The organism is Acinetobacter sp. Root1280 (assembly GCF_001425285.1).
In the GTDB taxonomy this organism is placed as follows: domain Bacteria; phylum Pseudomonadota; class Gammaproteobacteria; order Pseudomonadales; family Moraxellaceae; genus Acinetobacter; species Acinetobacter guillouiae.
Genome location: NZ_LMED01000026.1, coordinates 1 through 57,671 on the forward strand (window position 1 = coordinate 1; position 57,671 = coordinate 57,671).

Annotated in this window: 50 protein-coding genes and 1 pseudogene (1 of these 51 running past the window's edge); 23 read left to right on the plus strand and 28 right to left on the minus strand. The window is 39.6% G+C overall.

Annotation, left to right across the window (positions count from 1 at the left end):
- The 6 genes and pseudogenes from ataA to ASC84_RS17170 all read left to right on the plus strand — a co-directional run.
- Positions 1 to 3,557, plus strand: a pseudogene (ataA, locus tag ASC84_RS17145) (trimeric autotransporter adhesin AtaA); the annotation flags it as partial.
- A 63-nt stretch (positions 3,558 to 3,620) separates the two neighbouring features.
- Entirely contained in the window at positions 3,621 to 4,415 is a 795-nt protein-coding gene (locus ASC84_RS17150; RefSeq protein ID WP_056516986.1) for an OmpA family protein, read from the plus strand.
- 585 nt (positions 4,416 to 5,000) lie between these two features.
- Positions 5,001 to 6,830 (plus strand): dihydroxy-acid dehydratase, encoded by a 1,830-nt coding sequence (gene ilvD / locus ASC84_RS17155; protein ID WP_056517335.1) that lies wholly within the window; start codon positions 5,001 to 5,003, stop codon positions 6,828 to 6,830.
- Between the two features lie 248 nt (positions 6,831 to 7,078).
- The gene (locus tag ASC84_RS17160) at positions 7,079 to 8,419 is read left to right on the plus strand and encodes a hypothetical protein (protein WP_004718883.1); all 1,341 of its coding nucleotides are present in this window, start codon (positions 7,079 to 7,081) and stop codon (positions 8,417 to 8,419) included.
- Complete coding sequence (locus ASC84_RS17165; protein ID WP_016539541.1) at positions 8,412 to 8,702, plus strand: chorismate mutase; 291 nt, start codon at positions 8,412 to 8,414, stop codon at positions 8,700 to 8,702. The genes ASC84_RS17160 and ASC84_RS17165 overlap by 8 nt, the downstream gene beginning before the upstream one ends.
- 52 nt (positions 8,703 to 8,754) lie before the next feature.
- On the plus strand, positions 8,755 to 9,132 hold the full coding sequence (locus tag ASC84_RS17170; RefSeq protein ID WP_004718881.1) for a surface-adhesin E family protein: 378 nt from the start codon (positions 8,755 to 8,757) through the stop codon (positions 9,130 to 9,132).
- Between the two features lie 171 nt (positions 9,133 to 9,303).
- Here ASC84_RS17170 and ASC84_RS17175 read toward each other — a convergent pair whose 3' ends face one another.
- Positions 9,304 to 10,701, minus strand: coding sequence for a glutamine synthetase family protein (locus tag ASC84_RS17175; RefSeq protein WP_056516990.1), 1,398 nt, complete (start codon positions 10,699 to 10,701; stop codon positions 9,304 to 9,306).
- A gap of 208 nt (positions 10,702 to 10,909) precedes the next feature.
- Here ASC84_RS17175 and ASC84_RS17180 point away from each other — a divergent pair, with 208 nt between their 5' ends.
- On the plus strand, positions 10,910 to 11,653 hold the full coding sequence (locus ASC84_RS17180; protein WP_056516994.1) for a sulfite exporter TauE/SafE family protein: 744 nt from the start codon (positions 10,910 to 10,912) through the stop codon (positions 11,651 to 11,653).
- A gap of 138 nt (positions 11,654 to 11,791) precedes the next feature.
- On the opposite strand, the gene ASC84_RS17185 is transcribed toward ASC84_RS17180, so the two are convergent.
- The gene (locus ASC84_RS17185; RefSeq protein WP_056516997.1) at positions 11,792 to 12,697 is read right to left on the minus strand and encodes a LysR family transcriptional regulator; all 906 of its coding nucleotides are present in this window, start codon (positions 12,695 to 12,697) and stop codon (positions 11,792 to 11,794) included.
- Between the two features lie 316 nt (positions 12,698 to 13,013).
- On the opposite strand from ASC84_RS17185, the gene ASC84_RS17190 reads away from it, so the two are divergent.
- Entirely contained in the window at positions 13,014 to 13,703 is a 690-nt protein-coding gene (locus tag ASC84_RS17190) for an aspartate/glutamate racemase family protein (protein WP_056516999.1), read from the plus strand.
- Between the two features lie 72 nt (positions 13,704 to 13,775).
- Here the strand turns inward: ASC84_RS17190 and ASC84_RS17195 are convergent, their stop codons facing one another.
- The 4 genes from ASC84_RS17195 to ribF all read right to left on the minus strand — a co-directional run bounded on the left by ASC84_RS17195 (position 13,776) and on the right by ribF (position 18,689).
- On the minus strand, positions 13,776 to 14,261 hold the full coding sequence (locus ASC84_RS17195) for a peptidylprolyl isomerase (protein ID WP_004818226.1): 486 nt from the start codon (positions 14,259 to 14,261) through the stop codon (positions 13,776 to 13,778).
- Positions 14,254 to 14,793 (minus strand): signal peptidase II, encoded by a 540-nt coding sequence (lspA, locus tag ASC84_RS17200; protein ID WP_004718873.1) that lies wholly within the window; start codon positions 14,791 to 14,793, stop codon positions 14,254 to 14,256. Before lspA ends, ASC84_RS17195 begins: the two co-directional genes overlap by 8 nt.
- Positions 14,786 to 17,626: an isoleucine--tRNA ligase gene (ileS, locus tag ASC84_RS17205; RefSeq protein WP_004718871.1), complete on the minus strand. Its 2,841-nt coding sequence runs from the start codon at positions 17,624 to 17,626 to the stop codon at positions 14,786 to 14,788. Before ileS ends, lspA begins: the two co-directional genes overlap by 8 nt.
- Before the next feature lie 61 nt (positions 17,627 to 17,687).
- Positions 17,688 to 18,689 carry a riboflavin biosynthesis protein RibF gene (gene ribF / locus ASC84_RS17210; protein ID WP_056517002.1) on the minus strand — a complete coding sequence of 334 codons (1,002 nt, stop codon included), beginning with the start codon at positions 18,687 to 18,689 and terminating at the stop codon, positions 17,688 to 17,690.
- Positions 18,690 to 18,896: 207 nt separating this feature from the next.
- Here ribF and ASC84_RS17215 point away from each other — a divergent pair, with 207 nt between their 5' ends.
- Positions 18,897 to 20,027, plus strand: a complete 1,131-nt coding sequence (locus tag ASC84_RS17215; RefSeq protein ID WP_056517004.1) for a TDT family transporter — start codon at positions 18,897 to 18,899, stop codon at positions 20,025 to 20,027.
- Between the two features lie 17 nt (positions 20,028 to 20,044).
- Here the strand turns inward: ASC84_RS17215 and ASC84_RS17220 are convergent, their stop codons facing one another.
- Complete coding sequence (locus ASC84_RS17220; RefSeq protein WP_056517006.1) at positions 20,045 to 21,193, minus strand: SEL1-like repeat protein; 1,149 nt, start codon at positions 21,191 to 21,193, stop codon at positions 20,045 to 20,047.
- Between the two features lie 106 nt (positions 21,194 to 21,299).
- On the opposite strand from ASC84_RS17220, the gene ASC84_RS17225 reads away from it, so the two are divergent.
- Entirely contained in the window at positions 21,300 to 22,016 is a 717-nt protein-coding gene (locus ASC84_RS17225; RefSeq protein ID WP_056517009.1) for a nucleotidyltransferase domain-containing protein, read from the plus strand.
- A gap of 49 nt (positions 22,017 to 22,065) precedes the next feature.
- Here ASC84_RS17225 and ASC84_RS17230 read toward each other — a convergent pair whose 3' ends face one another.
- The 4 genes from ASC84_RS17230 to ASC84_RS17245 form a co-directional block, all read right to left on the minus strand.
- Positions 22,066 to 23,367 (minus strand): solute carrier family 23 protein, encoded by a 1,302-nt coding sequence (locus ASC84_RS17230; RefSeq protein ID WP_004718863.1) that lies wholly within the window; start codon positions 23,365 to 23,367, stop codon positions 22,066 to 22,068.
- A 356-nt stretch (positions 23,368 to 23,723) separates the two neighbouring features.
- Positions 23,724 to 24,029, minus strand: coding sequence for a hypothetical protein (locus ASC84_RS23390; RefSeq protein ID WP_227515170.1), 306 nt, complete (start codon positions 24,027 to 24,029; stop codon positions 23,724 to 23,726).
- A 136-nt stretch (positions 24,030 to 24,165) separates the two neighbouring features.
- A complete protein-coding gene (ppc, locus tag ASC84_RS17240; protein WP_056517013.1) occupies positions 24,166 to 26,856 on the minus strand; it encodes a phosphoenolpyruvate carboxylase in 2,691 nt (896 codons plus the stop codon).
- A gap of 226 nt (positions 26,857 to 27,082) precedes the next feature.
- Complete coding sequence (locus tag ASC84_RS17245; protein ID WP_004718853.1) at positions 27,083 to 27,703, minus strand: TetR/AcrR family transcriptional regulator; 621 nt, start codon at positions 27,701 to 27,703, stop codon at positions 27,083 to 27,085.
- A 149-nt stretch (positions 27,704 to 27,852) separates the two neighbouring features.
- Between ASC84_RS17245 and ASC84_RS17250 the strand changes: the two genes are divergently transcribed.
- From ASC84_RS17250 to dnaJ, 4 genes are all read left to right on the plus strand, one after another.
- Positions 27,853 to 28,953 (plus strand): efflux RND transporter periplasmic adaptor subunit, encoded by a 1,101-nt coding sequence (locus ASC84_RS17250; RefSeq protein WP_056517017.1) that lies wholly within the window; start codon positions 27,853 to 27,855, stop codon positions 28,951 to 28,953.
- Positions 28,954 to 28,955: 2 nt separating this feature from the next.
- Positions 28,956 to 32,102 carry an efflux RND transporter permease subunit gene (locus tag ASC84_RS17255; RefSeq protein ID WP_004718847.1) on the plus strand — a complete coding sequence of 1,049 codons (3,147 nt, stop codon included), beginning with the start codon at positions 28,956 to 28,958 and terminating at the stop codon, positions 32,100 to 32,102.
- Positions 32,103 to 32,238: 136 nt separating this feature from the next.
- On the plus strand, positions 32,239 to 32,616 hold the full coding sequence (locus ASC84_RS17260) for a hypothetical protein (RefSeq protein ID WP_004718846.1): 378 nt from the start codon (positions 32,239 to 32,241) through the stop codon (positions 32,614 to 32,616).
- 92 nt (positions 32,617 to 32,708) lie between these two features.
- Entirely contained in the window at positions 32,709 to 33,821 is a 1,113-nt protein-coding gene (gene dnaJ / locus ASC84_RS17265; protein WP_004718844.1) for a molecular chaperone DnaJ, read from the plus strand.
- A gap of 81 nt (positions 33,822 to 33,902) precedes the next feature.
- Here dnaJ and ASC84_RS17270 read toward each other — a convergent pair whose 3' ends face one another.
- Positions 33,903 to 34,118, minus strand: a complete 216-nt coding sequence (locus tag ASC84_RS17270; RefSeq protein WP_056517022.1) for a hypothetical protein — start codon at positions 34,116 to 34,118, stop codon at positions 33,903 to 33,905.
- A gap of 412 nt (positions 34,119 to 34,530) precedes the next feature.
- The gene (locus ASC84_RS17275; protein WP_056517025.1) at positions 34,531 to 34,722 is read right to left on the minus strand and encodes a hypothetical protein; all 192 of its coding nucleotides are present in this window, start codon (positions 34,720 to 34,722) and stop codon (positions 34,531 to 34,533) included.
- Positions 34,723 to 35,011: 289 nt separating this feature from the next.
- On the opposite strand from ASC84_RS17275, the gene dapB reads away from it, so the two are divergent.
- Both dapB and ASC84_RS17285 read left to right on the plus strand, forming a co-directional pair.
- On the plus strand, positions 35,012 to 35,827 hold the full coding sequence (gene dapB / locus ASC84_RS17280; protein ID WP_004718838.1) for a 4-hydroxy-tetrahydrodipicolinate reductase: 816 nt from the start codon (positions 35,012 to 35,014) through the stop codon (positions 35,825 to 35,827).
- Positions 35,828 to 35,884: 57 nt separating this feature from the next.
- A complete protein-coding gene (locus ASC84_RS17285) occupies positions 35,885 to 36,535 on the plus strand; it encodes an START domain-containing protein (protein WP_004718837.1) in 651 nt (216 codons plus the stop codon).
- Positions 36,536 to 36,709: 174 nt separating this feature from the next.
- Here the strand turns inward: ASC84_RS17285 and ASC84_RS17290 are convergent, their stop codons facing one another.
- Complete coding sequence (locus ASC84_RS17290; RefSeq protein WP_056517028.1) at positions 36,710 to 37,885, minus strand: MFS transporter; 1,176 nt, start codon at positions 37,883 to 37,885, stop codon at positions 36,710 to 36,712.
- A 275-nt stretch (positions 37,886 to 38,160) separates the two neighbouring features.
- Positions 38,161 to 38,973 (minus strand): 2,5-didehydrogluconate reductase DkgB, encoded by an 813-nt coding sequence (dkgB, locus tag ASC84_RS17295; protein WP_056517031.1) that lies wholly within the window; start codon positions 38,971 to 38,973, stop codon positions 38,161 to 38,163.
- A 123-nt stretch (positions 38,974 to 39,096) separates the two neighbouring features.
- Here dkgB and ASC84_RS17300 point away from each other — a divergent pair, with 123 nt between their 5' ends.
- Positions 39,097 to 39,987, plus strand: a complete 891-nt coding sequence (locus ASC84_RS17300) for a LysR family transcriptional regulator (RefSeq protein ID WP_004718832.1) — start codon at positions 39,097 to 39,099, stop codon at positions 39,985 to 39,987.
- On the opposite strand, the gene ASC84_RS17305 is transcribed toward ASC84_RS17300, so the two are convergent.
- Complete coding sequence (locus tag ASC84_RS17305; RefSeq protein WP_056517032.1) at positions 39,947 to 40,354, minus strand: hypothetical protein; 408 nt, start codon at positions 40,352 to 40,354, stop codon at positions 39,947 to 39,949. The genes ASC84_RS17300 and ASC84_RS17305 overlap by 41 nt on opposite strands.
- Positions 40,355 to 40,464: 110 nt before the next feature.
- Here ASC84_RS17305 and ASC84_RS17310 point away from each other — a divergent pair, with 110 nt between their 5' ends.
- On the plus strand, positions 40,465 to 41,901 hold the full coding sequence (locus tag ASC84_RS17310; protein WP_004718828.1) for a PLP-dependent aminotransferase family protein: 1,437 nt from the start codon (positions 40,465 to 40,467) through the stop codon (positions 41,899 to 41,901).
- Between the two features lie 84 nt (positions 41,902 to 41,985).
- Here the strand turns inward: ASC84_RS17310 and ASC84_RS17315 are convergent, their stop codons facing one another.
- The 8 genes from ASC84_RS17315 to ASC84_RS22490 form a co-directional block, all read right to left on the minus strand.
- Positions 41,986 to 43,008 carry an NAD(P)-dependent alcohol dehydrogenase gene (locus ASC84_RS17315; RefSeq protein ID WP_056517339.1) on the minus strand — a complete coding sequence of 341 codons (1,023 nt, stop codon included), beginning with the start codon at positions 43,006 to 43,008 and terminating at the stop codon, positions 41,986 to 41,988.
- A 31-nt stretch (positions 43,009 to 43,039) separates the two neighbouring features.
- A complete protein-coding gene (locus ASC84_RS17320; protein ID WP_056517034.1) occupies positions 43,040 to 43,594 on the minus strand; it encodes a DNA-3-methyladenine glycosylase I in 555 nt (184 codons plus the stop codon).
- 42 nt (positions 43,595 to 43,636) lie between these two features.
- Positions 43,637 to 43,882 carry a hypothetical protein gene (locus tag ASC84_RS17325; RefSeq protein ID WP_056517037.1) on the minus strand — a complete coding sequence of 82 codons (246 nt, stop codon included), beginning with the start codon at positions 43,880 to 43,882 and terminating at the stop codon, positions 43,637 to 43,639.
- A 30-nt stretch (positions 43,883 to 43,912) separates the two neighbouring features.
- Complete coding sequence (locus tag ASC84_RS17330) at positions 43,913 to 44,461, minus strand: M23 family metallopeptidase (protein WP_004718822.1); 549 nt, start codon at positions 44,459 to 44,461, stop codon at positions 43,913 to 43,915.
- 76 nt (positions 44,462 to 44,537) lie between these two features.
- The gene (gene mutY / locus ASC84_RS17335) at positions 44,538 to 45,572 is read right to left on the minus strand and encodes an A/G-specific adenine glycosylase (RefSeq protein WP_056517038.1); all 1,035 of its coding nucleotides are present in this window, start codon (positions 45,570 to 45,572) and stop codon (positions 44,538 to 44,540) included.
- 135 nt (positions 45,573 to 45,707) lie between these two features.
- Complete coding sequence (locus ASC84_RS17340) at positions 45,708 to 46,076, minus strand: HIT family protein (protein ID WP_004718818.1); 369 nt, start codon at positions 46,074 to 46,076, stop codon at positions 45,708 to 45,710.
- A gap of 63 nt (positions 46,077 to 46,139) precedes the next feature.
- On the minus strand, positions 46,140 to 46,877 hold the full coding sequence (locus tag ASC84_RS17345) for a dienelactone hydrolase family protein (RefSeq protein WP_056517041.1): 738 nt from the start codon (positions 46,875 to 46,877) through the stop codon (positions 46,140 to 46,142).
- 183 nt (positions 46,878 to 47,060) lie between these two features.
- The gene (locus ASC84_RS22490; protein WP_004718815.1) at positions 47,061 to 47,219 is read right to left on the minus strand and encodes a DUF1328 domain-containing protein; all 159 of its coding nucleotides are present in this window, start codon (positions 47,217 to 47,219) and stop codon (positions 47,061 to 47,063) included.
- A 189-nt stretch (positions 47,220 to 47,408) separates the two neighbouring features.
- Between ASC84_RS22490 and ASC84_RS17350 the strand changes: the two genes are divergently transcribed.
- The 4 genes from ASC84_RS17350 to ASC84_RS17365 all read left to right on the plus strand — a co-directional run bounded on the left by ASC84_RS17350 (position 47,409) and on the right by ASC84_RS17365 (position 52,711).
- Complete coding sequence (locus ASC84_RS17350) at positions 47,409 to 47,861, plus strand: YcgN family cysteine cluster protein (RefSeq protein WP_034614705.1); 453 nt, start codon at positions 47,409 to 47,411, stop codon at positions 47,859 to 47,861.
- Between the two features lie 82 nt (positions 47,862 to 47,943).
- Positions 47,944 to 48,873: an alpha/beta hydrolase gene (locus ASC84_RS17355; RefSeq protein WP_056517044.1), complete on the plus strand. Its 930-nt coding sequence runs from the start codon at positions 47,944 to 47,946 to the stop codon at positions 48,871 to 48,873.
- Positions 48,874 to 48,943: 70 nt separating this feature from the next.
- Positions 48,944 to 50,218: a replication-associated recombination protein A gene (locus ASC84_RS17360; RefSeq protein WP_034614710.1), complete on the plus strand. Its 1,275-nt coding sequence runs from the start codon at positions 48,944 to 48,946 to the stop codon at positions 50,216 to 50,218.
- A 144-nt stretch (positions 50,219 to 50,362) separates the two neighbouring features.
- Positions 50,363 to 52,711, plus strand: coding sequence for a glycerophosphodiester phosphodiesterase family protein (locus ASC84_RS17365; protein WP_056517046.1), 2,349 nt, complete (start codon positions 50,363 to 50,365; stop codon positions 52,709 to 52,711).
- A 1-nt stretch (position 52,712) separates the two neighbouring features.
- On the opposite strand, the gene ASC84_RS17370 is transcribed toward ASC84_RS17365, so the two are convergent.
- The 3 genes from ASC84_RS17370 to ASC84_RS17380 all read right to left on the minus strand — a co-directional run bounded on the left by ASC84_RS17370 (position 52,713) and on the right by ASC84_RS17380 (position 56,633).
- Positions 52,713 to 53,246, minus strand: coding sequence for a hypothetical protein (locus ASC84_RS17370; RefSeq protein WP_056517049.1), 534 nt, complete (start codon positions 53,244 to 53,246; stop codon positions 52,713 to 52,715).
- A gap of 369 nt (positions 53,247 to 53,615) precedes the next feature.
- On the minus strand, positions 53,616 to 56,018 hold the full coding sequence (locus ASC84_RS17375; protein ID WP_056517052.1) for a TonB-dependent siderophore receptor: 2,403 nt from the start codon (positions 56,016 to 56,018) through the stop codon (positions 53,616 to 53,618).
- Positions 56,019 to 56,444: 426 nt separating this feature from the next.
- Complete coding sequence (locus ASC84_RS17380) at positions 56,445 to 56,633, minus strand: heavy-metal-associated domain-containing protein (protein WP_004818287.1); 189 nt, start codon at positions 56,631 to 56,633, stop codon at positions 56,445 to 56,447.
- A gap of 237 nt (positions 56,634 to 56,870) precedes the next feature.
- On the opposite strand from ASC84_RS17380, the gene ASC84_RS17385 reads away from it, so the two are divergent.
- The gene (locus ASC84_RS17385) at positions 56,871 to 57,431 is read left to right on the plus strand and encodes a DUF4303 domain-containing protein (protein ID WP_227515171.1); all 561 of its coding nucleotides are present in this window, start codon (positions 56,871 to 56,873) and stop codon (positions 57,429 to 57,431) included.
- 51 nt (positions 57,432 to 57,482) lie between these two features.
- Here the strand turns inward: ASC84_RS17385 and purC are convergent, their stop codons facing one another.
- Positions 57,483 to 57,671, minus strand: partial view of a phosphoribosylaminoimidazolesuccinocarboxamide synthase gene (purC, locus tag ASC84_RS17390; RefSeq protein WP_004818291.1) — the final stretch only. It continues 531 nt past the right edge of the window; only the last 189 of its 720 coding nucleotides appear in the window; its start codon lies beyond the right edge, outside the window; the stop codon is at positions 57,483 to 57,485.

Here is a 57,671-nt window from a genome sequence, read left to right on the forward strand (position 1 = left end):
ATGCGGTCAACAAAGGTCAGTTAGATGCAGCGACTACAGCATCAAGCAGTAAGACCGATACTTTAGGTAATAGCACTGCAACGAACTTGGGCGGTGGATCAAAATATGACAACAGCACAGGTGCAATCAGTGCGCCAAGCTACGTCACCACTAAAACAGATGGTACGACCACAACAGCGAACAACGTGGGTGATGCATTAACGAACCTCAACASTGAAGTGGTTAAACCAGTGACCTTCACGGGTAACAGTGGCACAGTTGATCGTAAACTTGGAGAGACGCTGAACATTACCGGTGGCTTAACAGGCGCAGGTTCGAACAGCAACATCAAGACAGTGATCGACGCACCAGTATTTGCAGGCAAAGTGACAGCAAATGGTTTAGATGCGAATGGCAACAAAGTTGAGAACGTAGCRGATGCGACAGCAGCAAGYGATGCRGTMAACAAAGGTCAGTTGGATAGCTTAAGTACAGGTCTTACTAATACTGGCTTTGGCTTAAAAGCAGCAGATGGCAATACAGTTAACAAGAAGTTAGGTGAAGCGGTTGAAGTTGTTGGTGCAGATAGCAACATCACTACGAAGGTTACAAATGGTCAAGTTGCGATTGAGTTAAATAAAAACCTCAATAACTTAACTGGCATTACAGTGAACGATGGAACCAATGGTACAAATGGTTCTACTGTGATCGGTAAAGATGGTATCTCAGTTAAAGATGGTTCAGGCAATACGATTGTAGGTTTAGATAACACAGCGTTGACGGTTAAAGATGGTAGTGGCAACACAGAAACTAGCATCAACAAAGCAATCAATACTCTCAATGCATCGCAAGGTGAAACTGATAAGTTTGCCGTGAAGTACGACAAGAATGCTGATGGTAGTGCAAACTATGACAACGTAACCCTTGCAGGTACAGGTGGAACCACGATCACCAACGTTAAAGCAGGCGCTATTAACGCAACATCAACTGATGCGATCAACGGTAGTCAATTGTACGATGTTGGTAATAGTCTGAAAAATGCAATTGGCGGTTTGACCACGAGAGATGCAACGACTGGTATCATTACGACAAGCAACATTGGTGGCACGGGTTCAAACACAATTGATGGTGCAATCAACAGCATTAAAGATTCAGCAACCAAAGCGAAGACCACAGTTACGGCTGGAGACAATGTTGTTGTGACTGCTGGTACCAATGCAGATGGTTCAAGTAACTATCAAGTTGCAACAGCGAAAGACGTAAACTTCGACAAAGTGACTGTAGGTAATGTTGTTGTTAATAAGGCAAGTGACACAATTGAAGGATTGAGTAATAAAGATCTTACAGCGAGTGATTTTGCGACTAAAGGTAGAGCAGCGACTGAAGAGCAATTGAAGCAAGCTGTCACGAAAAACATCACTGAAGTTGTAGATGGTAATGGCAACAAAGTGAATATTATTGATCAAGTTGTAAATACGAAACCTGACAATAAAAACCAAGATTCATTGTTCTTAACCTACGATAAGCAAGGTCAAGAAACCACAGATCGTCTGACGATTGGTCAAACAGTGCAGAAGATGAATACCGATGGTATTAAGTTCTTCCATACCAATGCCGATATGTCGAAAGGTGATTTGGGAACAACTAATGACTCAAGTGCGGGTGGTTTAAACTCTACAGCGATTGGTGTAAATGCAATTGTTGCGAGTGGCGCGGATAGTTCAGTTGCTTTAGGTCATAACACGAAAGCAAATGGCAAAGAGTCAATTGCAATTGGTTATGGTGCTGAAGCATTAGGTACACAATCAATTAGTATTGGTACTGGTAACAAAGTGAAAGGTAATCATTCTGGCGCCATTGGTGACCCGACCATTGTTGATGGTGCGAACAGTTATTCTGTGGGTAATAATAACCAAGTGCTTACAGATGATACGTTTGTACTTGGAAACAATGTGACCAAAACAGTTGCTGGTTCAGTTGTGTTAGGTAATGGCTCAGCGGCGACGACTGGTGCAGGTGTTACAGGTTATGCGTTGTCAGTTGCAACAAGTGCAGACAAAACAGCAATTAGCAATACAACATCAACAACTGGTGCAGTAGCAGTTGGTGATGCGGCAAGCGGTATTTATCGTCAAATTACTGGTGTTGCAGCGGGTAGCGCAGATGCAGATGCTGTAAACGTAGCGCAGTTAAAAGCTGTTGGTAACCAAGTTGTTACCACTCAAAACGCACTTGTAAATGGTTTGGGCGGTAATGCGAAGGTCAATGCTGACGGCACCATTACTGGACCAACTTATAATGTTGCACAAGGTAATCAGTCGAATGTCGGTGATGCATTAACAGCATTGGATAAAGCCATTGGCTCTGCGGCAACAACATCTAAAACGACTGTTTCTAATGGTCAGAATATTGTTGTGAATAAGAGCAAAAATGCTGATGGTTCAGACAACTATGAAGTATCAACAGCAAAAGATTTAACAGTTGATTCTGTGAAAGCAGGTGATACGGTTCTCAATAATGCTGGAATCTCAATTGGTAATAATGCGGTTGTGATAAACAACACAGGATTAACCATTGCCGGTGGACCAAGTGTAACGGTGGCAGGTATTAACGCGGGTAATAAAACAATTACCAACGTGGCAAATGCTGTAAATGCTACAGATGCAGTTAATAAAGGGCAGTTAGATAGCGCAATTGGCACTGTGAATAACAATGTCAATGAGCTTGCCAATAATGCCGTTAAATATGACGATGCATCAAAAGATAAGATCACACTTGGTGGTGGTACAAATGGTACAACCATTAGCAATGTAAAAGATGGTGCAGTTACTCAAGGTTCTAAAGATGCTGTAAATGGCGGTCAATTGTGGAATGTTCAGCAACAAGTTGATCAAAACTCAACGGATATCAGCAATATCAAAAATGATATTAACAATGGTAGTGTCGGCTTAGTTCAACAAGCAGGTAAGGACGCAACAGTTACAGTTGCGAAAGATACTGGTGGTACCAGTGTGAGTGTGGCGGGTAAAGATGGCAACCGCGTTGTGACAGGTGTTAAAGAGGGTGCAGTGAATGCAACATCAAAAGATGCAGTCAACGGTAGCCAATTGAATACAACCAACCAAGCAGTTGTGAATTATCTTGGCGGTGGTGCTGGTTATGACAATATTACGGGTAGCTTCACTGCACCAACTTACAATGTAGGTGACTCTAAGTATAACAATGTCGGTGGTGCAATCGATGCATTGAACCAAGCTGATCAAGCATTGAATAGCAAAATTGACAATGTCAGCAATAAGTTAGACAACGCTTTCCGTATTACCAATAACCGGATTGATGATGTTGAGAAAAAAGCCAATGCGGGTATTGCAGCAGCAATGGCACTTGAATCAGCACCATATATTCCTGGTAAATATACCTATGCTGCAGGTGCGGCATACCATGGTGGTGAGAATGCGGTAGGTGTGACCTTACGTAAAACTGCAGACAATGGACGTTGGTCGATTACAGGTGGTGTTGCGGCAGCATCTCAAGGCGACCCAAGTGTTCGTATCGGTATCAGTGGTGTAATTGACTAAATCACGAGACGAGGAAGATCGAACGGTCTTCCTTTTTCTTCGCAAATTTTTAAGAGAGAAAAAATGAAAGCATTTAACAAAAAAATTATGTTCAGTGTATTCAGTGGTCTTGTGATGTCATTGAGTCATGCAGCTGAAGTTGAAACATCAAATATCCAAGAAATTCATTTTCCTGAAGTGAAAGACAGTTATTTAAAGCAAGTGAATCGTTATGAATATGATGATGTGGCACGTTTAGATAAAGGTTTAAGCAAAGATCAGATTCGCCATGTTTTGGGGAATCCACAATTTTCTGAAGGCCTTTTTGCTGTTAAAACTTGGAACTACGTATTGGATGTTCGAGAGCCGAGCTCAAATCAATATAAACGTTGCCAGTTGCGCATAGACTTTGATAAGCACTACCGTTCAGAAAATCTATATTGGAAAGGTGAACAATGCCAAGGTCTGATGGCTTGGGGCATCAATAACCAATCCGCGACAGAACAAACGGCTCTATCCCCTACAGGTCAATCAGCCAGTGTTTTATTCTATTTTGATCATTCAGATAAAAGTGGGGTAAAAAATCCTGAAGTGATTAGCAAAATTGCCGATCAAATTAAACAAACTGATGGGAATAGCAAGATTTTTGTTGCAGGTTATACCGACCGTTTAGGTTCATTTCCGTATAACCAACGTTTATCAGCAGCGAGAGCCAATACCGTTGTAGATTTGTTGAAACAACAAGGAATTCCTGCTGATCAAATTCAATTTTCAGCAGAAAATAAAACTGACGTGTATCAGAAATGCAATGGAATGAACAAAAAAATTCAATTGGTCGAGTGTTTAGCGCCTAATCGCCGAGTAAACATCACTTGGTAAAACTGAATGCATAATCAAATAAATTCAGTTTAAAAGAAGGTGTTTATTCTTCAAATAGATTGAGCCTTATTGCATGCAAACGCCCGATGAAATTCATCGGGCGTTTTAAATTATTTACTATTCTGGTTTATTTTGAATAAATCATACATCACCAAATGATATCGATTGCCAAGTTAACCGAGCAGAAGCATCAGCAAAAAACATTTTGATTAAACAGAAATAATCTGTTTGAAAGTGAATAAACGAGGTTCGTTTAGAGAGCTTTTATAAAATAAAATTTAGTGAATTTTATTAAATGATAAATATTTTTTATTAAAAAATAAAAAATTATTCATAGAAGTTTTGTGTCTTATCCAACACGATAGCGTTATATTAAATTCTAATGTTTTATTTATCTACAAAGCTTGTTGGAATATCAATAGACACGTCTTGTTTAAAAAAAGATCATGCTCAAGATCATTGGTTATATGCTAAGTTATAGTATGATGTGTTCATATTTCGACTGATTTATTGCTATATCATCAGTTTTATTTAGCCAGAGTGAATTGATATTCATTTCAAGCTCAAACAATGTTGGAAATACAAATGCCTGACTATCGTTCAAAAACATCGACACATGGAAGAAATATGGCTGGCGCACGTGGCTTATGGCGTGCAACAGGAATGAAAGATGAAGATTTTGGTAAACCGATTATTGCGGTAGTCAACTCATTTACTCAATTTGTCCCTGGTCATGTGCATCTGAAAGACTTAGGTCAGCTGGTTGCTGAACAAATTCAAGCAGCGGGTGGCGTGGCAAAAGAATTCAATACGATTGCGGTCGATGATGGTATTGCAATGGGGCATGATGGCATGCTGTATTCATTGCCTTCGCGTGATTTGATTGCAGATTCTGTTGAATATATGGTCAATGCGCATTGTGCAGATGCCATGGTGTGTATTTCTAACTGTGACAAAATCACACCAGGAATGTTAATGGCGGCAATGCGTCTGAACATTCCTGTGGTATTTGTCTCTGGCGGCCCAATGGAAGCGGGTAAAGTTAAAATCCGTGGTACAGAACATGCGATTGATCTCGTTGATGCAATGGTGGTTGCTGCTGATGATAGTTTTACCGATGAAGAAGTAAAACAATACGAGCGTTCAGCTTGTCCAACTTGTGGTTCATGTTCAGGTATGTTTACAGCCAACTCAATGAACTGTTTGACAGAAGCCCTTGGTTTATCTTTACCGGGTAATGGTTCAACTTTAGCAACCCATGCAAATCGTCAAAAATTATTTGAAAAAGCCGGTCAATTGATTGTTAAGTTGGCAAAGCGCCATTATGAACAAGATGACTACACCATATTACCGCGTTCAATTGCGACCAAAGCATCTTATGAAAATGCGATGACGCTAGATATTGCAATGGGTGGTTCAACCAATACCGTATTGCATTTATTGGCTGCGGCACATGAAGCAGGTGTTGATTTTACCATGGACGATATTGATCGTTTATCGCGTAAAGTGCCTGTGTTGTGTAAAGTTGCGCCTGCAAAACAAGATGTCCATATGGAAGATGTCCATCGTGCAGGCGGTATCATGTCAATTCTAGGTGAATTGGATCGTGCTGGCCTATTGGATACAACAGTCTATACCGTACATGAAAATACGTTGAAAGATGCCTTAGATAAATGGGATATTATTCGTACCGAAGATCCAGAGGTTTACGAGTTTTTCCGTTCAGCACCAGGTGGTGTTCCAACTCAAACAGCATTTTCGCAAAACCGTTATTATCAAACTTTAGATGGTAACCGTGAAAAAGGTGTGATCCGTAATGCTGAACACGCATTCTCTAAAGACGGTGGTTTGGCTGTACTGTACGGAAACATCGCTGTGGACGGTTGTATTGTAAAAACTGCGGGTGTAGATGATTCGATCCTGAAATTTAATGGTACGGCTCGTGTCTTTGAAAGCCAAGATGCTGCTGTAGATTCAATTCTTGGTCATGAAATCAAAGCTGGTGATGTGGTTGTCATCCGTTATGAAGGTCCACGTGGTGGTCCGGGTATGCAAGAAATGCTTTACCCAACCAGCTATCTAAAATCGAAAGGTTTAGGTAAAGAATGTGCTTTACTTACAGATGGTCGTTTCTCTGGTGGTTCTTCAGGTCTTTCCATTGGTCACGTATCGCCAGAAGCTGCAGAGGGTGGTGTTATTGGATTGGTTGAAGATGGTGATTTGATTGAAATCGATATTCCAAATCGTACAATTCATCTCGCTGTTGATGATGCAACCTTGGCTGCACGCCGTAAAGTTCAAGACGAAAAAGGTTGGCAGCCAGCTGAAGAACGTCCACGTAAGGTTTCAAAAGCATTAAAAGCTTATGCTATGCATACCACCAGTGCGTCGAAAGGTGCGGTGCGTGAAATCTAAGCGTTAAAATAAGATTCCCAAACAAAATAAAAGCACTCATGGATTGGGTGCTTTTTATTGCATTGACCTAACGATTTAAATTTTATCGAGTTTTGGGATATTGATCATTCAGATTCAAATTGTTATAAGTTTTGTTATGACTGGTTAGAATTAATTTTCTCAGCATCACCCGTGAATGAATGGTATGCTTGAGCGAGTTTCAATCAGATTTTCTTTTATTTTTCAGTGCTTATTTCGAGGCTCTACGCATGTCACTGTTACGCCGTTGGTTTGATCCAATCCGATCGAGTTGGTTTTACCAAAAGCCGATTCGTCAAGAGGTGTTATCTACGGAACAGGGACTGAGTATTTATCTGCGTTTAGATGATGTTTATAGTTATCTTGCTGTACAGCAACTGACACAATTGGAAGATCTTTTAAGTGATGATTTAAAGCCACTTAAAGTGATTATTTCCAATACCGCAGCAGAACCCCCCAATGGCATGACTATAGAGGAATGGCGCAATTATAGTTTAGAAGACGCCAAAATCTTAGCCAATCAACATCGCTTTAGTTATGATGATGAAAAACCAGAACAACCAACTCAAGAAGCATTACAACAAGCGGAAACAATCCTTAGAAATACACCGCTGACCGGTCAAAATTTTCTTTATTTACTCGAAGATGTATTCCATATGCTGTGGCAACAGCAGTATGGCAAATTGCGCACTTTATTCGTGATGGCTAGTCAGCATCAAAAACCACAGAATTTTCCAGAACGTATTTTTGGTCAAAGCCCAATTTTAGAAAGCTATTTTGAATTTGGTGGACGTAAATATCATGCAGTGGATGATTTATTACGGCTGACTCGTCGCTTAAAACAACAAAAATTATTGATTGATAACCCTATTTTTCTGATCAATCACATTGAATGGCGTGAGCATTTGATGAGTGATGCGGAAGAGCTTGCTGAAATTCAGGCCATGCATCCTGAACTTGATTTATATATTGCCTTAGAAGACCCAATCAGTTGGTTATTATTGGCATATATCAAAGAAGAACTCGCAAATTATTATAATATTCAGTTGAACTTATTTCCGCTGAGTTATCACGGTCGGGACTTTTTTGATTGGAGTTTGGCAACCCGTCTTTCCAAGCGTTCAGAAGTGAAATTTACCCCGTTCTGTCGTCCGACTGCTGAAAGCACCTTAAATATGGCAAAGCTTTATTACAGCGTACCAGAAGAGCAACGTGTAGATGTGATGTATGACATTTTACAAGCGGTTTGGACCAAGGGGCGTGATTTATCATTCAAGCCGCATTTACAGCAAATGCAACATGATTTAGGGATTGAAAATCTAACAGATACAGATGTTGAAGCTTTATTAACAGCCAATGATCAGCAATGTGCAGAGAAGCATCAACCTGATTTTCCTGTTTTAGAATTGCGTATTGAAGGAAAGCGTTACGTTTTTAATAGCCTATATCGGGTTTGGATGATTGAAAGTATTTTTAGTAATGTGTTAGAACAGAAGTATAAAGCCGAGAATGAGTTGGAACGCGCTCAACATCATATAGAAGCACAGGATGCAGAAAAAACAGATGATTAAAAAAGAGAAATGTGAATCATTAGAACAAGTACGTGATCGAATCGATCAGTTGGATCAGGAACTGATTGAGTTGATTGCAACCCGCCAATTTTATGTTGATCAAGCTGTCAGATTTAAACGTAATGTAGACGACGTACAGTCTCCTGAGCGTGTACAACAAGTAATTAATAAAGTACGTCAGAAAGCCATAGATGTTGGTACCAACCCTGATTTGGTGGAAATGCTTTATCGGGAAATGATTCAGCACTTTATCCAAAGAGAGTTAAAAGAAATCCGTCCATAACGGTGATGTGATTTCAATTTCACCCATAAAAATATTTATTTTAGAGAACGGTATGAAAAAAATTATTTTAATCTGCATTACAACAATGTTGAGTCAGTATGCACTTGCAGAAAATTGGAAATTTATTGTCAAAGATGAGGATGGTAGTTTTTATCTAGACACCGATCGTATTGTGAAAAAAGACAAAACGGTAAATTATTGGGCTAAGTTTGTTGCTGATGCAGACAGTGAAGAACTGGATATGAAAAAAGGTGACTATACACTTTCTCATAATTTAGACCAATGTGCTGATCGTACGACAAATATCACTTTGGTTGAAGATTATAAAAAAAATGGTCAATTGATCAATAGCGATCCGCAAGATTCAGATCCAAGTGATATTGATGATGATGAAATTAATCTGGCATTTTTTAAAGTCGTGTGTAAATAGTTTCTAAATTGTTATTTATTTCAATACTTAAAGCATAATCAGCTTTAACGCAATTCAGTCTAAGCTGCTTAAAATCCCTTTTATATAAAAGGGATTTTTTTATTGATCACTGTTAATTTATGGTCATCATACTATTTTGATTTAAGGCATTAGAATTTTTAAATCAGCCCTTTATATGCCCCATTCCAATTCTGCATTTGTGATTTTATTGATGACAGATTGATATTCAAACTTTTTACATGCACACCATAATTGGATAAAATTTGAACCAAAATATTGTTTAAAGACTGCATGTTTTTCAAATAATTGCAGTGCTTCAAGCTGATGAGAGGGTAAGAAATGCCGTGAGTTGATCACTTTTACTTGTTGGATTGATTGAGGTAAATCCAGTGCTGCATGTAAGCCATGCAGTACCCCCGTCAGAATGGTTGCAACACACAAATAAGGGTTGACGTCTGCACCTGCAACACGATATTCCAAGCGTTGATTGTCCTGATCTGAACAGGGGATACGAATCGCAACATTGCGATTATTGAAGCCCCAATTGGCTTCTAGTGGAACATGATTGCCAAGTTGGAATCTGCGAAATGCGTTAATATTGGGTGCTAAAATAGCCATGGATGCGGGCATTAAGTCAAGTAAACCTGCAATCACGTTCTGCATGATGGGGTTTGGATTTTTTAACTGATCTATTTTAAAAAGATTGTCTTGCCATTGATTGCGTATGCTCATATGAAAGTGCATGCCACTGCCTGCTTTCGCCATATTTGGTTTCGCCATAAAACTGGCTTTTAAACCATGTTGCATCGCAATTTGACGAATCATTCGTTTAATACACATGATGTCATCACACAGTTTTAAAATGTTGTCACTGTGCTGAATATTCAATTCAAATTGTCCAGAAGCACTTTCAGCTACAACACCTGTTAAATCAATATCTTGTCGTTTTGCTTCTAATTCAATTTGTTGAATAACGGTTTGAAAATTATGTGGGGTATCAACATCGAAACATTGGGTAGAAAGCGGATCAGATTGGGGAGAAAACGGGGCATCTTGGATATTTTCAGACAAATAAAATTCGATTTCACCAGCCATCATTGGAAAATAGTGCATCTGATGCAGTGTCAATAAAATTCTTTTTAATATATTGCGAGGCTCAATCACACAATCTGAACCATCATCGGATTTCATGGTTAATAGCAGCTGGGCATGCTGATGGGGTTGATCTGCACAAGGCTTTAGACTGCCCAAGACGGGCATACATAAGCGATCAGGTTCACCAATATATTTCCCCAGCCCACTTTCTTCAACCACTTGACCATCCAAGCTCATCGCATAAATAGACAACGGAAAGTAACAGCCTTTCTGCAATTGATGGAGGGCATTTACTTCAATACGCTTACCGCGAAGATGACCATTGAGATCATGTAAGCAGATATCAATAAACTGGGTCTCTGGATAATCTTCTAAATATTGTTGAATTTCTTTGTTGAAATCATGCATGTCCTGATTTTCTAAGATCAGTGCTGTGGGGAATATTTTTGTAGAATTGGCAAGTGACATATTCATTGTGAATAAATCCAAATGGGGTAAAAAAATTATAGAAAGCTTGTTTGCTCTAGTAACGTAAAATGATCGTAAATTCTTTTCTTAGCTACTTAGCCAAAACACTCAACATCAAGCCTCAATCATTGCTTGAGGCTCTATCCTAAAAACAGTGATATTTCAAAACAAAGCTTTGGCGTAGCATTGCCTCAGAATATTGAGGTAAAACGACATGATGGGATTTGTAATTGGTGTATTTGCAATTGCAGGCATGATTAAAGGCACAATTGGTCTCGGCTTACCTGCCGTTTCAATGGGACTTTTAAGCCTTGTGATTAGCCCATTCCAAGCCGCAACTTTATTGATCATTCCATCTATGGTGACCAACTTTTGGCAATTGTTTGCTGAAGGTCATGTATGGCGGTTAGTTCGCCGTTTTTATCCCTTACTGTTGGGGATTATTATCGGTTCAATTTGGAGTGTTTTCCCAACTTTAGGGCACTCTAGTGGTGGTTTTCATAGTGAAGCATTACTGGGTGGAATGCTGGCATTGTATGGACTCTATGGTTTATTTTCCAAACGTATGCCAAATCTTGCACCGCATGAAAAATGGCTTTCCCCAATCATTGGATATTTAGGCGGTGCTTTAACTGTTGCCACGGGAGTGGTGGTGATTCCTGTGGTCCCTTATTTACAATCTTTGCAGTTAAAGCGTGATGATTTGGTTCAATCTCTAGGTTTAGCTTTTACCGTTTCAACATTGTGTCTTGCTGTTTTCTTACATCAAAATCCTGTTGAAGATACGCCAATTGATTATCAGTTATCTCTTATTGCTTTGGTGCCTGCATTAATAGGAATGTGGGTGGGAACAAAAATTCGTTATCGTATTCCAGAGCAAAAATTTCGTAAAGTTTTCTTCTGTGGCTTGGTGATTTTTGGCTTATATTCGGTATTGCATCAATTTGGTGTGATCTAGTCTGAGGACAAATGGTCGTGTAATGGCTCTGTCCGCACATGTGAAGCTATGACCATATTGGGTAAACTGAAAAAATCAAAGCAGATGATAGCGATTTAGTTAGTTTTAAAAATGAATATTAGCGTGGTGCTTAAGTCTTTAAGCTAAAATCAGTTTCGATTTTTGTGAAATTAAAAATTGGGCAAAGTGTTGATACGCTGTTGGAAGTTCATCAAAATTTTGAGCAGCTAATTGTAGTTGGCGTTTTGCCCATTCTCCAACCAGCTCAATTTGATCAAATGCATAGAGTTGATTGAGTCGCATTGCTGCCCGTTTGGGCATTATGGCAATGCCGACACCACTTGCAACCACTTGTGCGATCGCAGCAAAATTTGGCAATCTTAAACGATACTGAATTGCACAATTGAGCAATTTGGCTTGGTTTTCAATCGACTGCTGTAGAGAGTGATATTGCATTAAACCCACAAAGGCATAGTTCAGAGTATCGACCAGTCTGAGCTCTGTTCGCTCGCTTAATTCATGATTTGATGGACAAATCAGCACTAACGGATCATCTGAAAAGGCTAAAGTTTGTAATTGATGTGCATTAAAAAAGCTCGAAATTAAGCCGAGTTTTGCATTGCCTTTTTCAATGGTCTGAATAATTTCATTACTTTCAGCTTCCTGTAGATCAATCTGAATATGGGGGTTTTCAACTAAATACTGAGGAAGTAATAAGGGCAGATATTCACTTTGTGCAGATGAATTACACCACAAAGTCATCTGTGTGCTTAGGCCTTTTGCGAAGGGTGACATCGCTTGTTCAAGCTGTTTACTTTGTTGTATTAGACGTAAAGCCTGTTCTGCAAAAGTTTGACCTGCAATTGTGAGTTTGACCCCAGAGGCATGCCGAGTAAAAAGGCTTGTGGCATATTGTTGTTCGAGTTTTTTAATACGTTCACTGGCTGCCTGTAGTGAAATCGACGAGCGTTCTGCGCCTTTGGTGAGGCTTCCTGTGTCCACGATATTGATAAAAAGTTGCAAATCGAAGAAGTCTAGGCGCATGCGAATCATAAAGAGCTGAAATGAGATCAAAGTATAGCTGAATAATCATACAAATATGCGATATCGTGTAGATTGTTTCAACGATGAGTAAGACGAGATTTAAATTGAAACAATGAAGGCTTGATCACGACGATATCGTACGATAGTCACTGGATATTTAAAGTGCTTGTATTGGAAAATATATAGGTTTGAAACATAAGTAACTTGATTGATATTGATCATATGCCTGACTTGCTCAATTTGAGTCTAAAACGCAAACCATTTATGAAATCTCAAAATACCCTAGAAAAGATGAAAATTCTAAGCGAGCAAAAAAGTGAAAACGATTGGTTTATTAGGTGGAATGAGTTGGGAATCTACAGACTTGTACTATCAGCAGCTGAATAAAAGCGTTCAACAAAAATTAGGAAAATTACACTCTGCAAAAATTGTTTTAATCAGTGTTGATTTCGCTGAGATAGAAATATTACAGCGTCAAGGTTTATGGGACGATGCAGCACTGTATTTAACAGAGAAGGCAATTCAGTTGGAGAAAGCAGGGGCAGAAGGTATTTTACTGTGTACCAATACCATGCATAAAGTTGCTTCTGCTATTGAAAGCTCGGTCTCAGTTCCATTTATTCATATCGCTGATGCAACAGCAAAAGAAGTTTTAAATCAGAACATTGGCAAAGTCGGTTTGTTAGGTACTCAATTTACCATGGAACAAGACTTCTATAAGCATCGGTTAGAAGAACAAGGCATCAATGTACTGGTGCCTAACCAAGCGCATCGACAGATGGTTCACAATATTATTTATGATGAATTGTGTTTAGGTGTGATCAAGGAAGAATCTCGTCAGAAATACATCCATATTGTTGAGCAGCTAATATTAGAGGGTGCTGAAGGCATTATTTTGGGATGTACAGAAATTTGTATGCTCATTGGAGACACTCAGTTTTCTGTTCCGCTGTTTGATACAACGTCGATCCATGTGCAAGCTGCTGTGGATTTTACTTTGTCTTGACCTTTTTGAAGTGGGTATTTGTATCAATAAAAAAGCTCCCGAAGGAGCTTTAAATATTATATAAGCAAAGGCTTACATAATTTTCACACCTTGTTGACCCGCAGGAGTAACTTTGAAGATTTCTACTTCAAAAGTGATATTTTTACCTGCGAGTGGATGGTTGAAATCCACTTCAGTGATATCTTCACCGACAGTTTTAACCACGCCAAATAGACTTTGTTTGGCTTTGTCTTCAAACTCAATCATGTGGCCTTCAACAGGACGTTGTTCGAATTTTACTGTATCGAATTTTTGCACATTTTCAGAATTCCACGGACCGAAAGCATCTTCTGGTGGAAGGCTAACAGTACGACGGTCACCTGCACGAAGACCAAATAAGGCTTTTTCAAAACCTGGCAATAAACTGCCATCCCCGATCACTAAGCTTACAGGCTCTTCACGGCTACGTGTGTTATCAATTTCAACACCACTTTCGATGGCAACAGAAAAATGCAGTTCTACTTTTGAGCCATCCGCAACACGCGTTTCGTCATTGGGGTTAATCATTTGTTCAGTCATTTTGCGCTTCCGCACGTTGAATACGATGCTTTTCTAAAAAGAAGGTATCAATTAACAATAAAATCGTACCGAGAGTGATCGCACTATCGGCAATGTTGAATGCAGGGAAACTACTGCCTTGGTAATGCAAATGAATAAAATCGACCACATAACCTAATGTCACACGATCAATTAAATTCCCCAATGCGCCGCCAAGAATCAATGCGATTGCAGCAGGTAAGATCAGCGTGGTTTTTGGCATACGCATAAGCCAAAAAATAAAGATGATCGATACAACGCCTGCAAGGCCTGTGAATAAATAATGCTGCCAACCACCCGCATCAGACAAGAAGCTAAATGCTGCGCCGTAATTATGCAGTAATGTCCAATTTAAGAAGGGCAGTACAGGTACAGGTTGAGCATAAGTCAGCTCTGCACTTGCAATATTTTTTGTCCATTGGTCAATGATAATGGCAAGGACAGAAAGTCCAAGCCACATCAAATTATGCGGATAAAACTGTAATAAGCCCTTTTTATTTTGCGGATTAGGCATATTTTCTCTCTTCACCTTGACCTGTAGGAAGGTTAATAATACAACGAGAACAAAGCCCTGGATGTGCATGATGTGTATTCACATCTGGAAGAACATGCCAGCAACGTGCGCATTTTTCGCCTTCAGCAGCAGAAACTTTAACACGTAGGCCTTCAAGCTCTGTTGCTTCACCTTGCTCAGCGTAGTCATAAACAATTGCTTGAGAGGTGATCAAGACAAAACGAAGCTCATCGCCCAATTGCTTCAAGACGTTTTGTAGGTCTGTATTTGCCCAAAGTTCAACTTTAGCAGACAGGTTACTACCGACCAATTTCGCATTACGCGCTGTCTCAATCTGTTTATTAACCGCAGATTTGACTTCAATTAAGGTTTGCCAATCTGCTTCAGAGATCAAGTTGGTGCTTGATGCCACTGGAATATCATACCAATGCGCAGTAAATACATATTTTTCAGTTTGTTCTGGAATCAATGGCCACGCTTCTTGTGCTGTAAAGCTTAAGATAGGGCTCATCCAACGAACAAAGGCTTGAACCAAATGATACAACGCAGTTTGAGCAGAATGACGTGCTGTTGAATCTGCTTTAGTGGTGTATTGACGGTCTTTGATGATGTCTAAATAGAAACCACCCAAATCATTGATACAGAAACTGGTCAAAGCATTGGTGACGACATGGAAGTTCATATCTTCATAAGCTTGTTGAATGGTTTTCTGTACGTCTGCTGCACGTTGTAAGATGTATTGATCCAATGCAATCAATTGGTCTACAGGTAACGCATCTGTTGATGGTTTAAAGCCGTTCAAATTTGCCAATAAGAAACGTAAAGTATTACGAATACGACGATAGCTGTCACTTACACGGCTAAAGATTTCGTTACTTGCGGCAATTTCATAACGATAATCGCTTGATGCAACATATAAACGTAAACCATCAGCACCTAACTGCTTGATGATGTCTTCAAGTGGGATAAAGTTACCCAATGATTTCGATAATTTACGACCTTTTTCATCCACGGTAAAACCATGCGTAAGCAGGGCTTTATAAGGTGCGCGTTTATGGATCGCAATCGACGTGAGCAATGAAGACTGGAACCAACCACGATGTTGGTCAGAACCTTCAAGATATAAATCAGCAGGATCTTGCAGTTCTGCACGTTCACGCAATACTGCATAGTGCGTTGTACCTGAGTCAAACCATACATCGAGTGTGTCACGAACAGCATTGTACTGTTCAGCATCATCACCGATAAATGCTTTGGCTTCACGGTTATACCAACCATCAATGCCTTCTTTTTCGATGAGCTTCGCCACATCTTCAATGAGCTCTGCGGTACGAGGATGCAATTCATTGGTGTCTTTATGTACAAAGAATGGAATCGGCACACCCCAAGTCCGTTGACGAGAGATACACCAGTCTGGGCGGCCTTCAATCATTGACTTGATACGGTTTTTACCCCAATCAGGGACAAAGTCGATGTCATTTTCAATCGCATTTAAAGCATCTTGGCGTAACCCATTCGCATCCATGCTGATAAACCACTGTGGGGTTGCACGGAAGATGATTGGTGTTTTATGACGCCAGCAATGTGGGTAACTGTGCTTAATTGGCAGATGCGCCCAGAGTTTGCCAGCATCTGTTAATGCTTCAATAATTTTTGGATTGGCTTTATAAATGTGCTCGCCTGCAAAAAGAGGCGCAGTCGGTAAATATACACCATTACCACTTACAGGGTTTTCTACTTTTAAGTTATAGATTAAGCCAACTTTATAATCGTCCACACCATGTCCAGGTGCAGTATGCACAGCACCTGTACCACTGGTTGCGATGACATGTTCACCTAAAATTACAGGTACTTGACGATCTACAATCAATGGATGTTGTAATTGTAAGTTTTCGAGCGTCGCACCAACAAAGTCAGCCAATACTTTTGGTTGTTCAAGTTTGTAACGTTCACATGCAGATTCAACTAAATCTTTGGCTAAGATTAAGTTTTGTGTGCCACGCTCAGACTGAACTTCCACCAATTGATAGGCAATATCTGCATGTAAGGCAACTGCTTGGTTCGCGGGTAATGTCCACGGTGTCGTTGTCCAAATCACGATATCTGTTGGATTACTAACGCTGACACCCACTTTTGCAGACAAATCAGCAAGATCTACAACACCGAAACCCACATCAATTGCATCAGATTTTTTATCTTCATATTCCACTTCTGCTTCAGCAAGTGATGATCCACAATCCATACACCAGTTCACTGGTTTTAGACCAGGTTCGATATGGCCTGCTTTGGCAATTTCACCGAGCGCGCGAACAATATCTGCTTCTTGTTTGAAGTTCATGGTGAGATATGGATTATCCCAATCTCCAAACACGCCCATACGAACAAAGTCTTTTTTTTGTAATTCGACTTGGGTATATGCATATTCACGGCAGGCTTTACGGAAAGTCGATGCGTCAACTTTTACGCCAACTTTACCGATTTTTTCTTCGACTTTGAGCTCGATTGGTAGACCATGACAGTCCCAACCTGGAACATAAGGTGCGTCAAAATCATCTAAAGTGCGACTTTTAACAATAATGTCTTTTAAAACTTTATTGACGACATGACCTAAATGCAATGAACCATTTGCATATGGAGGACCGTCATGCAGAATATATTTTTTCTTGCCAATACGCGAAGCACGAATCTGCTGATAAATGTTGTCGGCATACCACTCTTCTAACCATTTTGCTTCACGTACTGCGAGATTTGCTTTCATTGCAAATTCAGTACCTGGTAGGTTTAGCGTGGCTTTATAATCCACTGCATTTTCAGAAGTTTGCTTATCGCTCATGCAAGTTGTCATCCAATATTATCAGCACCATTGCTGACGCGTTTTACAATAAAAGTTTAAGTTAAAAAGGAAATTTGGGGGTGTTTTTGCGAAACTCAAGCAAACGCTCGACATCATCATCAATACCCGCCTGAAGCGCTTCAAGTGATGGGTAATTTAATTCACCATGTAAATAGTCGAGGAAAGTGACCCGCATTAACAGACCATACAGATTAGCAGAAACATTTGGAAAATGTACTTCTAATCGCCATTCTGGATGTTCTTGTTTGATTGCAGGGCGTGTTCCCACATGGCCCGCACCAAATAACGCATCTGTTTGATAGCCAGACACACCGATTTTATCGGGGTTCTCAGCTTTGACTTTCTGTGTCAATGAGGTACTTTCGCAAATAACATCGACAGCATAAATACCACTTAAACAGGGTTTATGACGGCCAAGTCGAACATTGATGGTTGGAAAATTCAAAGTACGACCAATTTGATCACCATATTGCACACGACCAATCATGCTGTATGGGCGACCCAATAATTTTGCTGCAAGTGATAAGTCACCCGCTTGGAGAACTTGGCGAATACGGGTTGAACTGACACGTTCGCCATTAAATTCAATGGTATTGAGATTGGTGACATCAAAACCATATTGTTTTAAAAATTCACTATTGCCTTGACGGTCTTTACCGAAGTGAAAATCATCACCTAAAATCAAACTTTGCGCATTGAGTTTGTTTTTTAACAGGCTTGCAAAGTTTTCTGCACTTAAGCTACGGAATTGATTATCAAATTTAGCGATAGCAATATAATCGACACCCAATTCAGATAAATATTCTACTTTTTCTCTGAGTGAAGAAATCCGTGGTGGTGCTTCATAACCTTTGAAAAACTCTAAAGGTTGCGGCTCAAAAATCATCACCAAGGTTTTTAAATTTTGGGCTTTAGCCACTTCTTTGAGTTGAGAAACCATCGCCTGATGTCCCAAATGGACACCATCAAAATTGCCAATCGTCACAGCGGTTTGGGGCAATTGAAAATTTGGTGCTAAGGCATTTAGACGTAACAGCTGCATGGTTTCAAAATAAGCTTAAAATTTGAAAGGACTATATATTGCCATAATCTCACAGTTTCGTCTTTGTTGTTGTGTTTTTATCCAGAAAAAAATGACTGAGAATACTTTTATATCAGTAAAATTGATTCATTTTATTAAATTAAATCAATTTTATTTATTAAAAGATGCTTTTATAATCAATTTATCTGCTGAAATGAGGATGAAGCGATGAAAAAGCCATTTTACCAACTTGAACAAACAGGTGATGTGATTCGACAGTTTACGCCAAACTGGTTCACCATGACCATGGGAACAGGGGTTGTTGCACTGATCTTGCCTGAGTTTCCGTTTGCATCTGATTTTTTATGGCAGCTGGCAACTATTTTATGGCAGTTCAACACACTACTGTTTACTGTATTTATCATACTGTATGTTCTACGCTGGCTCATCTATCCTCAAGAAGCGAAGCAGATTTTTTCCCATCCAGCAATGGCACTCTTTTTAGGTGCAATTCCAATGGGGTTGGCAACGGTATTAAATGGCTTTTTAAAATATGGCATACCCATTTATGGTGATGTTGCGTTCCAAATTGCGCAGTTGTTGTGGTATGTCGATGTGGTTTTAGCGGTGGGTATTGGGGTGCTGGTACCGTTTTGTATGTTCCATAAACAAGATCATCAATTGCATACAATGACTGCAATGTGGCTATTGCCAATTGTGGCCTGTGAAGTTGCAGCAACATCAGGCGGCTTACTTTTAGCGCATATGCATGCTAGTCAACAGGCAGTGGCTATTTTATTCGCCAGTTATATGCTGTGGGGGATGTCTGTATTGCCTGCTTTTGGGATTCTCACCATTCTGATGTTACGTTTGGCTGTACATCAATTGCCGAGCAAAGAGTTGGCAATTACGAGCTGGTTAGCTTTAGGGCCAATTGGTACAGGTGCATTGGCACTCTTGGTTCTAGGTGCTCAGGCTCCTCAAGTTTTGGCATTGATTCAGTTAGAAAATTTAGGTGTGTTCTTTCAAAATGCTGGGATTGTGGCAAGTTTTATTTTGCTTGGCTTTGGTGTGTGGTGGGTTGCAATCGCAGTTCTAACCACACTTAAACATGCGGCAACCGAGCTACCTTTTAATCTCGGTTGGTGGGGCCTGACTTTCCCACTGGGTGTATTTACCTTGGCAATATTGAGTTTAGGTCACCAATTACATCTCAGTTTTATTGTAGATACAGGCTTAGCATTTGCTGCAATTTTAATGATGTTGTGGGTGATGGTGATGAGCAAAACTTTGCGGGGGATGTATCAAGGGAATTTGTTTTTTTCTCCTTGTTTAAAAACTATGTTGGAAAGAGAGTGAATATCAATAGTTCAGCTTTAAAAATATAGCAAAGTATTTGTATTTTTAACTTTATTTAAAATCTCTTTAGCTTCAGGCAGTCCTAGATCAGCAGCTTTACTAAACGCCTCAAGAGCCTTGGTAGAGTTTTGAGGTATACCTAAACCTTTAGAGTGCATGACTCCTAAATTATATAATGCTGAACTATGATTTTGATTGGCAGCTTTGTTAAAAGCATCAAAAGCATTTTTATAATTTTGAGCTACGCCTTCACCATCTCTATACATAATGCCCAAGTTGTAGGACGCAGTGGGGTCTCCTTGGGCTGATGCCTTACTATTCCACTCAAATGCTTTGGAATAGTCTTGTTTTACACCCTCACCATCTCTATACATTTTTGCTAGGTAAAGTTGTGCTGTAATAGAGTTTTGATTGGCAGCTTTATTGTACCACTCGAAAGCTTTTACAAAATTTTGTTGAGTACCTTGACCAGTATAATAACCATAAGCTAAATTTAATTGGGCATTAACAAGACCTTGATCAGCTGCTTTAGTCCACCATTCAAATGCTTTAGTATAATTTTGTTCTACGCCTTTTTTATATAAATACATGTTTCCAAGATTAAATTGAGCTTTACTATTCCCTTGATTAGCCGATTGAGTATACCAGCTTAACGCTTGCTCATAATCTTGTTTAACATATTGCCCATAAGCATACATTAAACCTAAATAAAACTGAGCATCATCATTTCCTTGAAATGCAGACTTTGTAAATAATTCAAACGCTTTTGCATAGTTTTTATCTGTACCATCGCCATTGTAATAGTTATTTCCAAGGTTAAATTGAGCAATGGCAACACCTTGATCTGCTGCTTTTGTATACCACTTGATTGCCTTTACAGAATCTTGTTTTATGCTGTCAGCATATTCACCAAAGTCATATAGAACTCCTAGTGCAAATTGAGCTGTTGAATGCCCTTGATCAGCAGCTTTGGTGTACCAATCTAAAGCTTTGATGGGGTTTTTTTCTGTTTCTTTTCCTTGCAAGTAGATGTTGCCTAATCTGAATTGTGCATTGGAATTTCCTTGTTCCGCAAGAAGTTGAATATCTTTAAGAGTTTGATTTTCTGCGAGGAGAGGATTTATTGTTAGGCATATAATGAGAGTAACAAAAAAAAATTTATTCATGTTCATCATTTTTAGTTTTTATAGTCTAATTAAAATGAGTATATTTTATTTTGTCTCAATTGTTAATTTTTTTTAAAAATTAAAAAGTGAATGAATGTTGCAATCAATGAGGATTCAAAAAGTATTTCAGCCCGTGCTAGAAGAGGTGATTAACGCTTTTAGTCGCAGCTTTGCTGAAGATTTACATAGTATCTATGTTTATGGCAGTGTCGCTCAAGGCATTGCAATTATCGGTCAGTCAGATTTAGACCTTTGTGTTGTTTTTAAAAATAAACCTAAAAATTTAAATGAAAAAATTGTTGAAATAAGCGCAAATCTTAGGGTTTTACACCCATTTATACCTAAAGTTGATGTCGATATTGGTTTTCTAGACGAGGTTTTAAATGAGCATTCCCTACAAAGTTGGGGAGCATGGATCAAATTCTTTTGTCAGTGTATTTATGGAGAAGATTTATCTGCGCTCTTTAACGATGTTCAGATTGATCGAGATGTAATTAAGGCGATAAATAGTGGTTATGATGCAGATATACAAGGGTATTTACGCATATTAGAGGCATCTGATCAAACAGCAAAAGAATTAATCAACCTTAAAAAATCTTTAATTAAACGGATAATACGACTGCTCCCTTTGACATTGGACAATATAGAAGGATGGCCATGTAATTTAAACGATACTGTGGCACAAGCGATAGATGTATATCCTGAACAGAAAGCAGCATTTCAATACTTGTTAAAAGAACTTGATCATCCAAATGTACCAAGTGAGACCTCTCTCCAAGAAATAAAAAACGTTTATTTGTGGATAGATGCTCACATTATATAAAAATAAAAAAAGCAGCCTTTTGGCTGCTTAAAATAGGTTAAATTTATAATTATGATTTATCTTTTAAGCTAAAGAACCAGTTGAGAATCAATGCTGCAAACGTTGCAGTACCAATACCACCCAAGTTGAAATCACCAAATTGAAGGGCAAAGTCACCCGTTCCTAAAATGATTGTTACTGCGGCAACCATCAAGTTTTTATTTTGAGAAAAATCGACTTTATTTTCAATCCAAATCTTCGCACCCGCAATGGTAATTAAACCAAAGACCACGATTGAAGCACCTGTTAAAATCGCCGTTGGAATGGTATGAATAACTGCGCCAAATTTAGGTGAAAACCCTAAGAAAATTGCAAAAATACCAGCAATGACAAAAACAATCGTAGAATAAACACGCGTAACGGCCATTACACCAATATTTTCACCATAGGTGGTCATACCAGGTGCGCCGACACCACCAGAAAGCGTGGTTGCAATACCATCTGCAACAAAAGCTTTACCAATTTGTGGATCTAGGTTTTCGCCAGTCATGGCACTGACTGCTTTGATATGACCCAAGTTTTCTGCCACTAAAATTAAAGCAATCGGGGCAATAATTAACATTGCATTGAGATCAAAAACAGGTGAATGGAAAGTGGGTGTACCAAACCATGCGGCTTGTTGAATAGGCGTGAAATTAATCGGTGTTCCATTTCCCATTACATTTGCAACAATGAAATAGATCAAATAAGCCAATAACAACCCAACCAAGAGCAATAAGCGTTGTAATAGCCCTTTTGTGAATACAGCAATTGAACCCATACACAGTACAGTGACCAAGGCCATCCACATATTAAAGTCATTGCCAGCGACACCTTTCACCGTAACAGGCGCAAGGTTTAAACCAATGATCATGACCACTGCACCAGTCACCACTGGTGGCATGAGTTTTTCAATCCATTTGGTCCCCGTTGCCATGACGAGCAAGCCGAACATTGCATACAACACACCACATGCCATGATCCCGCCAGCTGCAACAGCTAAATTTGCATTTGGCGTACCTGTACCTGATGCAGCATAGCCAGTTGCAGCAATCACCACCCCAATAAAGGCAAAGCTTGAACCTAGGTAACTTGGAACACGACCACCCGTAACAATAAAGAATAAGATGGTACAAATCCCTGACATTAAAATGGCAAGGTTTGGGTCAAAGCCCATTAAAAAGGGTGCGAGTACAGTTGCACCAAACATGGCAAATGCGTGTTGAATCCCTAAAACGACACTTTGCGCAGGAGGTAAATACTCATTGGTACCGACAGGCCTTGCATCAATGCTGCCAGAATAAGGACGCCATTTGGGAAACCAGTTGGACATAAATTGAGCACTCAAAAAACAAATTGGACACATCATACGCTTTCTTTTCGAGAGTTTTAATCATTTTAGTCAAACTAAGCACTTGCATTTATTAGGGAAAATTGATGTTTTGTACCATTTGGTCAAATAATTAAATAATGTTAGTGCGTAAAATCAAAGTATTAAAAAAAATAGATATAAAAAAGAAGAATAATTCAGGATTTTGTAACTGCTTAAATTTTTTCCATTCAAATTGAGATTTTTTTGCAATTGTTGATGAATTAGGCATTTTATTTGTGTGAAGTTGCTTCTAAATTAACATTAGTCAGTGTCAGCATAATTAAATAATATTATTAATAGTTTGATCTTAATCATCCTTAACATTGATTTAATGTGTTTTTATTCATTTTTTCCCGATATAAAATGAAATCTTCTTTTAGGCCTTGTTGTACCTCTTTACCATTTAAATAATCGCTATATTCGATTTTTTTAGATTTTATCTTTGCATCATCATCTAAAAAAATGGAAAAAAAACTTTGTTTTGAACTACGCAACATTATTCTTTTTTTAAAATATATGACATCCTCGTACCCACCAAAGTTAGATTCATTATCTAATCTAGAAACAATAATACATTCTCCACCATCTGCTTTATAAAAATTAGCATATTTAGTAAGTACCACTCCATTTTCATATATAGCGGGTATTGTGATTGACTGTAATAATTTATAAGTTTTTGCTATTTCTTCACCGAAATGACTTTATCGAGGGTCACTAAGTTGAAGGGGTACCTATGTACCCCTTCAAAGAAACTTGAACTTAACCCGTATTACGTAAACCTGCCGCAATACCAGCAATACTGACCATCAGTGCATGATCTACAGGGGTATGCTCCGCCTGACATTCAGCCAAGTATGCACGACGACGTTTCATCAATTCGGCTTGTAATAAATGTAAGGGTAATAAATACGGCTTACGTACTTTCATGGCTTGATCAAGTACATCATTGGAACTTAACAGTTGCGATTCACCTTTCATCGCCAACAGGGTTTGTACTGCATCATGCAAGCGTTGACGTAATTCAGCACCAAGTACTTTTAAGTCTTCATCATCGGTAAGATGAGATTCATAATACAGTGCAATATTTGAGTCGGCTTTAGAGAGGACCATTTCCAACATATCAATTAAGGTTTGGAAATAAGGCCATTCCTTTAACATTTCATCCAATACCGCTTTTTGACCTTGATCAATCACTTGGTTGATCGCTGCGCCAGTACCCAGCCAAGCAGGAAGCATTAAACGAATTTGGGTCCAGGCAAAAACCCAAGGAATGGCTCGTAAAGATTCGATTCCACCACTGACTTTACGCTTCGCAGGGCGTGAACCAAGCGGCAACATTTGTAACTCAAGCTCAGGGGTGACGGTGCGTAAATATTTAACAAAATGAGGGTTTTCACGCACAGTCTGACGATACACCTGAACAGATAAATCCGTCATGCTGTGCATCAAATCTCGCCATGCTTGTTTTGGCACAGGTGGTGGTAATAATGTCGCTTCTAAGGTTGCAGCAGCATAAATTTCCAAATTTTGTAAGGCAATTTCTTCTAGACCAAATTTAAAGCGAATCATTTCACCTTGTTCAGTTACACGGATTGCGCCTGAAATTGAGCCAGGTGGTTGAGAAAATAATGCTTGTTGGGTTGGTGCACCACCACGACTGATTGAACCACCACGACCATGAAACAAGGTCAGTTGAACACCATGTTGTTTGGCAATTGCAGTCAGTTCTTCTTGCGCACGATACTGGGCCCAGTTTGCGGACATAAAGCCAGCATCTTTGGCAGAATCCGAATAGCCAATCATGACTTCGTGCTTAGCTTGGATATGCTGTTTATACCAGTGCATATTGAACAGGGTACTCATGGTACTTGCAGCACCATCCAAGTCTTTCAAGGTTTCAAATAAAGGAACAACGCGTAATGGATGTTCAATTCCCGCTTCTTTTTGCAGTAACAATACCGCCAAAACATCACTTGGATATTCCGCCATTGAAATGATATAAGCACCTAAGCTTTCTTTGGGTTGTTCAGCCAAAGTACGCATGGTTGCAAAGACTTCTTGAACATCAGGGTTTTCAATCAGACTACCTGAAGGCTCATTTAAATGTTTAGGTAATAATGGGCGTTTGCTTTGTAATTCTTGCAATAAGAAATTTTGACGCGCTTGTTCTGTCCATGTCTCAAAATTACCCAAACCGAGATATTCAGTAATTGCTGAGATGGCTTGACGATGGCGACCTGACTCTTGGCGAATATCCAGTTTAAGTAATTCAATACCGAAACAATTTACCCGATAGATAAAGTCGAGCAATTTACCATTGGCAATCTCAGGTAAATTACATGCCATCAGTGAACGATAGCAAAGTAATAACGGTTGTAATAATTCATCTTTATGGCGAATGATTAAACTGCGATCTACATCTGAATGCTGACCACGTAATTTATCTGCCAACCATTGACGGGTTGCTTTGAGGCGTTCACGGGTCGCACGCAAATATTCGCGGTAAGGTTCAGGATGGCTATAACCCAAAGCTTGAAGTAGCTCATTGGAATAGGCTTCAATCGAGAGTTCCCAACGAAGATCTTCAATATCACGCACATAAAGGTCAGCCGCTTTCCAGCGTGACAACCACAAAACTTCTTGAGTAATGTTATGGGTGACGTTCGGGTTACCATCACGGTCACCCCCCATCCAAGAGGCAAAACGAATTGGAGAAATATCCAAAGGCAAAACCTTTGCACAATTGTCCTGAACGAGGTCATCCAATTCACGGATGAATTTTGGAACCGCATTCCACAAAGTCTGTTCAATCGTGGTAAAGCCCCATTTTGCTTCATCTATCGGGGTTGGGCGATGCTGACGGATTTCGTCAGTTTGCCATGCAGAACAGATCAGTTGTTTTAAATCGGTTAACACATCTGCACGTTGCTTAGGTGTCAGTTTTTGCTGATCAAAAGTAGACAGGCAATGATTAATGCCATCATATTTTTGGATTAAAGTACGACGACTGACTTCGGTTGGATGCGCTGTGAGAACCAATTCAATTTTTAATTCACAAATTTGTTTATAGAGCGTTTCTGCTGAAATTTGCTGATCTTTGAATTTGCTAAATAAATGATCCAGCACATTGGGTGATGGTGAGTTTTCATCGCACTCACTTTGTCGACGACTACGCACAACGTGATATTGTTCAGCAATATTGGCAAAATTTAGAAAGTGTGAAAAGGCGCGGGTGAGTGGCAGAATTTCATCATCTTTTAAATTTAAAAATAATTGTTCAAGTTGTTTTTCTGCTTCAATTTGACCATCTCGAGCGCCTTTACCTAAAGCCCGAATTTGTTCAATTTGATTAAACAAATCTTGTCCTGCATGTTCCTTTAGCGTTTCGCCTAAAAGGTTTCCGAGTAAGCGTACATCTTCACGCAGCGGAGCATCAATTTGTTGAACCATTTGTTACTCTCCAGTTCTTGTTATCTCGAATATAACGTGATTCCACCACAATCCAAGAGACTCCCTACAAAAGTATGTAAATGACTGTGCAAGAAGTCGACTTTGGCTTAATTTTAATTTGGATATTTAGCTTTAGTTTTTGCCCTTTTGATATCAACAAGCCTATGCGATATGCATTGAGTATGCCTTAAACAACAATTGGACATTATTTTGTTTTTAAATAATTTCAGTTGGCTTTATATTTCATCATAAATAAATCAATACTTTCGGTGATGATTTGCTGTTTTTCATCTTCCGTAGGAATCGGGCGAATCCCCAATAAGACCTCGTGGTGTCGAACACCCAATAATAATGACAAAATTAAATTAATTTGTTTTTCAATATCATCTGTTTGAATAAATTTAAGCGTGACCGCTTGTTGGAAAAAATCTTGCCAGACTGCACACATTCTTTGATGGGAAGAATTATAAAACTGTAAAGCCAAAGGATTTTTTTCTGCGGCAAGTTCTAACAATAGATGCTCAAGTTTAATGGCTTCAGGTAAGCTAATGACAGTGAGTGCCAACTCACACGCCTGAAAAAAATGTGCATAAAAATCACTTTGAAGATTGAGTCGTAATGGTCGAGCATCGATAGAGGCTTCACAGGTTGCTTCTATGGCACAACTAAATAAAGTTTCTTTATCTTGAAAATGGTTATATACCGTCAGCTTTGTAACGCCTGCTTCTTTGGCGATTTGATTCATGCTTGAACCGTGATAACCCAATTTTAGAAATAGCTTTTTGGCGGCTTCCAAAATGTGTTTCCGTTTTTCTAAGTCCTTTGGACGTCCAGCTGTTATTTGCACAATAAGTTCCAAAAAAAGAAAAATAGGTCAATTACTCTATACATGATTCACAATTACTGTACCATGCAGTATATTAATTAAAAAATGAGCAAATAAATATACTCATTCTATTTTGCCCGAAAAAATGCATTTGATTAAGAGCCTTGCCTATGCGTAGTTTAAATTTAATGATCACGAGCCTATTGGTATTGTGTAGTGTAACAATAGTGGGGTGTAGCAAACCAGCACCTGAAGCGGAACAAATTCCCTTGGTGATGGTGACCCAACCTACAACATCACATGAAGACCAAAAAAGTTATGCGGGGGATGTTCAAGCTCGACAGCAAACAGCATTGGCATTCCGTGTCGGGGGACAAATTACAGAACGCTATGTCGATGTTGGGGCTCGTGTCAAAGTTGGGCAAGTCTTAGCAAAACTTGATGTGAAAGATGCCCAATTGCAATTGAACTCAGCCAAAGCACAACTCGAAAGTGCACAATCTGCAGCTAAGGCTGCAGCAGATGAATTTAAACGCTTTCAGCAGCTCTTACCGATCAATGCTGTGAGTCGTTCACAGTATGATTCAGTGAAAAATCAATATGATGCTGCTCAGGCAAGTTTAAAACAAGCCCAATCCAATTATGATGTGAGCGCCAATCAAACGGGTTATAACCAATTGATTGCCAATAAAAATGGGGTGATTACCCAACGTAATATTGAAACTGGGCAAGTGATTTCAGCAGGGCAAGCGGCATACCAACTGGCGATTGATGGTGATCGTGAAGTGGTGATAGGTGTACCTGAACAAGCCATTGCAGAGATTAAAGTCGGACAAAATGCATGGGTGACTTTATGGTCTAAACCTCAAGATCGATTTGCTGCCTATGTTCGAGAGATTTCTCCAGCAGCCGATCAATCACGTACATTTATGGTTAAAGTGGCTTTAAAAGAAGGGCAGTCCGCAATTCAACTTGGGCAAAGTGCACGGGTATTCTTTAATCAAAATATTCAAAATGTATTGAGTGTGCCTTTATCTAGCGTCTCAGCAAATAACAATCAAGCCTATATCTGGGTGGTGAATCCAGACCAAACGATTGCTAAAGTTTCAGTGACTTTGGGCAGCTATGGCCGTGACAGCGTTACTGTCGTGAAAGGCTTAAATCCTGGGCAATGGGTGGTTGTAGGAGGGGTACATTTACTTCGTGAAAAGCAAAAAATAAAACCGGTAGACCGTGAAAATCGTGCTGTAACTGTTCAAAAAGGAGCATGATCATGAGTCCATTTAACTCCTTTAACTTGTCAGAATGGGCACTCAAAAATAAAGGATTAGTACTTTATTTTATGATCCTATTGGGTATTGTTGGGCTATTTTCCTATTCAAAACTCTCTCAGAGTGAAGATCCACCATTTACTTTTAAAGTCATGGTGGTACAAACCTATTGGCCTGGTGCAACAGCTCAAGAGGTTTCTTTACAAGTTACCGATAAAATTGAAAAAGAACTGATGAGCACAGGGCTCTATGACAAGATTATGGCTTACTCGCGTCCAGGTGAGTCTATGGTCATGTTTATGGCAAAAGACTCATTAAAATCTAACCAAATTCCAGATGTTTGGTATCAAGTGCGTAAAAAAGTAGGCGATATCAAAACACAGTTGCCTTCTGGTGTTCAGGGGCCGTTCTTTAATGATGAGTTTGGGGATACCTTTGGGAATATCTATGTCTTAACAGGCAAAGATTTTGATTATGCAACGTTAAAAGAATATGCAGACCGTTTACAGCTTCGCTTACAACGGGTAAAAGATGTCAGTAAAGTCAATCTGGTGGGCTTACAAGATCAAAAAATCTGGATTGAGCTTTCCAACACTAAAGCCGTACAAATGGGCGTACCAGTTACTGCAATCCAAGAGGCTTTGGCAAAGCAAAACAGTGTGACCAGTGCTGGCTTTTTTGAAACAGGCACTGACCGTATTCAAGTACGAGTCAGTGGTGCTTTAAAAAGTGTCGATGATTTGAAAAAAATGCCCTTGTTGGTGGGAAATAGAACCATTCAACTGGGCGATGTTGCTGACGTTTATCGTGGATTTAGTGAGCCTGCACAACCTCGCATGCGTTTTATGGGCGAGAATGGAATTGGTTTAGCGGTTTCTATGCGTAAAGGTGGTGACATCATCGCACTGGGTAAAAACCTAGAAACGGAATTTAAAACCTTACAAAAATCACTGCCTTTAGGTATGGAACTGAAAAAAGTTTCAGATCAACCAGTGGCTGTTCAACGCAGTATTCATGAATTTGTCAAAGTTCTTGCAGAAGCAGTCATTATCGTTTTATTGGTGAGCTTTTTTTCGCTTGGTTTTCGTACAGGCTTGGTGGTGGCATTTTCGATTCCACTGGTGCTTGCGATGACTTTTGCAGGCATGAATTTATTTGATGTTGGCTTACATAAGATTTCTCTAGGAGCCTTGATTCTGGCCTTAGGATTATTGGTTGATGATGCCATCATTGCCGTCGAAATGATGACCATCAAAATGGAACAGGGCTATAGCCGGATGAAGGCAGCTGGTTTTGCATGGACCAGTACCGCATTTCCGATGCTGACCGGAACATTAATTACCGCAGCAGGTTTTTTACCTATTGCTACAGCCGCATCAAGCACAGGGGAATATACCCGTTCAATTTTCCAAGTGGTGACCATTGCCTTAATTGTCTCATGGATTGCTGCTGTGGTTTTTGTTCCTTATCTAGGGGATAAGTTACTTCCAGATTTTAACAAAGTGCCACAAAAAGCACCGTGGTATCAGCGTCTTCTTGCAAGATTACGTAAGCAACCAGAACCTCAGCCCGTGATTCATCATACTGGTGAGCATTTTGATCCATATCAATCTAAATTTTATCAAAGCTTTAGAAAGTTGGTGAATTGGTGCGTGACCTATAGAAAAACCGTCATTTCAATTACGGTTGGGGTTTTTGTCCTGTCTGTGGTGATGTTTAAGTTTGTACCCCAACAATTTTTCCCGTCTTCAAACCGTGCCGAAATTTTGGTTGATTTAAAACTGGAAGAAGGCGCATCACTGACTGCAACTGAAGATGCCGTCAAGAAAGTCGAGGCATTTTTATCCAAGCAAAAGGGTATTGATAATTATGTTGCTTATGTAGGAACAGGTACACCACGTTTCTATCTGCCTTTAGATCAACAGATGCCACAAGCCAGTTTTGCACAATTTGTGGTTTTAGCATCGTCACTGGATGATCGTGATGAAATTCGTAAATCCTTAGATACGCAAATTCGCCAATTATTGCCGCAGGTGCGTATCCGTGTCTCTTTATTAGAAAATGGTCCTCCTGTTGGCTATCCATTGCAATTTCGTGTATCGGGTGAAGACATTGCAATTGTTCGTCAGGAAGCCCAAAAAGTTGCTCAACTGGTGGGTGAAAATCCAAATACCGCAAATGTTCATTTGGACTGGGGTGAGCAAAGTAAAATCATTTCGTTGGTGATTGATCAAGATCGTGCCCGTCAAATGGGTGTAACCTCAGAAGATTTGGCGAATTTTTTAAACAGTTCGATATCGGGTGCAATTATCAATCAATATCGTGAAAAACGTGAGCTGATTGATGTTCGTATCCGCGGTGATCAGGCTGAGCGTGTCAATGTTGAAGCATTATCCAGTCTTGCTGTTCCAACAAGTAAAGGTACCACCGTACCTTTGGCGCAGATCGCTACGCTTCAATATAAATTTGAAGATGGTTTAATTTGGCACCGCAATCGATTACCGACCATTACTGTACGTGCAGATATTCGGACCAAGTTACAGCCTGCAACCGTGGTCAATGAGCTGGCTGAAAAAATGGATCAGCTCCGTACAACCTTACCTAGTGGTTATTTGCTAGAAGTTGGTGGCGCGGTAGAGGAGTCGGCAAAAGGGCAAACCTCTGTGAATGCAGGGATGCCATTATTCCTTGCGGTGGTATTTACTTTGCTGATGCTGCAGTTAAAGAGTATTTCTCGCTCATTCATTGTATTTTTGACAGCGCCGTTAGGTTTAATTGGGGTGGTTTTATTCCTGCTCTTATTCAATAAGCCTTTTGGTTTTGTGGCGATGCTGGGTACCATTGCATTATCTGGAATGATTATGCGTAACTCACTGATTCTGATTGATCAGATCGAACAAGATATTCGATCAGGGCAGAATCAATGGGATGCAATTTTGGATGCTACAGTTCGTCGATTCCGTCCAATTATTCTCACCGCCTTGGCAGCAGTATTGGCCATGATTCCGCTTTCTCGGAGTATTTTCTTTGGACCAATGGCAGTGGCCATTATGGGTGGCTTAATTATTGCGACACTTTTAACGTTATTTTTCTTACCAGCGCTGTATGCGACTTGGTTTAAGATTAAAAAAACTACAGAAAATACATAAATTGTTGAGAATATTAGGTGCGAAAAATTGAAAACTTCAATATAGTAGCACTTAATCTTTAACAGAAAATAACATAGGAAATTTTATTGCATAATAAGTAAATTGGTATGCAATAAATTTGAGGTCAAAAACACCCATGGGGCAAACAAATCCAGAACAGCATCGTAAATTTATTACGAGCTCTTATTTGTTTATGTTTCTTGCATTGTTTACGGTGATTACAGCCGTGTTGGCGTATTGGTTAGCACGTAAAGTAGCAGTGGCAGATAATGCAGAGGTATGGATACATGCGCAAGCGTTGTGGATTATGCGCAATGCTCTCATTTTTTTGATTTTGGCAGCCTTTGCTGCGCTATGGTTTATTCCGTTAATCTTTTTCTATTGGGACAGTTTCATTTGGGTAAAAGCGTGCACTGTGGCTGGTGTGGTATTTAGTGCCATTGCGTGGTTATATTTACTCAATACATGGCTCAAAGGTTTTACTAAATATTTACAGAAAAAAGCTGTTTTTTAAAAAAAACCACATTTCACGCTTGTAAAAAATAACATCGCCCCCAATTTACTCTGCATAGAAGTATTATCAAATTTTGTGGAGCATCGCCAATCATGGCTAAACGTGATTATTATGAGGTTTTAGGTGTTGCTAAAACCGCTAGTGATGATGAAATTAAAAAAGCCTACCGTAAGTTGGCGATGAAGTATCATCCAGATCGTAATCCTGACAACTCAGAAGCTGAAGAAAAGTTTAAAGAATGTGCGGAAGCATATGAAATTCTTTCTGACGGTGAAAAACGTAGCATGTACGACCGTATGGGTCATAACGCCTTTGAAGGTGGTATGGGCGGCGGTGGCTTTGGTGGTGGTTTCAGCGCCGAAGACATTTTCAGTCAGTTTGGTGACATCTTTGGTGGCGCTTTTGGCGGAGGTGGCCGTGGTCAGCAACGTGCGCGTCGTGGTTCCGACCTGCGTTATGTCATGGAATTAACACTCGAAGAAGCGGTGAGAGGCGTTAAGAAAACCATTACCTTTACTGCACCAGCACCTTGTGATGTGTGTGATGGTAAAGGTTCAAAAAATCCAAATGATGTAGAAACCTGTAAGACTTGCCATGGTGCAGGTCAAGTGCGTATGCAACAGGGCTTCTTCTCTGTTCAGCAGACATGTAGTACCTGTCGTGGACAAGGTAAAATTATTAAAAATCCATGCAGCAAATGTCATGGTTCAGGTGTATCAGATCGTCAGCAAACTCTTGAAGTTACTATTCCTGCAGGTGTTGATAATGGTGATCGCGTTCGCTTAACGGGTAAAGGTGAAGCGATCCGTGATGGTCAATCTGGTGATTTATACGTTGAAGTCGTAGTGCGTGAGCACGATATCTTCCAACGTGATGGTGCAGACTTATATATGGATGTGCCAGTCAGTATCGCAGATGCTGCTTTAGGTAAAGAACTTGAAATTCCAACGTTGGATGGTCGTGTAAGTTTGAAAGTGCCTGAAGGTACACAAACGGGTAAAATGTTCCGACTACGTGGTAAAGGGGTAAAACCTGTACGTAGCAGTATGCAAGGTGACTTACTTTGCCGTATTGTGGTGGAAACACCTGTACATTTGACCAGCCGCCAACGTGAGCTATTGAAAGAACTTCAAGCCACGATGGAAAGTGATGACAATAAATCATCACCAAAGAAAAAATCTTTCTTCGATCGTTTATTTGACTAATTGAGTTTAGACCTTTTCATTTAGCAAGCTAAACATTGAATATGTAAAAACGGAGCAACAGATCTTGTTGCTCCGTTTTTTTTACTTTGATGCTTGATCCGATGGTGATAAATCAAATTCGTTGTCATCCGGGGCAGCATCTATTGAATTATCATCTTGGGGGAGTATCACCGCGGGATGTGTTGCTGGTGTCGATGATTCTGATGATGGAGCGGTAGGCGGTATTGTGTCTTCGGCCCAAACTAGTGAAACAGTTGTTGTCATCACCAATCCTAAAATGATTTTTTGGGGTTGCATGCTATTTCCTTTGATATTTGCTTTTTATGATTGCGTCCAAGCGCTTTTAGTGTAGCGTATTTTTGCTGCTACATCGTTATATTGCGAAACGATGTTTTTCATTATTTAGAAAGACTAGATTTGGTATTTCGTGCCTAATATCAGCTAAAAAAACGCAAAATCGCAAACATAGACGAATTATTAACAGACCTTACAGATCTGAAAAATTTAATTTTTGTTTTTTAGTTATTTTTAGCTGTAATTTAATACACATTTCAATCAGTTTTTAGATAATTTAAAAATAATATAAGTGTTGATGTTTGGCTGTAGTGCCTAATTTTTATGATGATAATTACAATTGAATTGAGTTATTTTTAAAATGAGAGGTTGAAGGTATTGGACATACCCTCAACCGCTGAAAAATAGGTGCTTATTATTCGATGATTGGTGCATCAATATCTTCGACACGAACTTCTGTTTGAGGTTCAGATGCTGTGTTGCTATTGGGTTGAGCAAGCGTTTTTTCTTCAGTTGTCGTTGATGTTGTTACAGGTGCTGATTCAGCCCAAACATTTGTCATCATCATGCCGAGTACCAGAGCGAAAGCCACTTTATTCGAATGCATATTGATCTCCTTATAAGCCATATTATTTTCATTCGTGGCATGTAGTCTGCTGAGGGATTCTTGCATTTTGATGAAATGGATTTGAAAAGTTGTAAATTTTTCAAAGTTTTACCGATATATTTTATAAAATTAATCTATTTATTCGTTCAGGCTATTCTGTACCAATGAGCGCAACAGATCCCAAAGCAAGTAAAAAGATCACAGTATTTTTTTATATTGAAACGTCGTCTTGGAACCGAGTTTTGTTATAGTAGAGCCAAATTTTCAAATTCAGATTTAGGAAGATCGTATGTCAGCAGCTCCACGCATTGGTATTGTAGGTGCAGGTGGCCGTATGGGCCGTACATTGATTCAAGCTGTACAACAAGCAGGCTTTCAGCTTGCTGCTGCAGTAGAGCGTCCAGAAAGCACATTAATTGGTGCAGATGCAGGAGAGCTTGCTGGAATTGGTGCTGTGGGAATCAAAGTGGTTGGCAACTTGGAAGAGATCCTCAAAGATGTGGATGTGGTGATTGATTTTACTGCGCCTGTTGCCACTGAACATAATTTAAAACTATGCAGTGCTGCTGGTGTTGCGATGGTGATTGGTACAACTGGTTTTTCGGATCAACAAAAAGAGCTATTAAATCAATCTGCGACTCAGACACCGATTGTTTATGCTGCAAATTATTCAGTGGGTGTGAATGTTTCGATTAAATTACTTGAGTTGGCAGCTAAAGTATTTGGCGATACTGTGGATATTGAAATTATTGAAGCACATCACCGTCATAAAGTAGATGCACCATCAGGTACTGCACTGATGATGGGTGAAGCTGTTGCTGACACACTGGGTCGTGATTTAAAGAAAGTTGCTGTCTATGGTCGTGAGGGGCATACAGGTCCACGTGAACGTGAAACCATTGGTTTTGAAACGATTCGTGGTGGTGATATTGTGGGCGAACATACAGTGATGTTTATTGGCGAAGGTGAGCGTGTAGAAGTGACACACAAAGCCACGAATCGTATGAATTTTGCTGCAGGCGCCGTACGTGCAGCCGCTTGGGTTGTCGGCAAAGATGCAAAAAAATACGATATGAAAGACGTTTTAGGCTTAAATGATATTTAAGCTTAAAATCTGATGCGATAGAATTAAAACAATTAGTCAAATTTTGAACATTCAAAAATGAAAAAAACAGTGATGTTATTTGCTTGTGTAATCAGTGCTTTTGGCCTGACTACACAAGCTGCTTTACCAAGCAATGCCAAATTGAGTTTGAATAAAAATAACATTCAGGTATGGACATACAAGGATGCCAGTAATTCTGTGTTGTCTTATAAAGCTGAAACAACATTAGACGTACCGATTGATCGTGCTGTTGCTTTGGTATTGGACGTCAAAAACTCACCGAAATGGGTACCCAATGTTGCCAAAGCTGAAGTGTTATCTCGCGATGATAAAAAAGGTGAATTCAGCATTTATATGGTTTTAGATTTTCCCTTTCCCTTAAAAGATCGCGACATGGTGGTTAAAGGAACCATGTCTAAAGATGCAAATGGCAGCATTTTTATTAAGAATTCTGCGATTCAGCAAGGTAAAGCATTAAATCCTGACTATGTGCGTTTAAAAGATTATTCAGGTGATTGGACCTTTCAAAAACTGGGTGCCAATAAAGTCAAAGTCATTACCTCTGGACATGCCAATCCAGAAGGTTCCATTCCCGCAAGCTTAACTAATATTTTGGTTGAACAGCAGCCTTATCAGATGTTGCAGAAAATGAAAACAGAATTGGCAAAGAATAAACCCTTTACAGCTTTGCCTGATATTTTAAAATAGGCATTGTTTGATCAATAATCTTGAAGCAGATCACTTATTGACGAAACAACGCTATATTCGAAAAAATAATGCTTGGCAGATCTTTCCGCTCATTTAACTATTGAAAGTAACCTTTCTCAATGTGTTGATGTAGAAAGAAAGGTTACTTGCAGTCTTTGTGGCGATTGTTAAGCGCTACGCTGAATGGCTATATTGTTGAGCAGGTGCTTTATTCATTTTCATTTGAATAAAAACCAGCACTAACCCTAAAGCTGTGAGTACCGCACCTGCAATAGACACCGCAGCATAACTCATGCCCATACTCAATACTGCTCCACCAGCTGTTGCACCTAAAGCATTGCCTAAATTAAATGCCCCGATATTTACCGAAGATGCCAATCCAGGTGCTTCATGAGCAACAGACATGACACGCATTTGTAAAGGTGGGACCACGGCAAAGGCTGCTGCTCCCCAGACAATCAGTGCCAATGCTGCACCAATTTGAGTTTGAGCCAGTATAGGGAACAGCAACATGCTCACCATCAGTAACAGCAAGAAACTGGTCAATGTTTTGGTCAGTGACAAGTCTGCAAATTTCCCACCTAAGTGATTACCAATTGAAAAACCAATTCCAATCAGTACCAGCATCAAGGTAATAAACATCGGGCTTGCATGGGTGATGTTTTGTAGGCTAGGCGCAATATAGGTATAGAGGGTAAACATTGCACCTGCACTCATCACCGTGGTGAGCAATGCAAGAACCACAGGCAGCCGAGTCAGAACTTTTAATTCTGCTTTGACATCAGGACGTTGACTTGCTTTATCTTCAGGCAAGGCTTTCCATAGTGACAGCATAGTAATCACGCCGAGTAAGGCGATTGCTGCAAATGACATACGCCAGCCAATATTCTGCCCAACCCATGTGGCTAAAGGCACACCACCGATGTTGGCAATGGTGAGGCCCATAAACATGGTGGCAACTGCACTGGCTTGTTTGTCTTTAGATACGACGCTTGTTGCAACAATGGAACCAATCCCGAAAAACACCCCATGATTGAGACTGGTCAGGATTCGAGCGGCCATTAAGCCCCAGTAATTGGGGGCAATTGCAGCAAGAATATTGCCAATGGTAAAAATAATCATGGCTAAAATAAGCGCTTTACGTCGTGGAAACCGTCCAAACCATAAGGTCATAAACGGTGCACCAATCATGACACCGAGTGCATATGCGGTGATCAGCATACCTGCGGTTGGGATTGAAATATTCAAATTTTCTGCAATTTGGGGAAGAAAGCCCATAGGAGAAAATTCAGTTGTTCCTATTGCAAAAGCACCAATGGCCAATGCGAGTAAGGGAAAATTTAATTTCATGAGAAATCTCAAATATACAGCATATTGAAAATGATGGGATGTAACAGTGTTCGGCCAATCACGAGGATGGTTATTTAGTTTTCAGCCGCTATGTTGATGAAATGACAAAATAAAGCTTCGCAAGAAAACAATCTTGCGAAGCAATCTAAGTCATGATCAAAAGGGGTAAATCATGTTTTGAAGCCTAGTAAGCAAAACCTAGCAACTAAACTTTGCTAATCAAAGCCTAAGCCAAGATTTGCTCTGCTTTAAATCACTTTTACTCCAGCAGTGAATTAAACATCCCACTGAGGTGCTAAGTTTTCAGGATCAACCTCACGGCCATTACGTTCCAATTGCGCGATTAATTGCATTTCTTCAGCCGATAACTGAATCTCTTGTGCTTTTAAGTTGGCGATTAAGTTTTCACGTTTAGTCGATGACGGAATGACAGCAAAGCCTTTCTGCAATGCCCATGCCAATGCAATTTGAGCGCTAGAAGCCTTATGCTGTTTGGCAATTTCAGTTAATGTTGGGTCATTTAAAACTTTACCATACGCCAAAGTCATATAAGAGGTCACATCAATATTTTGTGACTGTAAAAAATTCACCAACTTATCATTTTGCAAATAAGGGCTAAGTTCAATTTGGTTGGTGGCAATATTTTCAAGTCCTACAGCAGCAATGGCTTGTTGCGATAAGTCGATATTGAAGTTTGAAATTCCAATATGTTCAGTTAAGCCCAGCTTTTTTGCTTCTAACAGGTTCAGCATCATTTCTGCAACAGAAATTCCTAGACTTGGTGCTGGCCAGTGAATCAAGGTTAAGTTGACTGCATCAGTACCTAGTTTCTGTAAGCTATCTTTAAGACTTGGAATAAGTTTGTCGGCTTGATAATGATCTGTCCATATCTTTGTTGTGATAAACAAATCATCACGATGGATATGGCTTTCTGCAATGGCCTGACCGACTTCTGCTTCATTGCCATAGATTTGAGCAGTGTCTACAGCACGATAACCAACGTCTAAGGCTGTTTTGACCGAATCAATCACAGTTTGTCCTGTTAAACGGAAAGTACCGACACCAAATTGAGGAACGATGTTTGTCATGCTGGATTTCACTTTATTTTCTGAGATTGAGTGTATTTTGCTACTTTAATTGTTGCGGAAAAATACAGGAATATGCAAAATATTATTGACTAGAAATCAACAATAAGCAGAGCGCTGACAGCAATGAAATCTACACTCGAAGAATTACAGGCTTTTATTAATATTGTTGATAGTGGTTCAATTGTTGCAGCAGCAACGCATCTTGAACAAACCACTTCAGGTGTAAGTCGAGCCTTGCAACGACTTGAATCTAAACTGAATGTCACCTTATTAGAGCGGACAACACGTAAACTTAAGTTGACCCAAGAGGGGCAATTATTTTTAGCAAAAGCCCGAAAAATTGTGCATGACCTCAATGAAGCAGAAGATGCTTTATTAAAATCTGACAGTGATACATCTGGGCTGATTCGCGTGGATTCCGCGACACCTTTTGTATTACATGTGATTGCACCGTTGATGCAAGAGTTTTCTCAGTTGTATCCTGAAATAGAAATAGAGTTAAACAGTAACGATCAGATCATTGATTTATTAGAACATAAGACAGATGTTGCAATACGTTTTGGTGATCTTAATGATTCGAGCTTACATGCGCGTTTGTTGTGTAAAAGCCGATTATATATCGTTGCCAGTCCTGAGTATTTAGCTACACATGGTTATCCAGCAACACCGCAAGATATTTTAAATCATACCCAAATTGGCTTTAGCAAAGTCAGCCGTTTAAATACTTGGCCGATTCGAGTCAATGGAGAAAGGCTTACTGTCAAACCAAAAATCAAAGCATCCAGTGGTGAAACTGTCCGTCAACTGTGTTTACGCGGGCATGGAATTGCGAGATTGTCTGAGTTTGAGATTTTAAAAGATATAAAGCAAGGACGCTTGATCGCTCTATTTGAAGATCAAATAGAGCTTTATGAGCAACACATCCATGCGGTGTATTATCAACAGGAACATTTACCAAAGCGTGTCCGTTTATTTATTGAGTTTTTAACGCAAAAGCTGTCAAAGTTTCGATAGTCTTTTGTGGTGGTAAATCCAGACTCAGTAAAGTTTGGCTACTGGGTTTTTGTGGATTGACCAATTGGATTTCAAAATGATCAGTTGCTGTCTGAAGACATTTAAACGCCAAGTCTTTTTGCACCGGGATATTAATCTTCATCCGTTGATCACTACTGGCATGGTAGCGGTAGTTTCGCACAGCTGCAGTCTGGTGTAAGGTGGGTTCTAGATGATCAAGCTGATACTCAGCTAAATTTTGTGTTTTTAAAAAGCCTTCAATCAAAGATTTACATACAAAATGTTGTTTCTGAGCAGCTTGATTGACCTGCTGAGGCTGGCAAGCAGTTAATCCAAAGACAATACTGATTAAAGCGATCGTTCTCATTTTTTTCTCCTTTCAAATCAATTTGTTTGTAAAAATTGGCTGTGAATGAAGCATAAATCTGTTAACTTTATAGATACAGATACAACAAATATTAAAATTTGAGTACAGATATGGCTTTTCAATATCAAACATTAGCACAACAAATTGCACAGAAAATTTATTGTGGAGAGTTGGCCGTTGGGCAACGTCTTAGCTCTTTGCGAAAATTTGCAGCATTGCAAAATATTAGTCTCAATACAGCAAAGAGTTGTTATGAATTGCTTGAAGCGCAAGGCTTGATTTATGTCAAAGAAAAGTCCGGCTATTTTGTTCAATCGCAGCAAAAAGCCCCACAGATTGCTGTACCTGACCATCCTGATTTTAAGTCGAGGGCGCGTGAGGTTTCAAATCTAGACTTACAAATTCAAATTCATGAAGCAGCAATCAATAATAAGCTGATCCATTTAGGTTCAATTCAGTTATCACCTAATTTAGTTCCTGTAGAGGCCTTACGCCGTTCAATACAACGTGCTTTAAAGCACAGTAAGCCAGAAGACTTTTTATATAATGACCGCCAAGGGCACCTTCAGTTAAGAGAGGCATTGTCAGCACATTGGGCTGAAGATGGTTTTTATATTGCCAAAGAAGATATTTATATCAGCAATGGTTGTATGCCGGCATTGTCTGTGATGATTCAAAGCCTTAGCCAAATCGGTGACAGTGTGATTGTACCCACGCCAAACTATAATGGTCAGTTGCAATTATTGGCGTTGCTCAAACGAAAAATTATTGAAATCCCTGCCAATACCGAAGGTTTTGATCTGGAGCGTTTAGAACAAGAGATGCAAAACTCAGGCGCAAAAGTCTGTTTATTAACCGCCAACTTTCAAAACCCTTTAGGCTTCTGTTTGACTAATGCCGAGAAAGAAAAAATCGCACAGCTGGCAGCGAAGTATCAGTGTTACGTGATTGAAGATGATATTTATGCTGAATGTAGCTTTAATGCCAAACGCCCTTTACCGATTAAATATTGGGATCAACAGGGCTATGTGGTTTATTGCGGATCGGTTTCCAAGTCGTTGTCGACCTCTTATCGGGTCGGTTGGTTCTGTTTGCCACAACGTTTACAGCACTTACATGCCAAGTTAATTTTACAAAATGTTTCGGTCAATACACCATTGCAATTGGGGCTTGCCGATTTGATTTATAGCCGAGCCTATCGTCAGCATTTGAGTGAGTTACGCCCTAAGTTGATGGCTCAAGTTGCGCAATATCTACAGTTTATTCAACATGCTTTTTATGGGGTTGAGATCCGTTTAAATCAACCGCAGGGAAGTTATGCCTTGTGGTTACAGTTCCCAGAACAGATTGATAGCTTGGCGTTGTATTATTATGCACAGCAATACAGTATCAATATTGTGCCAGGGATTATTTTTGGTGAGGATCACCGTTATAACAACTGTATTCGTTTAAATGCAGGGCATGAATTGTCTCAGGAAATTCAGGATGCAATTATGTTATTGGCAGATTGGGTAAGAGGTGAATTGTCAGCCAAGAGTGTGGCTTAAACTGATTTGTGAGCAAATGCATAGCCCGACAGCCTTATTCCATTCACGGTTCTTGATAAACCGTGATGGATGGTCAGACTTAAATTAGAAATCCGCTTTTAATACGATACGATAACGGGCTTTTCCAGAGTGAAGTCGCTCCAAAGCCTCATTAATTTTTGACATTGGATAAACTTCAATTTGTGGTGCAATGTTTTTGCGTGCGGCAAATTGTAATAATTGACGCAATGCAAAAGGGGAGCCTGTTGGTGAACCAGTCACTGATTTTGCACCGCCAATCAGTGCACCCGCTGGAATCGGCATCGGTTCGAGGACTAAACCTAGCATATGAATTGTGCCATTTGGCGCCAGTGTATTGAGATATGCTTTCCAGTCCAAACTCACATTTACCGTACAGAGCAATAAATCAAATTTGCCACGTTGTGCTTTTAAAACATTGGCATCGCGACTATTGACCACATGGTCTGCACCCATCGCTTTAAGTTCATCTGTTTTATCCAAACTCGATGTAAAGGCAGTGATCTCACAACCCCACGCTTTGAGTATTTTAATGGCCATATGACCTAAGCCACCAATCCCAATGACACCAACATGGTGAACTGCTTGAATTTGATGTTTTAAGATTGGGTCAAAAACAGTGATACCACCACACAATAAAGGGCCAGCACTTTCAGGGTTTAAATCTTCAGGAAAAGGAATAATCCACTGCCAACCTGCACGGACCTTATCTGCAAACCCGCCTGCATGACCAACGATAGTTGCAACTGAACCCCCTGTGCAAAGCACTTGTTGACCACTAACACATGGATCACAGTGCTGACAACTTTCCGCAGTCCAGCCGATACCAACACGTTGACCGACTTTTAATCCTTTCGCCTCTGAACCCAGTTGAGTGATGGTACCGATAATTTCATGACCGCCAACCACTGGAAAAACTGAATTTCCCCATTCATTGTTAATCACTGAAACATCGGAATGGCATAAACCGCAATATTCAACTTTGACTTCGACTTGATGAGGCTGTAATTCACCTGCATCAAATTGATAGGGCACAAGTGCTGCACCTGCCTCTAAGGCAGCATAAGCATGAAACGTATTATTTGACATGTGAATCCTTCCTGTTTGCTCAGTTAAACTTTTAGCGGGATATACAATCATTTTCATGGTCATTGACCATACCCACTGCTTGCATAAAGGCATAGCAAGTGGTTGGACCAACAAATTTAAAACCATTCTTTTTTAACACTTTGGAAAGCTTTTGACTGGTTTCAGTTTGTGCCGGTGCTAATTTATAATCAGGGACATCATTGAGTTGTACTTGCTGGTCGACGAAATCCCATAACCAGTTCACCATATCGATGTCTTGAGCTTTCATGTTTTGCCATGCAACGGCATTGTCACGAATCGCCGTTAATTTACCGATATGGCGAATCAGCCCAGCATCCTGACATTTTAGCGCAAGCTCTTGTTCAGTAAAATTGGCGATGGTTTGAATCGGGTGGTTAAAAAATTGGGCGCGGTAGCTTTCACGCTTTTTTAAAACAGTAATCCAAGATAAACCTGCTTGTTGCCCCTCTAGGCAAAGCATTTCAAATAAATGCTGTTCATCTCGATTGGATTTACCCCACTCTTGATCATGATATTCAATATAAATAGGATCATCTGAACACCAACCACAGCGTTTATTTGTCATAAAAGATCTACCATTGTTCTGATTGATTTAAGTTTTAATTGTCTAAAGTTTAAATTCGACCCACTGATCTTGTTTGTTGTCCCAATAGGAAAGTTGCGCATGTTGTAAATCTTTAAAATTTACCCAAATATCTTTACCCGCTTTGTCTGCAAAGCCAGTACTGATCATTAATGCTTCATCGGTGATTTCCATAATCCAGCCTTGATGATTTTGTCCATTGAGGGCAATTTTTTGTTGATTGCCTGATTCTGCAAATTCAACTAAACGCTCAAGCAATGCTTCTGACATGGAATATTCCTAAATTGATTCAATCTAAAATTAACGTAAATAAGGGTAGGGGTTGACTGCACCTTGGCCTTTACCTCTTAAGTATAGTCCATAGTGCAAATGCGGTGCAGTATGTCGTGCATTTCCAGTATTGCCCACATAGCCGATTAACTGACCTTTTTTAACGTAATCGCCTTCTTGTAGACCACGTTTGTGATCGTTTAGATGAGCATAATAGTGATAAACACCACCTGGTCCGATGAGCCAAATCACTTTACCCCCCAGATTATTGCTCTTTAAGCTGGCAATCACACCTTCAGTACTACTATAAACTTTGGTTCCACGTGAAGCCATGATGTCAATTCCTTCATGTGCTCGCCCAGCACTGCGAGATGCACCCCAAGTATCTGTGAGGTTTTGTGGTTTTACTCCATCTACAGGAATTGCCAATCGGGTTGGCATTGACATTGCTTTTAGGCGGTTAATTTGAGCTTGTGGAAGCTGAGGCTTAGATGAGCTTGGCTTTTTAGGTGCAGTGGTACATGCAGTTAAAATAATGGCAAGCAAGGCCATCAAGCAATATTGGATGCTACGTGACACGAGAAATCCTTATTTTCAAGTTTCAAAAGGGCAAATTAAAATTGAAATATGCTTCGAATACCCGTGTCTGACTATGTCATATTTTTACTGCTGAGATCAATTTTTTCATGGCTGTAGGGATGCCCATTTGTGTAGCTTTTTGTGGTGTTAACCATTCGCCCCCAAGTTCAGCCTGAAGATATTCTTTTTGGTCTGATTCAACTCGAACAATATGCGCATTTAAAATCCATGTGAAATGGGTAAAACTATGCGAGATTTGGACAGGTTCAACAGTTGGAATAAGTTTTAGACTTTGACAAAGCTGTTGAAACGCGAGCTCATTTTCAAAAATCGGCAAACTCCATAAGCCTCCCCATAAACCACTGTTAGGACGCTGCTCCCATAACCATTGTTGATCTGACTCAATTAATAACACTGTGGCTGTTCTAACGGGAACAGGCTTTTTAGCTTTCTTATAAGGCAGTTCAGTTTCTAGCCCTTGTTGATGGGCTTGGCAATGTTTTTGCATAGGGCAGTATAAGCAGAGTGGTTTTTTGGGCGTGCAAATGGTTGCACCCAAATCCATAATTGCTTGGGTATAGTCATGGTTGCGTTCAGTTGGGCATAAACTTTCCGCCAGTTGCCACATGGCTCGTTCATGGATGGGTTTACTCAGGTCATCTTCAATGGCAAAGAAACGGGCCAAAACACGTTTTACATTGCCATCCATAATGACGCCATATTGGCGTAAGCCAAGCGACATCAGCGCGCCACCAGTAGAGCGACCAATACCTGAAAGTTCCACCCATTGTTCTAAGCTTTGTGGGAAATGCCCTTGCTGGCTGACCACGCCTGCTGCTTTATGCAAATTGCGTGCACGGGCGTAGTAGCCTAATCCTGCCCAATAGGGGGCAACATCATCCCATGAGGCTTTACCCAAATCATCGACAGTCGGAAAGCGTTGGATAAATTTATCAAAATATTGCAGTACAGTTTTGACTTGTGTTTGTTGCAACATAATCTCAGACACCCAAACTTTGTATGGATCATCAGCCACTTGCCACGGTAAATCATGGCGCCCGTGTTGATCAAACCAAGTCAATAGCGCATCTGAAAATGAAAATTGCGACATAACAATCTAGCGTAAAAATTGGATGCTCAGTATAACCAAGATAAATTTATTGCGGAAAATTATCTTAAACTTGAGCAGCAATCTGCATAAAAAAAGACGCCAAAGCGTCTTTTCAAATGCGTTTATAGCCACAACTTAGTTTTCGTTGATGATACCCCAACGCTTATCCAGTTTAAGCGGTTCGTTTTTATAACGTGGGATAATGTGAATATGGAAATGTTCACTTTGATCTTCACCAAACACATGACCATCATTAAAGGCGATATGGAAACCTTCAGGTTGATGGCGAATCTTAAGCTCGTTACGTGCCAGTTCCAATAAAGAGGAAAGGCTTTTACGTTCTTTCTCTGAAACCTCAAAAAAAGAAGCAATATGGCGCAAAGGAATAATCACTGAATGACCTTTAGACAAAGGGTTATGTTCAGGCAAAATTGCACCAAATTCATTTTTATCAATGATATCAAATTCTTCAAAGTCACAATAAGGACATACTTTTTCAGTCATTTCTAATCCCTCGTTTTGTTGTCTTAATCGACGTAGAACGTATTTTAATTAAGCCAGAGTAGGTTAAGCCAAGGTACGATCTAATAAATCATACATTGCTGCTAATCCGGCTTTTTCTGCTTCGGCGTTATAACCTAGATCTACGCCATTGGCTTTTGCTTTTTCATCTGCTTGTGGGTTACTAAAGCCATGTTTAGCATCTTTGAGGATGATCACTTCAGATTTTACCTGAGCATGCTGCATTTCTTGTTTAAACGATTCGACATCTGCCAAAGACACCATGCTGTCTTTTTCACCATGTAGCACTAACACTTGCGCTTTAAATTTTTCTGCTTCCGCTGCTTTTTGCGCAGATAAATTTGCATGGAAAGTAATCGCAGCTTTTAAGTTAGCACCTGAGCGTGCCAAATCTAATATCACTTTACCACCATAACAGAATCCAATCGCAGCCAAACGCGTTGCATCGACTTCTGGTTGTGCTGCTAAAGCAGCCAAAGCCGCAGCTGAACGCTCAACAATGGTCTGCTCATGTTGGAAGGTTTGCATCATCCACTCATGGGCTTGAGTCGCAACAGCCGTGGTTTTTTTATCGCCATACATATCAATTGCCAGCGCAGCAAAACCATGTTGTGCCAACTCTCGAGCACGTTGTTCAGAATACTCATTTCGGCCCCACCATTCTGGACCAACAATCACACCTGCAACTGGTTGTGCGGATTCAGGCGCAGCAAAATAACCGATTAAAGTTGTTCCATCTTTTGCTTGATATTGAATTTCACGAGTTTTGATTGCAAGAGTCATCTGTTAATCCTTGTGTATCGGCGAGAATGAGATTGATTAAAGCATAAATATATAAGATTCAAATGACTAAATTTCGAATATTTACAATAGAAATGTGAAAATTTATGAATGAAAAAGGTCGTTTTCAAATGAAAAAGAGAAGAACCAAGGTTCTTCTCTTTTATGAAAATTGATCAGGAAAAGCTAAACTTTTCCTCTCGAAATAAAACCAACAATCGCGAGGATTACCGCGACAACGAGAAGAATGACTGCGAAGTCTTTAGACATTCCCGCGACACCACCAAAACCAAATAAACTTGCGATTAAGGCGATCACAGCGAAAATAATTGCCCAACGAAACATAAGATTCATCTCCATATTTTTGTTATGTATTTTCAGTATAGGCAGAAAAATCTGAGGGACTTGTGAAGTTGTGTTTAAAAAGTGTGATTAATAAAGCAATATGTAAAGGTTTGTTCTGTTTTAAATTTTCTAATTTCTGCTTATATACTGATATAATTATTTCGCCTTAAATGACTTTAATGTTATGCCATGACCTTTGAGATCCGTCCCCAGTTTTGGAAGAATTATACACTGTCTGAGTTAAATCCGACCGAGTGGGAAGCGTTGTGCGATGGTTGTGGGCTGTGCTGTTTGGTGAAATTAGAAGATGATGACACACATGAAATAGCCTATACCAAAGTGTCTTGTAAACTCCTCGATTGTGAAACAGCACAATGTTCTGACTATCCTAATCGTTTAGATTATGTACCTGACTGTATTCAATTAAGCCCTGAAAAATTAGCCAATATTCATTGGTTGCCTTCAAGTTGTGCTTATCGTCGGGTGAATGAAGGTAAAAATTTACCGGCATGGCACTATCTGATCACAGGCTCAAGAAGCAATGTGATTAAGGCCAGAAAATCTGCTGCTGGGCGTTGTATCTCCGAAACAGAAGTCAATGAAGAAGACATTGATGAATACATTGTAAGATGGGTGCGTTAAATCATTTGAATCAATTGTGAATTGATAATCATTATCAAATAGTAATATGATAGGCAAACTCTTCAGTTTGATGTGTTTTAAAATGTTTGCTTTATCTTGGTTATTCAAAAAAAGTGCATTCTGTGTATGTGCAATCAGCCTGAGTTTCGGTATTCACTGCAATGTTTATGCAAAACCAGATTTGCAAGCTTTAGGGCCAAATATTGCGGAGCAAGGCTCCAGTTACTATCAATTTCAAGTAAAAAATTTTCAATCCGCAGATCAACAACGGCATTATAAAGTTTGGGTCGGTATCCCTAAACACATCAATAAAAATAAGATCTTACCTGCTGTTTATATGTTAGATGGCAACTCTGCTATGGCGCGTTTAGATGAGTCACTGTTAAAAAAACTATCCGAACAAGACAGCCCCGTGTTGGTAGCTATAGGCTATCAAACCCAGTTACCGTTTGAGTCCGCTTCACGGTCTGTAGACTACACACCTGCCGATGAATCTGGGAAAGTGGCGGCTGACCCACGCAATCCTGAACGTATGGCAGGGGGAAGTGCACAATTTAGACAGGTGCTGTTTGAAAAAATTATGCCGTGGGTCAATACGCAAGTAAAACTGGATAAGCAACGTACCGCATTATGGGGACATTCTTATGGTGGTTTATTTGTTTTAGATACCCTTTTAAATAGTCAAAGCACAGATAATAAGTTTTCACACTATTTTTCAGCCAGTCCATCTCTCACATGGGCAGATTCTCGATTACTCAAAGCCGTTGAAAAAGCCCCACCTGAGCAATTAAAAAATAAAAAATTATGGGTGATGGAAGGTGACATCATTCAGTCTACAACTAGACCAATCAGCCCAAATGCAGATCGGGACATGATTCAAAATAACCGTCAATTGGTTTTAGATTTGGCCAGTAAAGGCGTAGATGCAAAATTAATGCTTTATCCACATCTTAGTCATGGTCAAGTATTTCAGGCCTCGTTAATGGAGGTTTTGCAGAATCGATTATTTTAAAGCTGAAAGTGCAATATTGATGATTTTCCATAGTAGACTAAGGACAGCATTCATCAATTAAAAAAGCAGTATGTCAGACACTCAAATTCCGCTTCCAGAACGTTTACGTCCACGTGATTTGTCTGAAATTATTGGGCAAGATCATTTACTCGGTGTTGCAGCACCACTCCGTCAAATGATTGATCAAGGGCATTTACCCTCGATTATTTTTTGGGGGCCGCCTGGTGTTGGAAAAACCACCATCGCATTGTTATTGGCTCAAGCAGTCGATCGTACATTTATTAGCTTATCTGCCTTAAATACAGGGGTAAAAGAGCTCCGTGAGGTGATTGCTGACAGCGGTGATTTATTAACACCGGTGGTGTTTATTGATGAAATTCATCGTTTTAATAAGTCGCAACAAGATGCCTTATTGAATGCGGTTGAAAAAGGCAAAATTACCCTGATCGGTGCAACCACTGAAAACCCTTCATTTGAAGTCAACAGTGCTTTGCTGTCTCGTTGTCAGGTGTATACCTTAAATGGATTAAGTAATGAGGCGATTCAAGAACTCATTTTACGCGCGATTCAACAAGATAAATTTTTAAAAGACCGCCATATCCAGATTGAAGAATTTGATGCCTTGGTTCAATTTGCTGCGGGTGATGCACGTAAGGCACTTAATTTAATCGATTTAATTGCCAGTACCTTTGAGTCCGATATTGAAAATATTGTGACCAATGCGATCGTGGTCAAAGTTGCGCAACAGAATATTGCACGCTATGACAAGTCAGGTGAGCAGCATTATGATCTTGTGTCTGCGTTTATTAAATCTATTCGAGGTAGTGATCCTGATGCAGCGTTGTATTGGATGGCACGTATGCTTAAAGGCGGTGAAGATCCGGTTTTTATCGCTCGTCGTATGTTGATCGCTGCTTCAGAAGATATTGGAAACTCAAATCCAAATGCCTTGCTTTTAGCGGGCGAATGTTTCCGCTCGGTTCAAGCGATAGGCATGCCTGAGTGTCGAATTATTTTAGGCCAATGCGCAGTTTATCTGGCAACCAGTGCAAAGAGTAACAGCACTTATTTGGCGATCAATAAAGCCTTAGAACTTGCAGAAAAAACGTCCAACCTTCCTGTGCCACTCCATTTACGTAATGCACCGACCAAGCTTATGAAACAACAAGGCTATGGTGTGGATTATCTTTATCCTCATAACTACCCTGAAAATTTTGTGCTACAGGAATATTTACCACCTGAATTGAAAGGCACAAAATTATATGAGTCTGCTCGTAATAAGCGTGAAGTTGAAGGTGAGCGTTTACAACAACGTCGTTGGCAACAGGAACAGCAGCAACAGTAGTTGTGAAGTTTATTTGCTTAGGCATCTTTTAAATAGATGTTCTATTTTATATAAAGGTTTAAAATATCGGCAAAATTTAAATTAGGCTGACACCATTTTAGAAATACGCTTGATCAAAGTGCTTCTAAATGGTTTAGAAATTTTATGAAATTATCCGTTTTATCTTTTGCTGTTTTAATTTCTTTGCCGATGTTGAGCCATGCTGAACTTGCAAGTAAAATTTCGACCCAAAATCAGCCTAAACTTGCTTCGCAGCAGCTTAAAACACTTTATCAACAAAGTTTTGTTCAGCAAAAAACAATTCCTCAAGGCTGGCGTATTCCTGGCAACAATGCGGGCAATGTCTATGTTGAGAATGGGATGCTTCATATTGATGGTCGAGCAAATTCAGTCAGTCCGACCTCAATTTTATTACCGCAAAATCTTGAAAAACAGCAAAATTATCGCATTGATCTCGAATTTACTTTAGACCAAGCTGTCAATAACTCGCGTTGGGGCAGTGTGATTTATGATGTCACAGAAACTCAGGGGGTGATTCCAAGCAGTTATTATCAATTTACCCTCAGAACAGATACCACTGCAAAAAATGGTACGGAGTTTGGTCGTCATAAAAGTAACGGGCAGTGGGAGGTCTCTGAAACGAAAGCATTTTCGGAGAACATCAAAGCAAATCAATGGTATAAAGCCAGCATTGTGGTCTCTGGACAACGGGTACAACACTATTTAAACCACCAGTTAATGCAGGACGTAGAACTTGACCAAGGATCTGCCAAAGGCGGCATCGGGCTTTCAGCAACAGGCCTAGTCTTAAAAGTTAAAAATATTCAAGTCTCTGAACAAACCAGTGCATTGCCAGACTTAGCCAATAAAGTCACTCAAGTACAAGAAATTCAAACTAATGTCGCTTTGGCACCGACGCTAATTCAAAAAGTTAAAACTACCAGCAGTCCATTAAATTCAACTAATCAGTTATATTATCAATTAGATGCCAATTTAAACTTGCTTGATCAGACAGGGAAGGTGGTTGAAACATTACAACAATATTTGGTGAATCCACAGCGCAATACCATTCCTGTTTTAGAAATCAAAGATCCCAAAAGTATTGAAGCCTTAAAATTACTCTCTAAATCTCACGATATGAGCGATATTACTGTATTGTCGAAAAGTGATGATTTACTCAAGTCTGCGCATCAAATTGTACCTACGCTTCGAACAGCATTAGATTTAAGTCGCGAAAATTTAAAGGAGAGTCATGCAAGTCTTTCTGAAATTATGCGTCGTACTAATCAGGCCTATGCACGCATCGTGGTTCTTCCGCATCGCCTTGCCAACAAACCGAGTGTTAGCTTTATTCAACGTCATTTAATGACAGTGTGGGTTGATACCCCAGCACATGATCCGCAGGATGTCGCCAGTATTTTGACTTCAGGTGTGAATGGGATTATTACAACGCAAAGTACGCTATTTGCCAGTGTCTTAAAACAATTTCCAAAAAATACACTATTGCGTAAACCCTTTATTATTGGGCATCGTGGTGTACCCAGTTTAGAAGATGAAAATACCTTAGAAAGCGCAAAACATGCAGTTGCTTTGGGAGCAGATATTGTTGAAAACGATATTTATTTAACCAAAGACCAGCATCTTGTGGTGATGCATGATGCAACAGTGGATCGCACTACACGTTCAACAGGTAAAATTGAAGAAATGAGCCTTGCGCAGGTTCAACAATTAAAATCTAAAAACAAAGCTTATTCAGTACCGACCCTTGCAGAATATTTCACCACATTTAAGCACAATCCAAACTTTGTACTGATGATCGAAATGAAAAGTGCCAATCCAGCATTGGTTGCAAAAATGCAGGATGAAATTAAAAAGTACCAAGTCGAAAATCAAGTCGTCACGACCTCATTTAATGCAGATCAAGTTACGCGTGCACAGTCACAACTGTCTGAGATTCCACGAGGGTTATTGGTTGGAAGTATGCCCAATAGCCGCAATACTTTAATTGCAGCCAAACAAATCAATGCCGATGTTCAGAAATATAATTCAGCGTATAACCCAGCTTATCGTGCTGATTTGATCAATCTTTTAGAAACAACCAAGCACCGTGGAATCAGTTTTTGGCCTTGGGCATTGAATGATGAAACATTTAAAAAATTATATATTGCAGGGACCTACGGAATAACCACCAATTCTGCGCAACTTTATTCGAAATACATCGTTGATATTCAAGCACCCAAGAATATCAAAGTAAAAGCTGAACAGCCGGTATTACTCAATGTGCAATTGGTTCAGCAAGATGGCGTGAAGCTCAATCAGCAACTCAGTAATTTTGTCGTTTTATCAGGTTCTGCAAAACATGAGATTAAAAATGGTCAGTTGAGTTTCTCTGAAAAGGGCACTGTATATGTTTTGGCAGGTTATAAATATCAGATCGATGCACAAAACTTCTATCAAATCTTTTCAGCCCCTATAAAAGTCATCATCCAATAGCTTATTTTATGGCATCTGTTTGAAATGGAAGTTCCACATCTTTGGGGAAATTTGGAAAAAGTGTAAACAGCATCTGAGGATTATTCTTTAGTCCTTCACCGTCCAGATAGGTCCATTGATGTGATTGTAGTGAACGAATGGCGACCATAAATGAGGGTGATGCTGCTTGAATTTGACCCGCAACTTTCATGGTGATGGTTTTGGGTACAAAGCAAATTTCTTCACGATCTACGATATAGCTATAAAGTGGCGGCTTTGATTGTACATTGACAATTTCTACCCGAGATTTGGCAAGCAGATTTTGAACGTATTTAAGCAGCTGTTGATAAGCTTCTGCACCACCAACATAGTTGATCAGAGATGGATGGGTTTTTTGTTGCATAAATGAATAATCATTTTTCTTTAAATCTTGTCCTAATTGATCTAAGTCTGGCGCAATAATTTTAGGATAATCTTGCTGACAGCTTAACTCTTCCGCCTGTGCAGGATTTAAAATGATCAAGAATAAAATGACAGCATAAATTGTTTTTATCATGTTGGATTAAATCTGAATATCGTTTGTTTTGAGTATATAAGTTTCTTAAAAAAAGTTCACCAGCAATCCAAGCTTACCGATACTCGCTGATCCAACAGGAGATTTTGTAACGTGTCTCTGTTCATCTCTGAAAAGTTAGGTAGCACCTACACAAATTGATTTAAACTTTCAAAGCAAAGTGTGCAATGAATGTTTTTAAAATCAAACAACTTATTTGCCCATAGAATTGATTTAATTAAAATTATGAATGAAGAAAATTATATTCCAGTGTATGCGTTTCTAAACCGGTTGAGGATATACCCAATAACGACACACATAAAAAAACCGAGCCATTCAACTCGGTTTTAAGCCCTTGGTTAATTTTAACCCCTACCACTTATAATTAATTTTGCCGTAATAGAACGCACCATTAAAACCAAACGGTGAGAACTGGCTGTATTGCAAACTTCCGCCAGTAGGTTTGTTGATGTCATAAATATCTTTATCAGGATAAACATTGGTAATGTTGTCTCCCCCGACAGTAAATTTCCAATTGTTTAATTGGTATGTCAGTGCTAAATCCAACAGCCATTTTGCAGAAAATTTCTGATCACTGGCAGCACCTGAGTTACTGTAAGTTTCGAAGCTACCATAACGCGTGATATTGGTATTGATACCAAAATTTCCAATTTTATAATCATTGGCTAAACTGAACTTATGTTCAGGCGTGCTTCCTGCCAATAGACCATATTGTTCACGACGGTCTAAACGGGTGAGGTTGACACCCAAGGCATTTAAAATCTCAGGGTTTTTATCGACATCGGTGACTTTATTGCGATTAAAATTATATGCCAAAGATGTGGTTAACTCGCCATAAGGCAGGTTTTGCCATTGGTAATTGGCAACTAAATCTACACCACGAGTGCGGGTATTACTGGCATTATTAAAGAAACGAACCGTGCTGAAATTGGTATCGGTAATCCCTTTAGATACCAAATAAGCGCGAACAGCGGGGCTGCTGGCATTGATATTTGAAGATAAGCTAATGCGGTCATCAATATCAATTTGGTAGGCATCCAAAGTCACATATAGGTTTTTAGTCGGGGTAAATACCAAGCCAAGGCTATAGTTCTTTGATTTTTCAGCTTTTAAGTCTTCTGCGCCGAGCAATTGTGCAACTTGTGAAGAACTTGGAAATGTTCCAGCCTCAACAAACTGTCCATTGACCAATTGCGAAGAAGTTTGGGTGAAATATTGTTGTGCCAGACTCGGTGCGCGAAAGCCTGTAGAAACTGAGCCACGTACCGCAACTTGAGGTAAAAGTTTATAACGTAATGAAAGAGATGCATTATTGGTGTCCCCAAAGTCATCATATTTCTCATAACGATAGGCTGTAGATGCTGAAAGTTTTTGGGTAATATCTGTTTCTAAATCAAGATATCCTGCATAACTGTCACGTGTCCATTTCCCGGCATCTGCTTGACGAAAGCCTGATAAACCTGAAGAACCACTTTTATAATAAGAGGCCGGATTGCCTGCTTTGATTTGATATTGTTGATTTAAATACTGAGCACCAAACGCGACATTTAATGGACTTGCAAAAGCAGAGATCTCAAATTCTTTTGACAGATCAATATTATAAACAGCTTGAGTATTCTTTAACTGTCCATTATGGAATGAATTTGGTGTTGAACCTGTATCTTTGTATAGATCGACATTGATGGTTTTTGTATTTACATCATATTGGTTTAAGCCATAATTGGCTGAAACATCATAGCGCCAATCTGCGACTTCCCCACGTAAGCCTGCAACGGCACTAAAGTCATCTAATTGACCGCGAATCAGCGGTAAATAACCATTTGGAAATAATGCAGGTACATTGTTCGAGGCATTACTCAAACGATAGAACCCAGCAGTTTCTGCATTACGATGGCTATAGGTTGAAAAACCATATAATTCAACAGTATCACTAAGGTCAAAACCAGCATTAACAGAAGCTTTTACCTCATCAGATTTTGGATCACCAAAACGAAAAGTTCTTTGTCCGTATGTAGTGGCGTTTGGATCACGAAGGTCTAAACCTGCGCGATTGGTTGCTTCATTGTCCTGCCATTCACCAGAAAAAATGGCATAACCATAATTGCCCAGTTGAGTACCGCCCGAGACATAGGATTGTTTTTGTTCACCATCACCTTTGTCATAAATACCGTAGCGAATACCAGCATCACCTGTTTTAGGATCAGACTTTAAGATAATGTTGACAACACCAGCAATTGCATCTGAACCATAGCGAGCAGATGCACCTTCTCTAAGTACTTCAATACGGCTGATGGCAGAAATCGGAATGGCATTTAAATCGGTCGGTGCCGAACCGCGTCCAATGGTGCCCCCAAGGTTAATAAATGCCCCTGTATGGCGACGTTTGCCATTCACTAAAACCAAAACTTGATCAGGAGAAAGCCCTTTTAGTTGCACTGGGCGAACGAGTTCTGTTCCATCGACAACGGTTGGACGAGGAAAGTTAATCGAGGGGATAATTTTAGCCAGCGCCGTACCCAACTCACTTGAACCTGTACGTTCTGTCAACTCCGCTGCACTAATTACATCAATTGGTTGTAAGGAATCTGTTTTAGAACGTTTTAGCGAGCGTGTACCTGTAACAACAATGGTATCAAGTGTTTTAACTTCTTGGGTGGCTGGAATCTGTTCCGCAGCGTAGGCATGTGGATATAGAAATGTAAAAACTAAGCTGGCGGTCAGGCTTAATGAATATCGTTTTGATAATGTACGCATAACTCTATTTTGTAGCTCTTTTTGTAACGGTTTGTTGTGATCATAGTGAGCTTGAGATTATTTAGAAAACAACTTTTAAAAATATAAATAGAATAAAATCTGCAAAGTGTATGGTTATTTAAAGTGTTCTCAGTTTAGAAATCTAGATTTTATCATGCGATGTTTTATGGGAAGTTTGATACACAATCTTTTGAAATTATTGATAAAGCGTATGATTTTGATTGGCTCAGTGATGAGGCGATGATATTGAATTAAGTTGATGAAATATAGTGATGATCAACAATTTACATCAGCAAAAGCTGGGTTTGATCAATGCTATACAGACGAATAAATCCCATGACAGAGCCCAGTTTGATCAGTTTATATTTGCTTTAATGCAAAAGGGCTACCTTAAATTGATAGCCCTTTTCACCTTATCCAATCAGCTTAGCGTGGAGGAAAGCCCGCTTCTGATAAAGCATCAACCACTTGTTGCTGTGTTGCTGTTGTTTCAACTTTAACACTGTGACTTGGTGGATCGGCAATCACCTTAGCATTTTCATCTACAGATTGAATTGCTTTGGTTACACCACGTGCACAACCACCACAGGTCATATTTTCAATATAAAATTCCATATCTCACCCTGCTCTAAGAAGACTTAAACTTAAGATAAACCTTACCATAATTGTAAGGTCAAGTTTTAATGTTTAAAGTTTCATCGCAACGCTTTTTCAAAAATAATTTACAGTATTTTTAAGCCATCGATTGCTGAATTTTTTACGAATGCTAAATGCCAACATAGGCGAATGGTTTATATACAGAATTTATGCTTTGATAGTAAACTCTGCATTGAAATTGTGAATGATAAGAACATGATGATGAACAAAGACCATTTATATTCAGTGATTTACCAAGACATTCAAGATGCTTTCGCTGAGATTCAGCAGCTTACACAAGATCAGCATTTATGTGCTATTGGTTTGGGAATGGTTGAAGATTTCTGTGGTTTCTTTTATGTAGGATGCACATTAGAACAATTAAAAACCTTTGAAGACGTCTATGAAGCATGGTGGATTTCAGAATGGAGTTGTTCAAGTACTGCCAATAATCGTGTTCACGATGCAATCACGGCTTTGTATCAGGACTTGGGAGAGAATTATACAGATGAGCAATATAGCGAATTGCAAGCGCACTATCAAAAGACCATTATTCAAGCATTACAAGATTTAAGAACACAAGGAAAATTAAAAAACCAACAGGGTGAAGAAATTATTGTCATTATTCAATATGCAGACTCATCCGATGAAGATTTTGAGGACATTAGTTTCCCACAAATTAATCCTGAGTTTTTAGTGCCTTTATTTGAAAACCGCTTTCAGAAAAAAGCTGGTGAAAATTTATATGATTACCTATTAGAAAAATCAGCATCTTAAAATAACAAACCGAGCTAAAAAGCTCGGTTTCTGAAGAATCAGTATCTAAAATTAGATATCTGAAAGATCTACACCAATGCGAGTAGCCACTTCTTCATAAGCTTCAACAACACCACCTAAACCTTGACGGAAACGGTCTTTGTCGAGTTTTTTCTTGGTGTCTTTATCCCATAGACGGCAACCGTCTGGAGAGAATTCGTCACCCAAAACGATACGGTCATGGAACACGCCAAATTCAAG

What these genes read in the sequence shown, in the direction of transcription:
- ASC84_RS17325 (WP_056517037.1), bottom strand. Translation starts at nt 43,882, where the DNA reads ATGTCAGAAGCATTGCTTGAGCGTTTAGTTGAATTTGCAGAATCAGGC.
- ASC84_RS17375 (WP_056517052.1), bottom strand. Translation starts at nt 56,018, where the DNA reads ATGCGTACATTATCAAAACGATATTCATTAAGCCTGACCGCCAGCTTA.
- ribF (WP_056517002.1), bottom strand. Translation starts at nt 18,689, where the DNA reads ATGCAGCTGTTACGTCTAAATGCCTTAGCACCAAATTTTCAATTGCCC.
- ilvD (WP_056517335.1), top strand. Translation starts at nt 5,001, where the DNA reads ATGCCTGACTATCGTTCAAAAACATCGACACATGGAAGAAATATGGCT.
- ASC84_RS17225 (WP_056517009.1), top strand. Translation starts at nt 21,300, where the DNA reads ATGAGGATTCAAAAAGTATTTCAGCCCGTGCTAGAAGAGGTGATTAAC.
- ASC84_RS17195 (WP_004818226.1), bottom strand. Translation starts at nt 14,261, where the DNA reads ATGACTGAACAAATGATTAACCCCAATGACGAAACGCGTGTTGCGGAT.
- ASC84_RS17215 (WP_056517004.1), top strand. Translation starts at nt 18,897, where the DNA reads ATGAAAAAGCCATTTTACCAACTTGAACAAACAGGTGATGTGATTCGA.
- ASC84_RS17170 (WP_004718881.1), top strand. Translation starts at nt 8,755, where the DNA reads ATGAAAAAAATTATTTTAATCTGCATTACAACAATGTTGAGTCAGTAT.
- ASC84_RS17365 (WP_056517046.1), top strand. Translation starts at nt 50,363, where the DNA reads ATGAAATTATCCGTTTTATCTTTTGCTGTTTTAATTTCTTTGCCGATG.
- ASC84_RS17290 (WP_056517028.1), bottom strand. Translation starts at nt 37,885, where the DNA reads ATGAAATTAAATTTTCCCTTACTCGCATTGGCCATTGGTGCTTTTGCA.
- ASC84_RS17300 (WP_004718832.1), top strand. Translation starts at nt 39,097, where the DNA reads ATGAAATCTACACTCGAAGAATTACAGGCTTTTATTAATATTGTTGAT.
- dnaJ (WP_004718844.1), top strand. Translation starts at nt 32,709, where the DNA reads ATGGCTAAACGTGATTATTATGAGGTTTTAGGTGTTGCTAAAACCGCT.
- ASC84_RS22490 (WP_004718815.1), bottom strand. Translation starts at nt 47,219, where the DNA reads ATGTTTCGTTGGGCAATTATTTTCGCTGTGATCGCCTTAATCGCAAGT.
- ASC84_RS17180 (WP_056516994.1), top strand. Translation starts at nt 10,910, where the DNA reads ATGATGGGATTTGTAATTGGTGTATTTGCAATTGCAGGCATGATTAAA.
- ASC84_RS17350 (WP_034614705.1), top strand. Translation starts at nt 47,409, where the DNA reads ATGACCTTTGAGATCCGTCCCCAGTTTTGGAAGAATTATACACTGTCT.
- dapB (WP_004718838.1), top strand. Translation starts at nt 35,012, where the DNA reads ATGTCAGCAGCTCCACGCATTGGTATTGTAGGTGCAGGTGGCCGTATG.
- ASC84_RS17160 (WP_004718883.1), top strand. Translation starts at nt 7,079, where the DNA reads ATGTCACTGTTACGCCGTTGGTTTGATCCAATCCGATCGAGTTGGTTT.
- ASC84_RS17340 (WP_004718818.1), bottom strand. Translation starts at nt 46,076, where the DNA reads ATGACTGAAAAAGTATGTCCTTATTGTGACTTTGAAGAATTTGATATC.
- ASC84_RS17360 (WP_034614710.1), top strand. Translation starts at nt 48,944, where the DNA reads ATGTCAGACACTCAAATTCCGCTTCCAGAACGTTTACGTCCACGTGAT.
- ASC84_RS17220 (WP_056517006.1), bottom strand. Translation starts at nt 21,193, where the DNA reads ATGAATAAATTTTTTTTTGTTACTCTCATTATATGCCTAACAATAAAT.
- ASC84_RS17250 (WP_056517017.1), top strand. Translation starts at nt 27,853, where the DNA reads ATGCGTAGTTTAAATTTAATGATCACGAGCCTATTGGTATTGTGTAGT.
- ASC84_RS17380 (WP_004818287.1), bottom strand. Translation starts at nt 56,633, where the DNA reads ATGGAATTTTATATTGAAAATATGACCTGTGGTGGTTGTGCACGTGGT.
- ASC84_RS17185 (WP_056516997.1), bottom strand. Translation starts at nt 12,697, where the DNA reads ATGCGCCTAGACTTCTTCGATTTGCAACTTTTTATCAATATCGTGGAC.
- ASC84_RS17305 (WP_056517032.1), bottom strand. Translation starts at nt 40,354, where the DNA reads ATGAGAACGATCGCTTTAATCAGTATTGTCTTTGGATTAACTGCTTGC.
- ileS (WP_004718871.1), bottom strand. Translation starts at nt 17,626, where the DNA reads ATGAGCGATAAGCAAACTTCTGAAAATGCAGTGGATTATAAAGCCACG.
- ASC84_RS17345 (WP_056517041.1), bottom strand. Translation starts at nt 46,877, where the DNA reads ATGACTCTTGCAATCAAAACTCGTGAAATTCAATATCAAGCAAAAGAT.
- ASC84_RS17385 (WP_227515171.1), top strand. Translation starts at nt 56,871, where the DNA reads ATGATGATGAACAAAGACCATTTATATTCAGTGATTTACCAAGACATT.
- ASC84_RS17370 (WP_056517049.1), bottom strand. Translation starts at nt 53,246, where the DNA reads ATGATAAAAACAATTTATGCTGTCATTTTATTCTTGATCATTTTAAAT.
- ppc (WP_056517013.1), bottom strand. Translation starts at nt 26,856, where the DNA reads ATGGTTCAACAAATTGATGCTCCGCTGCGTGAAGATGTACGCTTACTC.
- ASC84_RS17275 (WP_056517025.1), bottom strand. Translation starts at nt 34,722, where the DNA reads ATGCATTCGAATAAAGTGGCTTTCGCTCTGGTACTCGGCATGATGATG.
- ASC84_RS17260 (WP_004718846.1), top strand. Translation starts at nt 32,239, where the DNA reads ATGGGGCAAACAAATCCAGAACAGCATCGTAAATTTATTACGAGCTCT.
- mutY (WP_056517038.1), bottom strand. Translation starts at nt 45,572, where the DNA reads ATGTCGCAATTTTCATTTTCAGATGCGCTATTGACTTGGTTTGATCAA.
- ASC84_RS17270 (WP_056517022.1), bottom strand. Translation starts at nt 34,118, where the DNA reads ATGCAACCCCAAAAAATCATTTTAGGATTGGTGATGACAACAACTGTT.
- ASC84_RS17315 (WP_056517339.1), bottom strand. Translation starts at nt 43,008, where the DNA reads ATGTCAAATAATACGTTTCATGCTTATGCTGCCTTAGAGGCAGGTGCA.
- ASC84_RS17285 (WP_004718837.1), top strand. Translation starts at nt 35,885, where the DNA reads ATGAAAAAAACAGTGATGTTATTTGCTTGTGTAATCAGTGCTTTTGGC.
- ASC84_RS17320 (WP_056517034.1), bottom strand. Translation starts at nt 43,594, where the DNA reads ATGACAAATAAACGCTGTGGTTGGTGTTCAGATGATCCTATTTATATT.
- ASC84_RS17310 (WP_004718828.1), top strand. Translation starts at nt 40,465, where the DNA reads ATGGCTTTTCAATATCAAACATTAGCACAACAAATTGCACAGAAAATT.
- ASC84_RS17255 (WP_004718847.1), top strand. Translation starts at nt 28,956, where the DNA reads ATGAGTCCATTTAACTCCTTTAACTTGTCAGAATGGGCACTCAAAAAT.
- ASC84_RS17230 (WP_004718863.1), bottom strand. Translation starts at nt 23,367, where the DNA reads ATGTCCAACTGGTTTCCCAAATGGCGTCCTTATTCTGGCAGCATTGAT.
- dkgB (WP_056517031.1), bottom strand. Translation starts at nt 38,973, where the DNA reads ATGACAAACATCGTTCCTCAATTTGGTGTCGGTACTTTCCGTTTAACA.
- ASC84_RS17165 (WP_016539541.1), top strand. Translation starts at nt 8,412, where the DNA reads ATGATTAAAAAAGAGAAATGTGAATCATTAGAACAAGTACGTGATCGA.
- ASC84_RS17175 (WP_056516990.1), bottom strand. Translation starts at nt 10,701, where the DNA reads ATGAATATGTCACTTGCCAATTCTACAAAAATATTCCCCACAGCACTG.
- lspA (WP_004718873.1), bottom strand. Translation starts at nt 14,793, where the DNA reads ATGCCTAATCCGCAAAATAAAAAGGGCTTATTACAGTTTTATCCGCAT.
- ASC84_RS17150 (WP_056516986.1), top strand. Translation starts at nt 3,621, where the DNA reads ATGAAAGCATTTAACAAAAAAATTATGTTCAGTGTATTCAGTGGTCTT.
- ASC84_RS17355 (WP_056517044.1), top strand. Translation starts at nt 47,944, where the DNA reads ATGTTTGCTTTATCTTGGTTATTCAAAAAAAGTGCATTCTGTGTATGT.